Annotated in this window: 42 protein-coding genes and 2 pseudogenes (2 of these 44 running past the window's edge); 19 read left to right on the top strand and 25 right to left on the bottom strand. The window is 73.0% G+C overall.

Going from position 1 to position 57671, the window contains the following annotated elements; genetic code table 11:
* The 3 genes in view from IE106_RS08635 to IE106_RS08625 are tightly spaced (at most 12 nt apart) and all read left to right on the top strand, a layout consistent with a single transcriptional unit that may run on beyond the window.
* Positions 1–1130 carry the 3' end of an AAA family ATPase gene (locus IE106_RS08635; RefSeq protein WP_189531601.1) on the top strand. It extends 1834 nt beyond the left edge of the window, so 1130 of the gene's 2964 nt are visible here — the last part of the coding sequence; the start codon falls outside the window, past its left edge; the stop codon is at positions 1128–1130.
* Positions 1127–2287, top strand: coding sequence for a trypsin-like peptidase domain-containing protein (locus IE106_RS08630; protein WP_189531600.1), 1161 nt, complete (start codon positions 1127–1129; stop codon positions 2285–2287). Before IE106_RS08635 ends, IE106_RS08630 begins: the two co-directional genes overlap by 4 nt.
* Before the next feature lie 12 nt (positions 2288–2299).
* Positions 2300–3367, top strand: a complete 1068-nt coding sequence (locus tag IE106_RS08625; RefSeq protein ID WP_189531598.1) for a trypsin-like serine peptidase — start codon at positions 2300–2302, stop codon at positions 3365–3367.
* A 76-nt stretch (positions 3368–3443) separates the two neighbouring features.
* On the opposite strand, the gene IE106_RS08620 is transcribed toward IE106_RS08625, so the two are convergent.
* The 4 genes from IE106_RS08620 to IE106_RS08605 form a co-directional block, all read right to left on the bottom strand.
* On the bottom strand, positions 3444–4145 hold the full coding sequence (locus IE106_RS08620) for a hypothetical protein (protein WP_189531596.1): 702 nt from the start codon (positions 4143–4145) through the stop codon (positions 3444–3446).
* A complete protein-coding gene (locus tag IE106_RS08615) occupies positions 4142–6220 on the bottom strand; it encodes an RICIN domain-containing protein (RefSeq protein ID WP_229840190.1) in 2079 nt (692 codons plus the stop codon). The genes IE106_RS08620 and IE106_RS08615 overlap by 4 nt, the downstream gene beginning before the upstream one ends.
* Positions 6221–6532: 312 nt before the next feature.
* Positions 6533–7267, bottom strand: coding sequence for an amidohydrolase family protein (locus IE106_RS08610; protein ID WP_189531594.1), 735 nt, complete (start codon positions 7265–7267; stop codon positions 6533–6535).
* Positions 7267–8010, bottom strand: a complete 744-nt coding sequence (locus tag IE106_RS08605) for an amidohydrolase family protein (RefSeq protein ID WP_189531592.1) — start codon at positions 8008–8010, stop codon at positions 7267–7269. Before IE106_RS08605 ends, IE106_RS08610 begins: the two co-directional genes overlap by 1 nt.
* Before the next feature lie 215 nt (positions 8011–8225).
* Here IE106_RS08605 and IE106_RS08600 point away from each other — a divergent pair, with 215 nt between their 5' ends.
* Positions 8226–8900: a dienelactone hydrolase family protein gene (locus IE106_RS08600; RefSeq protein ID WP_373295930.1), complete on the top strand. Its 675-nt coding sequence runs from the start codon at positions 8226–8228 to the stop codon at positions 8898–8900.
* A 61-nt stretch (positions 8901–8961) separates the two neighbouring features.
* Positions 8962–9639, top strand: a complete 678-nt coding sequence (locus IE106_RS08595) for a phosphoribosyltransferase (RefSeq protein ID WP_189532220.1) — start codon at positions 8962–8964, stop codon at positions 9637–9639.
* Between the two features lie 70 nt (positions 9640–9709).
* Here IE106_RS08595 and IE106_RS08590 read toward each other — a convergent pair whose 3' ends face one another.
* Together IE106_RS08590 and IE106_RS08585 are read right to left on the bottom strand one after the other, a co-directional pair.
* A complete protein-coding gene (locus IE106_RS08590) occupies positions 9710–10654 on the bottom strand; it encodes a hypothetical protein (RefSeq protein WP_189531588.1) in 945 nt (314 codons plus the stop codon).
* A gap of 10 nt (positions 10655–10664) precedes the next feature.
* Positions 10665–11360 (bottom strand): 4'-phosphopantetheinyl transferase family protein, encoded by a 696-nt coding sequence (locus IE106_RS08585; protein WP_189531587.1) that lies wholly within the window; start codon positions 11358–11360, stop codon positions 10665–10667.
* A gap of 175 nt (positions 11361–11535) precedes the next feature.
* On the opposite strand from IE106_RS08585, the gene IE106_RS08580 reads away from it, so the two are divergent.
* Positions 11536–12669, top strand: coding sequence for a calcium-binding protein (locus IE106_RS08580; protein WP_189531586.1), 1134 nt, complete (start codon positions 11536–11538; stop codon positions 12667–12669).
* 353 nt (positions 12670–13022) lie between these two features.
* On the opposite strand, the gene IE106_RS08575 is transcribed toward IE106_RS08580, so the two are convergent.
* On the bottom strand, positions 13023–13211 hold the full coding sequence (locus tag IE106_RS08575; protein WP_189532281.1) for a hypothetical protein: 189 nt from the start codon (positions 13209–13211) through the stop codon (positions 13023–13025).
* A gap of 366 nt (positions 13212–13577) precedes the next feature.
* Between IE106_RS08575 and IE106_RS08570 the strand changes: the two genes are divergently transcribed.
* From IE106_RS08570 to IE106_RS08560, 3 genes are all read left to right on the top strand, one after another.
* Positions 13578–14537 (top strand): ROK family protein, encoded by a 960-nt coding sequence (locus IE106_RS08570; RefSeq protein WP_189531585.1) that lies wholly within the window; start codon positions 13578–13580, stop codon positions 14535–14537.
* A gap of 273 nt (positions 14538–14810) precedes the next feature.
* Positions 14811–16052: a mannose-6-phosphate isomerase, class I gene (gene manA / locus IE106_RS08565; protein ID WP_189531584.1), complete on the top strand. Its 1242-nt coding sequence runs from the start codon at positions 14811–14813 to the stop codon at positions 16050–16052.
* 378 nt (positions 16053–16430) lie between these two features.
* Positions 16431–18065: a cellulase family glycosylhydrolase gene (locus IE106_RS08560; RefSeq protein ID WP_189531583.1), complete on the top strand. Its 1635-nt coding sequence runs from the start codon at positions 16431–16433 to the stop codon at positions 18063–18065.
* 59 nt (positions 18066–18124) lie between these two features.
* Here the strand turns inward: IE106_RS08560 and IE106_RS08555 are convergent, their stop codons facing one another.
* The gene (locus tag IE106_RS08555; RefSeq protein ID WP_189531581.1) at positions 18125–19168 is read right to left on the bottom strand and encodes a LacI family DNA-binding transcriptional regulator; all 1044 of its coding nucleotides are present in this window, start codon (positions 19166–19168) and stop codon (positions 18125–18127) included.
* Positions 19165–21570 (bottom strand): glycoside hydrolase family 2 protein, encoded by a 2406-nt coding sequence (locus IE106_RS08550; RefSeq protein ID WP_189531579.1) that lies wholly within the window; start codon positions 21568–21570, stop codon positions 19165–19167. The genes IE106_RS08555 and IE106_RS08550 overlap by 4 nt, the downstream gene beginning before the upstream one ends.
* A gap of 273 nt (positions 21571–21843) precedes the next feature.
* On the opposite strand from IE106_RS08550, the gene IE106_RS08545 reads away from it, so the two are divergent.
* The 3 genes from IE106_RS08545 (at position 21844) to IE106_RS08535 (ending at position 25084) form a co-directional block, all read left to right on the top strand.
* A complete protein-coding gene (locus IE106_RS08545) occupies positions 21844–23163 on the top strand; it encodes an ABC transporter substrate-binding protein (protein ID WP_189531578.1) in 1320 nt (439 codons plus the stop codon).
* A 77-nt stretch (positions 23164–23240) separates the two neighbouring features.
* Positions 23241–24224 carry a carbohydrate ABC transporter permease gene (locus IE106_RS08540; RefSeq protein WP_189531576.1) on the top strand — a complete coding sequence of 328 codons (984 nt, stop codon included), beginning with the start codon at positions 23241–23243 and terminating at the stop codon, positions 24222–24224.
* Positions 24221–25084 (top strand): carbohydrate ABC transporter permease, encoded by an 864-nt coding sequence (locus IE106_RS08535; RefSeq protein WP_189531574.1) that lies wholly within the window; start codon positions 24221–24223, stop codon positions 25082–25084. Before IE106_RS08540 ends, IE106_RS08535 begins: the two co-directional genes overlap by 4 nt.
* Before the next feature lie 90 nt (positions 25085–25174).
* Here the strand turns inward: IE106_RS08535 and IE106_RS08530 are convergent.
* The 4 genes and pseudogenes from IE106_RS08530 to IE106_RS08515 form a co-directional block, all read right to left on the bottom strand.
* Positions 25175–25697: pseudogene (locus IE106_RS08530) on the bottom strand (GNAT family N-acetyltransferase).
* A 42-nt stretch (positions 25698–25739) separates the two neighbouring features.
* The gene (locus IE106_RS08525; RefSeq protein ID WP_189531572.1) at positions 25740–26228 is read right to left on the bottom strand and encodes a GNAT family N-acetyltransferase; all 489 of its coding nucleotides are present in this window, start codon (positions 26226–26228) and stop codon (positions 25740–25742) included.
* Positions 26229–26350: 122 nt separating this feature from the next.
* A complete protein-coding gene (locus tag IE106_RS08520; protein ID WP_189531570.1) occupies positions 26351–26536 on the bottom strand; it encodes a DUF397 domain-containing protein in 186 nt (61 codons plus the stop codon).
* Complete coding sequence (locus IE106_RS08515) at positions 26533–27054, bottom strand: DUF5753 domain-containing protein (protein WP_373295921.1); 522 nt, start codon at positions 27052–27054, stop codon at positions 26533–26535. The genes IE106_RS08520 and IE106_RS08515 overlap by 4 nt, the downstream gene beginning before the upstream one ends.
* Before the next feature lie 420 nt (positions 27055–27474).
* On the opposite strand from IE106_RS08515, the gene IE106_RS08510 reads away from it, so the two are divergent.
* On the top strand, positions 27475–28608 hold the full coding sequence (locus tag IE106_RS08510; protein WP_189531568.1) for a glycosyltransferase family 4 protein: 1134 nt from the start codon (positions 27475–27477) through the stop codon (positions 28606–28608).
* Positions 28609–28796: 188 nt separating this feature from the next.
* Here the strand turns inward: IE106_RS08510 and IE106_RS08505 are convergent, their stop codons facing one another.
* The 3 genes from IE106_RS08505 to IE106_RS08495 all read right to left on the bottom strand — a co-directional run bounded on the left by IE106_RS08505 (position 28797) and on the right by IE106_RS08495 (position 31312).
* On the bottom strand, positions 28797–29465 hold the full coding sequence (locus tag IE106_RS08505; RefSeq protein WP_189531566.1) for a LuxR C-terminal-related transcriptional regulator: 669 nt from the start codon (positions 29463–29465) through the stop codon (positions 28797–28799).
* A complete protein-coding gene (locus IE106_RS08500) occupies positions 29453–30730 on the bottom strand; it encodes a sensor histidine kinase (RefSeq protein WP_189531564.1) in 1278 nt (425 codons plus the stop codon). Before IE106_RS08500 ends, IE106_RS08505 begins: the two co-directional genes overlap by 13 nt.
* Before the next feature lie 138 nt (positions 30731–30868).
* On the bottom strand, positions 30869–31312 hold the full coding sequence (locus IE106_RS08495; protein WP_189531562.1) for a DUF3093 domain-containing protein: 444 nt from the start codon (positions 31310–31312) through the stop codon (positions 30869–30871).
* A gap of 367 nt (positions 31313–31679) precedes the next feature.
* Between IE106_RS08495 and IE106_RS08490 the strand changes: the two are divergent.
* Together IE106_RS08490 and IE106_RS30950 are read left to right on the top strand one after the other, a co-directional pair.
* A pseudogene (locus tag IE106_RS08490) lies at positions 31680–32690 on the top strand (glycosyl hydrolase); the annotation flags it as partial.
* Between the two features lie 12 nt (positions 32691–32702).
* Entirely contained in the window at positions 32703–33008 is a 306-nt protein-coding gene (locus IE106_RS30950; protein WP_373295929.1) for an RICIN domain-containing protein, read from the top strand.
* 207 nt (positions 33009–33215) lie between these two features.
* Here IE106_RS30950 and IE106_RS08485 read toward each other — a convergent pair whose 3' ends face one another.
* Positions 33216–35414, bottom strand: a complete 2199-nt coding sequence (locus IE106_RS08485) for a DEAD/DEAH box helicase (RefSeq protein WP_189531561.1) — start codon at positions 35412–35414, stop codon at positions 33216–33218.
* Positions 35414–36763: a BREX system ATP-binding protein BrxD gene (gene brxD / locus IE106_RS08480; protein ID WP_189531559.1), complete on the bottom strand. Its 1350-nt coding sequence runs from the start codon at positions 36761–36763 to the stop codon at positions 35414–35416. Before brxD ends, IE106_RS08485 begins: the two co-directional genes overlap by 1 nt.
* A gap of 906 nt (positions 36764–37669) precedes the next feature.
* On the opposite strand from brxD, the gene IE106_RS08475 reads away from it, so the two are divergent.
* The 3 genes from IE106_RS08475 to IE106_RS08465 all read left to right on the top strand — a co-directional run bounded on the left by IE106_RS08475 (position 37670) and on the right by IE106_RS08465 (position 40971).
* The gene (locus IE106_RS08475; RefSeq protein ID WP_189531556.1) at positions 37670–37885 is read left to right on the top strand and encodes a hypothetical protein; all 216 of its coding nucleotides are present in this window, start codon (positions 37670–37672) and stop codon (positions 37883–37885) included.
* 219 nt (positions 37886–38104) lie between these two features.
* Positions 38105–39922 (top strand): DUF262 domain-containing protein, encoded by a 1818-nt coding sequence (locus tag IE106_RS08470; RefSeq protein ID WP_189531554.1) that lies wholly within the window; start codon positions 38105–38107, stop codon positions 39920–39922.
* Entirely contained in the window at positions 39919–40971 is a 1053-nt protein-coding gene (locus IE106_RS08465) for a CBS domain-containing protein (protein WP_189531551.1), read from the top strand. The genes IE106_RS08470 and IE106_RS08465 overlap by 4 nt, the downstream gene beginning before the upstream one ends.
* 254 nt (positions 40972–41225) lie before the next feature.
* Here IE106_RS08465 and pglZ read toward each other — a convergent pair whose 3' ends face one another.
* The 5 genes from pglZ to IE106_RS08440 all read right to left on the bottom strand — a co-directional run bounded on the left by pglZ (position 41226) and on the right by IE106_RS08440 (position 51016).
* The gene (gene pglZ, locus IE106_RS08460; RefSeq protein ID WP_189531549.1) at positions 41226–44156 is read right to left on the bottom strand and encodes a BREX-2 system phosphatase PglZ; all 2931 of its coding nucleotides are present in this window, start codon (positions 44154–44156) and stop codon (positions 41226–41228) included.
* Entirely contained in the window at positions 44153–48049 is a 3897-nt protein-coding gene (gene pglY, locus IE106_RS08455; RefSeq protein WP_189531547.1) for a BREX-2 system ATPase PglY, read from the bottom strand. The genes pglZ and pglY overlap by 4 nt, the downstream gene beginning before the upstream one ends.
* A gap of 775 nt (positions 48050–48824) precedes the next feature.
* Positions 48825–49700 (bottom strand): hypothetical protein, encoded by an 876-nt coding sequence (locus IE106_RS08450; protein WP_189531545.1) that lies wholly within the window; start codon positions 49698–49700, stop codon positions 48825–48827.
* Positions 49701–49985: 285 nt separating this feature from the next.
* Positions 49986–50189: a DUF397 domain-containing protein gene (locus tag IE106_RS08445; RefSeq protein ID WP_189531542.1), complete on the bottom strand. Its 204-nt coding sequence runs from the start codon at positions 50187–50189 to the stop codon at positions 49986–49988.
* Positions 50186–51016 carry a helix-turn-helix domain-containing protein gene (locus IE106_RS08440; protein ID WP_189531540.1) on the bottom strand — a complete coding sequence of 277 codons (831 nt, stop codon included), beginning with the start codon at positions 51014–51016 and terminating at the stop codon, positions 50186–50188. The genes IE106_RS08445 and IE106_RS08440 overlap by 4 nt, the downstream gene beginning before the upstream one ends.
* A gap of 191 nt (positions 51017–51207) precedes the next feature.
* Between IE106_RS08440 and IE106_RS08435 the strand changes: the two genes are divergently transcribed.
* Entirely contained in the window at positions 51208–51768 is a 561-nt protein-coding gene (locus IE106_RS08435; RefSeq protein WP_189532216.1) for an ATP-binding protein, read from the top strand.
* Here the strand turns inward: IE106_RS08435 and pglX are convergent.
* Complete coding sequence (pglX, locus tag IE106_RS08430) at positions 51695–55315, bottom strand: BREX-2 system adenine-specific DNA-methyltransferase PglX (RefSeq protein WP_189531539.1); 3621 nt, start codon at positions 55313–55315, stop codon at positions 51695–51697. The genes IE106_RS08435 and pglX overlap by 74 nt on opposite strands.
* A protein-coding gene (gene pglW, locus IE106_RS08425) for a BREX system serine/threonine kinase PglW (protein ID WP_189531537.1) crosses the window boundary here: on the bottom strand, positions 55312–57671 show its 3' portion. 2329 nt of this gene lie beyond the right edge of the window; the window shows 2360 of its 4689 coding nt (coding positions 2330–4689); the start codon falls outside the window, past its right edge — the gene reads right to left on this strand; its stop codon occupies positions 55312–55314. The genes pglX and pglW overlap by 4 nt, the downstream gene beginning before the upstream one ends.

Below are 57671 nucleotides of genomic sequence, written 5' to 3'. Positions count from 1 at the left end.
TGGAGCGGCGGGCCGTGGCGTACTACGCGGCGCGGGAGGGCCTGGAGGCGCGCGCCGAGGAGATCTACCACCGGCTGCGGCTGGGCGAGGACCCGCGCACCGTGGAGGAGCGGTGGCTCCCCGGCGTGGAGCGGCTGCTGGAGGGGGCGCAGAACGAGATGAGCCCCCGGGCGGCGGCGCTGCTCGGCGCGCACCGGCGGCGCGGCGGGGCGTCGGACCTGGTGATGGCGGAGGCCGACCAGGAGGACTGGGAGCGGATCGCCGCCCGCGAGGTGGAGGACCTGCTGGCGCAGGGGTTCACCGAGGAGGCGCTGGCCCGGCTGGCCCAGCGGCGCCCGTGGACGCCGTGCAGCTCCCTGCACGTGCTGCTGGCGGAGGCCCTGGACCGGGCGGGGCGGCGGGCGCAGGCGCGGCGGGCGGTGTCCGACGCGATCGACACCGCGCGGGAGGCGGGCTGCGGGGAGCGGCAGCTGGAGCTGCTGCTGCTGTCGGCGCGGCTCGCGGAGGGGGACGGCGACACCGACAGCGCCGACCGGGACCTGCGGCTCGCGGAGGACGTGGCGATCTGCCTGGGCCAGCACCTGGAGGCGATGGGCACGCTGCTGGCCAGGACGCGGCTCGCGGCGGGCTCGGACGCGCCCGACCGGGACGCGGACACGCGGCTCGCGCGGCGGCTGCGGCAGGTCCCGGACGAGGTGCTGGCCGACCAGCCGTCGCTGGTGCGGGCCGCGGCGTCCCAGGTGTACACGCTGGACGCGCAGGCGCTGGACCACGCGCTGGAGCTGGTCGGGCTGCCGGAGGGCGACGAGGTGCTGGAGATCCTGGGCACGGGGCTGCGGCAGGCGGTGCGGGCCGACCCGCTGCTGCTGCGGCCGCTGATGGACATCCTGCGCTCGGCGGCCGGCGCGCGGGAGGCCCCCGCCCGGCAGGCCGGGCCGCCGGGCGCCGGGGCGCCGCCCGTGCCGTCGCCGCCGCCGTCGGACGTCACGGACATCCTGCGGCTCGTACGGGACCGGGGGACGCTCGACGAGCTGGCGCGGCGGCTGCTGGTGCTGCGTGACCGGAGCGGGCGGATCGCAGCGAGCGTGGCCGCCGCCCTGCGCGGTGGAGGAGGCGGTGGTCTGCCATGACCGGCGGGACGGGCGCGACGGGCTACCTGTCGCGGGAGGACATCCTCGCCGTGCGGGACGCGGCCCTCGACGCGGGCCTCACCGACCCGGCGATGCGGCCGCTGCTGTTCGACGGGGTCATGCCCCGGTACCGGGCGACGCTGCCGCTGCTGCCGGCGCCGGGCCTCCAGGTGCAGTCGGACCTGGTGGAGATGAACCGCGTCGAGCGGCTCGTCGACGGGTCGGTGCCGCTGGAGACGTGGCTGCGCAACGCGGTCGCGCAGACCACCGCGGCGGCGCCGGCGGCCGTGCTCCAGCGGGCCCTGGACGACGTGGCGCGGGACGCGAGCGGCGAGCCGGACGTGCTCGCGGACCGGCCGGTGCCGGAGCTCAAGGAGGAGATCGTCCACCGGGACGACACGGTGCCGTTCGGGTTCCTGCGCGGCGGCGACGCGGCGGGCGCGGCGGTCGCGCGGGTCAAGGTGCCGCCGTACGAGGGCGGGGAGCCGCTCCAGCCGAACGGCTTCCCGCACTCGGGCACCGCCTGGCTGGTCACCCCGGACCTGCTCGTCACCAACCACCACGTCGTCAACGCCCGTACCGCCTCGGGCGGCAGGCGCGCCCTGGCGGGCCCGGAGGACCTGCTGCTCCAGGCGCGCGGCGCGCGGGCCCGGTTCGACTACGAGAGCGACGACACCGAGACGGAGGAGGCCGCCGTCCGGGAACTGGCCGCCCACGACGCGGAGCTGGACTACGCGGTGCTGCGCCTGGCGGAGCCGTCCACGCGGCCGGTGCTGCGCCTGGCCGGGCGGACGCTGCGGGTCGCGGCGGGGGACGTGGTGGCCGTCAACATCATCCAGCACCCGGGCGGCGCCCCGAAGCGGGTCGCGCTCCGCAACAACCTGGTGTTCCGGGCGGACGACCGCGACCTGCACTACTTCACGGACACGCGCAGCGGCTCGTCGGGGTCGCCGGTCCTGACGGACGACTGGCGCGTGGTGGCGCTGCACCGGGGCACGCGGCGCGTCGAGGACGTGTCGTTCCAGGGCCGTGACACGGCGTTCGTGAACGTCGGTACGCAGTTCACCGCCGTCATGGCCCACCTCGCGGAGCACGCCCCGCGGGTCCACGCCGAGATCGAGGCGGCCCAGCGCGGTGCGGCCGGGGCGCCCGTCTGAGAGGAGGAGCACATGGCCAGCCGGAGCAGGTCGCCGGTCGCGGCCGGCCCTGAGGAGATCTTCACCGATCTGCGGGCCGTCGCCGACCGGGTACGGGAAGGGCTGACCCGGGAGGTCCCGGAGTCGGCGTACGAACCGCCCGCCGACCAGGCGCCGGGCGAGGAGATCGCCCGGTTCGCGGAGCGGGAGCGGGCCCGGGTGGTGGAGGCGGGGGCGCGCGGGCTGGAGAAGCTGGCGGCGGGCCGCGACGACGAGATCGGCGACGACGAGTCGTTCGGGATGGAGGCGATCGTCCTGCTGGAGGGGCGGCCCGCGATCCTCGTGCAGGACGCCGACTTCCCTCCGCAGGAGGGCGACTGGGCGGTGCTGAACGCCCAGCGGGCCGCGATCCGGCAGACCCTGGCCCGGGTGGGCCGGGTCGACGTGTCCGGGCACGTCAGCCTCGACTGGGTGGGCACGGCGTTCCTGGTCGGCGCGGACGTGGTGATGACGAACCGCCATGTCGCGCTGGAGTTCGCGCGGGACGGCGGCTCGGCGCGGTGGGCGTTCCAGCCGGGGCTCGGCGCGGCCCTGGACCTGACCCGCGAGTACGGCGCGCTGCCGGGCGCGGGCGGGTCGGCGTACGCGGTGACGGAGGTCATCGGCATCCACCGGGACGTCGACATGGCGCTGCTGCGGGTGGCCCCCGCGCCGGGCGGGCAGGCCCTGCCGACCCCGCTGGCCGTGGCGGCGGACGCCCCCGCCGACGTGCCGGGCCACCCGGTGTACGTGGTGGGGCACCCGGCGTGGGACGGGCGGCGCAACGAGCCCGAGGCGATGCGCCGGATCTTCATGGACATCTACAACGTGAAGCGGCTCCAGCCGGGTACGGCCAACCAGCTGCTGGCGGAGCGCAACGTGCTGACGCACGACTGCTCGACGCTGGGCGGCAACAGCGGCTCCCCCGTCCTGGACCTGGCCGACCACCGCGTCCTGGGCCTCCACTTCGGCGGGCGGTACGGCTTCGGCAACTACGCGGTGCCCCTGTGGTCGATGCTGGACGACCCGCTGGTGCGGAGCGCGGAGCTGAACTTCGTCTGAGGCGGGGCGGCGGGGGCGCGCCCCGGAGCGCGGGGCTCCGGGGCGCTGGTGGGGGGTGGGCGGTGACCCCCGGGGGTCACCGGGTGGGCGTACCGCCCGGTGCGGCCCCGGCCCGTCGCCGGACCAGGACGAACCTGGCCCCGCAGGCCGCGGCGACGGCGGCCGCGACGGCTGCCGCGAGGCCGGTGGCCGAGCCCCCGCCGGGGCCCGCCGTACCGGAGCCGGACGCCGTACCGGAGCCTGCCGCCGTACCGGAAGCGGGCGCGACAGCCGAGCCGGACGCCGTGCCGGGCGCCGTACCCGGGCCGGGGCGGGTGCCGGGGGCGGGGCCCGGCGCGGTGGCGGGGCCGGCGGACGGTCCCGGGGCCGAGGGCGGGCGGGACGCCGGGGTGCCGGGTGGGACCGTCACCCGCTCCCGCGCGCGGCCCAGGCCCGGGTGGCCCACCTCGACGGTGACCTCCCAGCGGCCCGGCGGCAGCGCCTCGGCCGTCGTGTAGCCGGTCGCCGTGCCCGCCGCGCGGACCAGCCGCCACGGGCCGAGGGCCGTCCGCCCGTCGGCGCTGACGGCGTTCACCGTCGCGGCGACCCGCTCGTCGACGGGGTCGCCGTCGCCCGCCCAGGTGACGGTCGCCGCGAGGTGCCCGAACGACTGGCCGGTGACGTCGACCTCCAGGCCGCCGCCGTGGGCGTGGGCGCCGCCCGGCGCGGCCAGCCACAGGGCGGGTCCGGCGAGGGCGGCCGCCGCGGCGGCGCGGAGGGATCGGACGGGGCGGGTCACGGCTTCTGCACCGTCCACACCTGCGCGGCGCCGCCCGCCGGGTGCTGCAGCTCGATCAGCCAGGAGCCGTAGTACGGGCGGTCGCTGACGCCCAGCACGTACCGGCTGTCGCCCGCGGTCACCGTCACACCGCCGCCGGCGGCGGGGGTGACCCGCCACCGCTGGTGCGCGGCGCCGCCGCACGGCTGCTGCGCCACCCACATGCCGGCCGACGGGGTGCCGCCGGGCTGGAGGCACTTGCCGGAGACGGCGGAGCGGATCCGGGTGTGGCCGCCGCCCGCGTCGTCGAAGTACCACTGCTGCTGGGCGTAGCCGTTGCGCTGCGAGCCGACGAGGACGGTGCCGTCGGCGGTGCGGCCGCCCCAGACCTCGGCGGCGTTGCCGGTGGCGCCGTTGGCGAGCACGTACCGGGTGCCGGGCGCCGGGGTCGTGGCGCCACCGCCGCCCGTCGTGCGGAACGAGGTGGCCCGGCCCGGCCGGCCGTCGCGGCCGGAGGCGTCGCGGACGGAGACGGCGACCGTGTGGGCGGTGCCGGGGGCCAGGTTGTGGAGGCGGGCGCTGGGCGCGTCGACCCAGCCGGCGGGACGGCCGTCGAGGTGGACCTGGTACCAGGCGGCACCGGGGACGGCGCGCCAACTGGCGACGGCGGAGTCCTGGGCGATCCGGCCGACGGTGACGTCGGGGCCGGCGGCGGGGCCGGTGCCGCCCGTGGGGGTGGGCGTCGGCGTGGGGGTGGGTCCGGGCCCGGGGCCGTTGCCCTTGTGACCCATGAGGAACTGGTTGTCGGCGACGTTCCAGTGCGTGGCGAGGTAGCTGCCGGGCCTGGGGCTGGTGTGGAAGTAGTCGTCGTGGTTGCAGTCGAGCCGGTTCTCGTACTCCCGGTCACCGCACACGGTGCGCATCTTCGGGTAGTACGGGCTGTCCGAGTAGCACATGACGTCCCACTCGTCGGTGCAGTGGGCGCCGCGGCTGGTGTTGGGGGCGCTGTTGTTCACCGCGCCGAGGTTGTGGCCCAGTTCGTGGGCGGCGGTGTGGCCGCCCCAGCAGCCGGAGTCGGTACGGCCGTAGGAGGGGCCGAAGTTGCTGAGGTTGTTCTGGCCGGGCCGCTCGTCGCCGGCGAAGGTGCCGATGCCGCAGTAGACCTGCGCGTCCGCGAAGATCATGTACTTGCGGTCACGGCGGTCGAGTCCCTTCGCGGCGAGCGCGCGGTTGGTGGCGCTGAACTCGGCCAGGGCGGAGGCCGGGACCTCGATGTTCAGCACGGTGGGCGTGCAGTCGGCGGCCGTCACGTAGCGGATGTGGCGGACGCCGCCGGTGTCCCTGGCGCTCTCGGAGTAGATGAGGTCGGCGTCGGCCGCCCACTTGCGGAAGGACGGCAGGTACTGGGCGTACCGGTCCTGGCCGGGGGCGTGGACGTACACGACCTGCACGCGGTTGCCGGTGGTGCCGTCGCCGTCGCACTGCACGGTCTGCCCGGCGGGGCCGTTCGCGGCCGTGCGGGTGGCGGCGGGCGCGGAGGCGGCGGGCGGCTCCGCGGCGGCCCGGCCGTCCTTCGCCGCGGCCGCGGCGTCGGGGGCGGGCGCGGAGGCGGGCGCCTGCGGGGGCCGGGTGCCGTCCGCGGCCCGGCCGGGCGCGGTGGCGGGGTCCTCGGCGGGGACGGCGGCCCTCACGGCCGGCGGGGTGTCCTTCTTGATGTCGACACCGGGCGGCGGGGCGTCGGGGCCGTGGGTGCAGTGGCCGCTCCTGGTGCGGAAGACGCCCTCGCAGGCGTCGTTCTCGGGGGCCGGCGCGAGTCCCTCGTAGACGAGGCCCTTGCCGGGGTCGCTGCGGGGAACCTCGGTGATCGGCTCCGTCTTCTCGTCACGGGCGGGCTCGGCCGCCGGTTCGGGCGCCGCGCTCGGCGACGCCGCTGCCGCCGCGGGCAGGGCGAGCGACCGCGGGCCGTTCCCACCCGCGGCGGGCCCCTCGGCCCCGTACACCCCCTGGTAGGCCACCGCTCCGACGGTCGCCATCACGGCGACGGCGGCGGCCGCGAGTATGCGGCGGCGTGGCTTCCGGTGGGGCGTCTTCTTCATTCTTCGACGTCCGGACACGTTCGTTGCACCTTTCCTTGGTCCTTGGTCAGAGGACGGTGCGCGGAAGCCTGCCAGAGGAGAATTCCGGCAAACGCGACCAGCGGAACGAGTCCGTTCCGTGACCGTGACGCCTTATTTGACGAACACTCAATTCGCTTTCAGGGAAAGGGAGTTACGCGCGTCGCACGGAAGTGGTCCAGTCCTTTTTAAGGATGTCGTCACCGAATCGAGATATCCGCTGCCGCTATTTGAAACCGTGTCAACGGAACGTGTCACTCCGTCGAAATGCCGTGACTACGGCGCGTGGAGAATTCAGACGCCCAGACCGAAGAGGCGGGCGGCGTTGCGCCACAGCACCCGCTCCAGTTCGTCCTCGGTGAAGTGCGCGTCGCGGATCACCCCGAGCGAGACGCACGGGTCGATGAGGGTGGCGTCCGTCCCGAACAGGAGGCGTTCGACGGGCACCCCGGCCTCGCGGGCGTACGCGATGCGGCCCGCGTCGGTGGCGGTACGGCAGTGCTCCAGGTACAGCCGGTCGCACGCGGCCGCGGCGTGCGCCGCCTCGCGCCAGGCGTCGCCGCCCGCGTGGCCCAGGATGACGCGCAGGCCGGGGCGGGCCTCGACGAGTTCCGGCAGGAGGGTGACCTCGGTGCCCCAGGTGTGCAGGAGGAGCGGTACGCCCGCCTCGGCGACCACGTCGAAGGCGGCGGCCATCTCGGGCGAGCCGGGCAGCCGGCCCGGGTAGGTGGTGTGGATCTTCGCGCCGACGAACCGCCCGGTGTCGAGGCAGCGCCGCAGGTCGGTGGCGCTCTCCTCGATGCGGTTCGGGTTGACGACGGCGTAGCCGAGCAGGCGGGGCCGGGTCGCCAGCGCCTTGTACAGGGCGGCGTTGCCCGCGACCGCGTCGTACACGACGGCCTCGGACGCGGAGACGAGCTGCAGGTCGATGCCGTACCGGTCCATCTGGCGGAGGTTGGCGTCGGCGTCGCCGGACGTCAGGTGGAACGGCCAGTGGCCCACGTGGGCGTGCACATCGATGATCGGCATCAGGCGAGCAGCTCCTCGACGTTCCTCGTGGCGATCGCGGCGCGGTCGTCGGCGGAGATGTCGGCGTACCGCAGCTTCAGCGTCTGGGGCGAGATGTCCATGAAGGGCGTGCGCGAGCCGAAGACGAGGTGGCGGGCGCCCACGGACCCGACGACCCGCTCGATGGAGTCGGGCCCGGAGAGCATCCGGGTGGTGGCCCGGAAGCCGGGCTCGTCGCGGGCGAGGAGGAGGAAGTCGGCGAGGACGTACGCGTGGAGGTCGAGGAACACGACGTCGGCGCCCCGGCCGGTGAGCGGCGGGCCGAAGCGGCGCGGGTCGCCGTCGTGGAGGAGGACCATGCCGCGTTCGACGGCCAGCCGGACGACCCTGCGGTAGCCGGGGAAGTCGGGTTCGGCGCCCTGGTCGACGGTGAACAGGCGCAGGAACCGGACGCCGGCGGCGGCGAGGTCGTCCAGGCGCGCCTCGGCGGTGAGGGCGTCGCGCACGTCGACGGTGCCGACGGGCCGGAGCTCGGGGCAGCCCGCGAGGTCGCGGAGCGTCTCGGCGTTGCCGCCCGCGTCGTCGAAGAGGGGACCGCGCGTGGAGAGCGCCAGCGCCCCGGCGACGGGCGAGCCGGCGAGCCGGGCCCGCACCTCGGCCAGGTCGGTGTCGCGGTGGTGCCGGGGCCAGGGGCCGTACAGCACGTCGACGTCCCAGCCGACGTACTCCTCCGCCGTGGGCCGCAGCCACGCGTACCCGCTCACACCGCCCCCTCCCGTCGACCACTTGTGACCAGGCCCGAAACTAGAACGCCGGACAGGCCCCGTCAATGAGGCGGGGCCCCGCCGGGCCGCCCCCGCGCGTGCCGTGCCCCGGCCGTCCCCCCGGGGCGGGCCCCCACGTTTGGCGCGGCGGGCGGGGAGCACTCGTCCCGCGACGGGGAGCACGCGTCCCGGCAGGGAGGAGGGAGGCCGTCGTGATCCTGGAGGAGGTCGTCCTGCCCGCGGCGGACGGTTCCGCGCTCCGCGGCGACCTGGCGCTGCCCACGTCGCTGCCGGTGATGGTGGTGTTCGCGCACGGCAGCGGGAGCTCCCGGCACAGCCCGCGCAACCGGGCCGTGGCCGGGGCGCTGCAGAAGGCGGGCATGGGCACGCTGCTGATGGACCTGCTCACGGAGCGGGAGGAGCGCCACGACCTGCTGACCGCCGAGTACCGGTTCGACGTCGACCTGCTGTCGTCGCGGGTCGTGGCCGCGGTCGACTGGCTCGCCGACGAGCCCGCGACGCGGTCGCTGGGAGTGGGACTGTTCGGGGCGAGCACCGGCGCGGCGGCGGCCCTGCGCGCGGCGGCGGAGCGTCCCGTGCGCGTGCGGTCCGTGGTGTCGCGCGGCGGGCGCCCGGACCTGGCCGGGGACGCGCTGGCGCGGGTGGCGGCGCCGGTCCTGCTGGTCGTCGGCGGGGAGGACCCGGAGGTACTGCGGCTGAACCGCGAGGCGGCCGAGCGGCTGAGGGTGCCGTACCGGGTGGAGGTCGTCCCCGGCGCCGGCCACCTCTTCGAGGAGCCGGGCGCGCTGGACCACGTGGTCCGCGTGGCGCGGGAGTGGTTCCGGCGGCCGGGCGACGACGCGTTCGACCCGTTCGGCGGGCAGCCGTGACCGGCCGGGGCCGCGGCCCCGGCCACCCGGGCGGCACCGTGGTGAGGAGGGCGTGATGGAGCTGCGGTTCGAGGACCGGCGGGACGCCGGGCGCCTGCTCGGCGAGCGGGTGCGGGCACGGGCGGCCGAGCGGGGGTGGCCCGACCCGGTCGTGCTGGCCCTGCCGCGGGGCGGTGTCCCGGTCGGGGCGGAGGTGGCGCGGGCGCTCGGCGCGCCGCTGGACGTGCTGGTCGTACGGAAGATCGGGCTGCCCGGGCAGCCGGAGGTCGGGATCGGGGCGATCGCCGGGGAGGCGCCGCCCCTCTTCGACGAGCGGGCCCTGGCGATGCTCGGCATCACCCCGGACGAGCTGGGTGCCGCCGTGGCGCGGGAACGCGCCGAACTGCACCGGCAGGAGGCCCTGTACCGGCGCGGCACCCCGGGACCGGACCTCCGGGAGCGGGCGGCCGTCCTGGTCGACGACGGCCTGGCGACGGGCGTCACGGCCCGCGCGGCGGTCCGGCTGCTGCGGGACGAGAAGCCCGAGCGGCTGGTACTGGCCGTCCCGGTGGGCGACCGCCGGGCCACGGCGGAGCTGCGGGCGGAGGTGGAGGACCTGGTCTGCCTCTCGGAGCCGGCGGACTTCCGCGCGGTGGGCCTCTGGTACGAGGACTTCGACCAGGTGTCGGACGACGAGGTGCTCCGGGCGCTGGCCGACCTGTCCGCCCCGGACCGCCTCCGCCCCGTCCGCCACCGCTGAACCCGGCCGACGGCGCCCGCTGGGCGCCCCCGTGGACGGCGTCCGGCGGCCGGCCCGGCCCAGGGGGGGATCACATCGGTGGGCCGTCGTCCGTGCCCCACTCCCCGCCGGTCGCCTCGCGGGCGACGCGGCGCCACTCGGCCGGCCCGCCGGGCAGCGGCCAGGCCCAGGTGGGCCGGGTCGCCGTGTGCAGTTCCCCGAGGTGGCGGGCCAGGGAGGCGCCCGCGGTCGCGGTGCCGTCGGGGACGGCGGCGCCGTGGCGGGCGCGGAGCCCGGCGAAGCGGGTCAGTTCGGCCTCGTAGCGCTCCACCGCCCGCTCCGTTCCGGCGGCCACCTCGTCGCCCGGCGCGGTGCGGTGCAGGTGCAGCAGAGGGGGCGCGGTCGACTCGGCGATCGCGGCGGCGAGCCGGGCGTGGCCGTCCAGGACCACGTGGCAGTCCAGGCCGCTGACCCACCACAGCAGGACGGGCGGGAGGGTGCCGTCGCGGGCCTGCTTGCGGTACGCCTTGACCCTTCCGTCGCCGTGGCCGGGCATCGGCCGCAGCGGGAGGATCTCCCACGCGTGGGAGTGGAGGAACCAGTCGACGTACCCGCCGGGATGCCCCTCGACGATCATCTCGCCCCAGTACTCGGTCAGCGGCCGGCTGCCGTGGTTCCCGTGCAGGAGCGGGCTCTCGGGCGACAGCAGCCACCGCCCGTCGTGCAACGGGCCCTCCGGCGTGCCGAGCAGGTGCTCCGCGAAGCGGTGCGCCCAGCGGTCCGGCCGCCCGGCCAGGTCCCGTCCGGCCACGGCCCGCGGCGGGGGGACGACGGAGCGGTAGGCGTCGGTGCGCCGGAACCCGACCCCGCCGAGGTCGTCGTCGACGGAGGCGAGGAGCACGGGACGGCCCCCCTGGGTGAGGAGGAGCCGCCGCCCGGCACTGAACAGGCACAACCCGGGCCGGCGGCGGGAGCGCACATCCAGGGACAGGCCCGTCCAGGTGCCGTCGTCCCGGACGAGGTCCGTGCGTCGCATGCCGGAAACCCTAGACGGGCCTCCCGGCCCCCGCCCCGGCGGGATCCGGGAGGCGGGCCCGGTCCGGCGGTACCGTCACGGCGGTGACCACGAGGGTCCCGTCGACGGCCCACCGCCCGGTGAACCCCTCCGCCGGCACCCGGGGGTCGTACTCCAGGAGCCGGGCGGCGAACGTCCCGTCGGTCGCGAAGGTCAGCTCGGCCCCCTCGTGGCCCAGCCAGCGGCGGGTCAGCGGGAACCACGCCTTGTACACCGACTCCTTCGCGCTGAACAGCAGCCGGTCCCAGTGGACTTCGGGCCGCGTCCGGGCCAGCTCCGCGAGGTGGGCCCGCTCGCCCTCCGACGCGACCAGGCGCAGGACGCCGTCCGGCAGCGGCAGGTGGTCCTCGGCGTCGATCCCGAGGGACCGCAGGTCGGTGTCGCGCGCCACGGCCGCCGCCCGGTAGCCCGCGCAGTGGGTCATGCTGCCGACGACCCGGTCCGGCCACACCGGCGCCCCGCGCTCGCCGCGCGGTATCGGGACGGGCCCGAAGCCCAGTCCGGCGAGGGCCCGCCGCGCGCACCACCGGGCCGTGGTGAACTCCCGGCGACGCTTGTCCACCGCCCGGCTCACCTCCTCGGCCTCGGCGCCGAGCAGCGGCAGGTCGGGCGGGTCGTGGAAGGCCTCGGCGACGGACACCGCGGACGGCAGCAGCAGGTCGATCACGGACGTTCGCCCCCCATGGCACAGCGATGACACCCCGGCGAGGACACCCTCCCACACCGGCGTGCGGTCAGATCATTATCTGAACGGATGAAAACGCCGGACGCCTGGCGGTGGTGTCCCCCGCTGCTGGAAGGGATCACGCGGCAGTGACCCCACCACCTCCAGGGAGCGAACCATGCTGTGCGCGCAGGGAAGAAGACCCGGCCGCCGGGGCGTCCTCGCCGTCTGCCTCCAGGTCGTCGCCGCGGCCGCCCTGATCGGTTCCGCCGCCCCCGGTGCCGGGGCGGCCGACGCGCGGACGTGCTTCGGCGCGGCCGCCACCCTCCCCGGCACCACGGGCACGCCCGGCGACGACGTGATCGTCGGTACGCCGGGCGCGGACGTGATCGACGGCGGCGGGGGCGACGACGTGGTCTGCGGTGGGGGCGGCCGTGACCGGATCACCGGCGGTACGGGCGACGACCGGCTGTTCGGGGACGACGGCGACGACCGGCTGTTCGGCGGCGCGGGCCACGACGTCCTGGTCGGCGACCACGGGGCGAGGACCGGCGACGCCACCGGTACGGCCGGCGCCGACCGGCTCGACGGCGGACCGGGCCTGGACACGATGGTGGGTGACGCCTTCGCCCTGCAGGGCACCGCCTCCGGCGCCGCCCCCGACGTGCTCTTCGGCGGACCGGACGACGACTCGCTGGTCGGCGACAGCCGCGGCGACCACGCCACCGGCGGCGCCGACGACGTGCTGGAGGGCGGGGAGGGCCATGACGGTCTCGTCGGGGACGCGTTCGGCGTGTACGAGGCGTCGGGGGCCGGCGACGACGTCCTGCGGGAGGGGCCGGGCGAGTTCGGCGACGCGACCGGGGACGGTGTCGCCCTGGTGGGCAGCGCCCGGGGCGCGGGCGGCGACGACTTCATCGACCTGGGCGAGGACGGCGGTTTCGGCGCGTGGGGTGACCACCAGGCGCCCACCGGGACGGCGGTCGGCTCCGGCGACGACCGCATCCTGGGCGGCTCGGCCGCCGAGTACGTCCTCGTCGGGGACAGCGCCGTCGGCGACCCCACCGGCGCGACGGGCGGGAAGGACCTGGTGCAGGGCCGCGGCGGTGACGACCGGTTGTTCGGCGACAACGTCGACGGCGCCACCGCCGCCTCGGCCCCCGTGGGCGGCGCGGCCGACCGCGTCGACGGCGGCGCGGGGGACGACCTGCTGCGCGGCGGCCCCGCCGACGACCGCCAGGACGGCGAGGCCGGCACGGACGACTGCGACGGCGAGGCCGGCGCCGACACCGAGATCGCCTGCGAGACCTGACGCGCCCCGCGCGCCCCGACGCGCCCCGGACGCGGCCGCGCCGGCGTCCCGCCCGGACGCTCGCCCGCCCGTCCGCCGGCCCGCACCCTGGCGCCGGCCCCGCACTGTGGTGATCGCCGACGGGGTCCGGCCGCCCGCGGCGACCACCACGGTGTGCCCGCGGTGATCGCCCCGGTGAGGCGCGGCCGTCCGCCCCCCCTTCTGCCCGAGTACGCGCTCCCGTCCCCCCGCCCCTCGGCGCAGCGGCCGGACAGGGGCACGGACCGGACAGGACAGGGCAGGGGCACGGGTGCACCGGTGGCCGTGGGCCGCTGCCCCCGGCCTTCGACCGGTGCGCCTACGCGGTCACGGCGCTAGCCGGCGTCCTTCTCCCGGGCCTCCGGCCCCGGCTCCGTCTCCCTCTCCTCGGCGGACCGCTCGCCCTCCGCCTGGGACGGGGTCGTCCGGGCCACGTCGGGGTGCTCGTCGACGTCCGGCTCCCGTTCGCCCTCCGCCTGGGACGGGGTGGGGTAGCCCCACGCGTCGCTCATGGGGTCGTTCATGTCACGCCTCCGGGATTCGCCTGTTCCGCCCACCCCGGCACGGGGGGGGCGCGGACACGGGTACCCGGACCGGCGGCTTCCCCACCCCTCGCTCCGGGGCGTCCCGCGCGGCGGTCGGCCACCGGCACCGGTGGGGCCGCCCCGGGGTACGCCGCCGCACGGATGGCGCCCTCCCCGTGGCGGCACGCTCCTCCGCCACTGAACCGATCAAGCCTCCTCTCCAAGCCCCTTCCCCCTCACCTGAGCAGGATTTACTAAACACGGGCTTAACTCCACGGCTCGGCTAGACAACGTTGTCACCTTCCGGGCACAGTGATCCCTCGCGGGTCGACCGGCCCGCGCTACCCGCGACGGAAGGCTGAGGCGATGGTGTACGGGGCTCTGGACATCGGCGGTACGAAGATCGCCGGGGCGCTCGTCGACCCGGAGGGCCGCCTCGTGGCCCGGGCTCAGCGGCCGACGCCCGCCCACGAGCCGGCCGAGGCGCTGATGGGGGCCGTCACCGCCGTCCTGGACGAGCTCTCCGCGCACCCGGCGTGGGCGTCCCTGGACCGCGTGGGCATCGCCTGCGCGGGCCCGGTCGACACGGCCGCCGGGACCGTCAGTCCGGTCAACATCGCCGGGTGGCGCGCGTTCCCCCTGGTCGAGCGGGTGCGGGCCCATCCGCGGATGCCCGCCGGCATACGGCCGGCGCTGGTCGGCGACGCGGTCGCCATGACCGCCGCCGAACACTGGCTGGGCGCCGCGCGGGGCGTGGACAACGCGCTGTGCATGGTGGTGTCCACGGGCGTCGGCGGCGGGCTCGTCCTCGGCGGGCGGCTGCACACCGGCCCCTCGGGCAACGCCGGTCACATCGGCCACATCTCCGTGGACCTCGACGGGGAGCCGTGCCCGTGCGGGGGGCGCGGGTGCGTGGAGGGCCTGGCGAGCGGTACGGCGATCGCCGCCCGCGCCCTGGCCGCCGGGTGGACGCCTCCCCCGGGCACCGCGGCGACCGCCGCCGCCGTCGCGGACGCCGCCCGCGCCGGCGACGCCACGGCCCGCGCCGCGTACGACCGGGCCGCGCAGGCCCTGGCCGCCGGGATCGCGGCGACCATCACCCTCGTCGAACTGGACGTGGTGGTCGTCGGCGGAGGCGTGGCCCAGGCCGGTGACACGCTGTTCGCCCCCCTGCGGCGGTGGCTGGGCGCGTACGCGGTGCTGGGCTTCGCGCGCGACGTGCCGGTCGTGCCCGCGGAGCTCGCCCTCGACGCGGGGCTCATCGGGGCGGCCGCCGCGGCGGCCCACGCCGGACCCCGGCCCGTGCCGCACGCACCGGCGAGCTGACCCCGCGCACGCCCCGCGTACGACCACCCGGCCCCGCGCACCACGCGTACGACGAGCCGACCCCCGCACGCCACACGCACGACAGGCCGCTCCCCTCCACCGGTCACGCACACGGCGAGTCGGCCTCCGCACCCCACGCGCGTGCCGGCGGGCCGACCCCTCCCCACACGACACCGCCCCCTCCGCATCCGAAGCCCCCGCCCGCCCCCGCTCCACCGCCCCGCCGCCCCGGGTGGCACGCCCCTCGGCCGGCCGGTCGAAAGGAATCCGCCCGTGGACCGTCTCGACAACACCATCCGCGCCTACGACTGGGGCTCCCCCACCGCGCTGCCCGAACTGATGGGGACCGTCCCCGACGGCACGCCCCGGGCGGAGCTGTGGATGGGCGCCCACCCCTCGGCCCCCTCCCTGGTGACGCGGGGAGGCCGCCCGGTGCCGCTCGACGAGGTCGTCGCCGCCGACCCCGGCGCCGAGTTGGGCGACGCGGTCGTGCGCCGGTTCGGGCCGCGGCTGCCGTTCCTGCTCAAACTGCTCGCGGCCGACTCGCCCCTGTCGCTCCAGGTGCACCCCGACACGGCGCGGGCCGCCGCCGGCCACGCGCGCGAGAACGCCGCCGGCGTGCCCCTGGACGCGCCGCACCGCACCTACCGGGACGCCCACCACAAGCCGGAGATGATCGTCGCGCTCGGCCCGTTCGAGGGCCTGTGCGGCTTCCGCCCGGCCCGCGAGTGCGCCGGACTCCTCGACTCCCTCGGCGTGGACGGCCTGGCCCCGTACGTGAGGGCCCTGCGTTCCGGGCCCGAGGAGGAGGCGCTGCGGGAGGTGTTCTCCGCGTTCCTCACCTCCCCCGACCCGGCCCTGCTCGCCGAGGTCGGCAGCGCGCTGGGGCGGGCGGCGCGGGCGGGCGGACCGTGGTGGCGGGAGTGCGCGGCGTACGAGGACGTGGCCCGCGTCCACCCCGGCGACCCGGGGCTGCTCGCGGCCCTGATGGTGCGGTGGGTCCGACTCGCCCCCGGGGAGGCGCTGTTCCTCGGGGCGGGCGTCCCGCACGCGTACCTGCGGGGGCTCGGCGTGGAGGTCATGGCCGGCTCGGACAACGTGCTGCGCTGCGGGCTGACGGCCAAGCACGTGGACGTGGACGAGCTGCTGCGCGTGGTGCGCTTCGCCGCCGGCCCGGCCGGCGTCGTGCGTCCGGTGGTCCTCGACGACGGGGAGGAGGTCTACCCGGCGCCGGTCGACGACTTCCGGCTGTCCCGGCTCCGGCCGGGCGCGGCCCGCGCCGCGTACCACCTCGACGGGGCCGGTCCGCAGATCCTCGTGTGCACCCACGGCCGGGTCCGGCTGGCCGGCCGGAAGGACGAACTGGTCCTCGGGCCGGGCGCCTCGGCCTACGTCCCGGCCGGCGAGGAGGTCGCGGTCACGGGAAGCGGAACGGTGTTCCGGGCCACCGCCGCGGTGGGACGAAGCGCTCCGACCGGACGTCCGCAGCCCCTGCGCCAGATGAACGACAACTAAACTTAACCGGTTTCGCCCCAACGGTTGTCTGGGTCGTGCTCTCGCCCTAGCCTCTTTTCCAGTCGCCGGACGGACCGTGAACCGCCGCCGTACGCACGCCTTTTACCGGGAGCGCGTACGGCATTCCCCTCCGGCGCCCGCTCTTCCCCCGCCCGGTCCCGGAGCCGCGATCACGGACCGGTCGGCGGGAACACGTCCCGGCACCCCGACGCGCCCTTTCCGTGCATACGCGTCGGCCACCGGTGGGCCCCGCGCCCCGAACACTTCGCGGGGAACGACCGGAACGGCCGGGAGCACAGCCCGCAAGGAAACCGCCGGCCGTACGCCGGGGGACGCGCGCGTCCCCCGGTGTGCGCGCGACCACGTTGGGAGCAGGAAATGAGAAGGAGACTGGCCACCGCGGCGGGAGCGCTGCTGGCCGTGGCGGCCTCGGTGCTCACCGCCCCGTCGGCCGCCCGGGCGGCCGACGCCGGGACCGCGGCCGCGACGGGGTTCCAGGTCAGGGACGGCCGGCTGCTGGACGCGAACGGCGGCGACTTCGTCATGCGCGGCGTGAACCACGCCCACGCCTGGTACGCGTCCACGACCCCGAAGGCGCTGAAGGACGTCAAGGCGCTCGGCGCCAACACGGTCCGCGTGGTGCTCGCCACCGGCGACCGCTGGACGAGGAACGACACCGCCGACGTGGCGGCCGTCGTCGACCGGTGCAGGCAGAACCGGCTCGTGTGCGTCCTGGAGGCGCACGACACGACCGGGTACGGCGAGCAGGCCGGCGCCGTGACGCTGGACCGCGCCGTGGACTACTGGATCGGCGTGCAGAGCGCCCTCAAGGGCCAGGAGAAGTACGTCGTCCTCAACATCGGGAACGAACCGCACGGCAATTCCGGATACACGGCGTGGACCTCGGACACGTCCGCCGCGATCAGCCGGCTCCGCACCGCCGGGTTCACCCACACCCTGATGGTGGACGCCCCGAACTGGGGCCAGGACTGGTCCTTCACCATGCGGGACAACGCGCAGCGGGTGTTCTCCGCCGACCCGGCCCGGAACACGGTGTTCTCCATCCACATGTACGGCGTGTTCGACACGGCGGCCGAGGTGCGCGACTACCTGAACCGGTTTGTCTCCGCCCGTCTCCCCCTCGTCGTCGGCGAGTTCGGGCACGACCACTCCGACGGGAACCCCGACGAGGACGCGATCATGGCCGCGGCCGAGGAGCTCGGCCTGGGCTACCTGGGCTGGTCGTGGAGCGGCAACGGCGGCGGCGTCGAGTACCTCGACATGGCCGTCGGCTTCGACCCCTCCCGGCTCTCCCCGTGGGGCGAGCGGATCTTCCACGGCCCGAACGGCATCAAGGCGACCTCCCGCGAGGCGAGCGTCTACTCCGGCGGCGGTGGCGACACCACGGCCCCCACCGCGCCGGGCACCCCGACCGCCTCGGACGTCCGCTCCGGCAGCGTGACGCTCGGCTGGGCGGCCTCCACCGACGACACGGCGGTCACCGCGTACGACGTGGTGCGCCTCGACGGCACGGCCGAGACCCGCGTCGCGACGTCCACCGCGAACAGCGCGACCGTCACCGGCCTGACGCCGTCCACCGCGTACTCCTTCGCCGTCTACGCCCGCGACGCCGCCGGCAACCGCTCCGCGCGCTCCGCCCCGCTCGCCGTCACCACCGCGCCCGGGCAGGCCGCGGGCGCCTGCGCGGTCACGTACCGCGTGAACGAGTGGAGCGGCGGCTTCAACGCCGACGTCACCGTCCGCAACACCGGTACGGCGGCGGTGAGGGGCTGGCAGCTGGACTTCGCCTTCCCCGGCGACCAGACGGTGCGCTCCTCCTGGAACGCCAAGGTCGTCCAGCAGGGCACCCGGGTGCGGGCCACGCCCGAGCCGTGGACGGACACCATCCCGGCGGGCGGCAGCGTGAGCTTCGGCATCAGCGCCTCGTTCACCGGTGTGAACGGCGCGCCCACCGCCTTCACCCTCGACGGCGCCCCCTGCGCCGGGGGGTGACCCCGGCCGGGTACGACGGAGGGCCGCGCCCCGGCCGGGGCGCGGCCCTCCCGCGTGCGTCAGGCGGGCCGGCCGGGCGCGGGCGCCGGGGCGGTGGACCCGCGCGGGGTCAGCGTCGGCGTCGGCACCTGGTGCGGGCCGGTGTGGGTGCCGTCGACGACGTCGAACAGGATGCGCGCCACCTCCGCGCCGAAGTGGTGCACGTCGTGGCTCATCGCGGACAGCGTGGGGTGGGTGATCCGGCACAGCTGCGAGTCGTCCCACGCCAGCAGCGACAGGTCGTCCGGTACGACGAGGCCCATCTCCGCGGCGACGCCCGCGCCCGCGACGGCCATGATGTCGTTGTCGTACACGATCGCCGTGGGCCGGTCGGCGGCGAGCAGCAGGGACCGGGTGGCCCGGGCGCCCTCCTTCTCGTCGAAGCCCGTCGCGATCTGCCGGCCCTCCTCCAGCCCCAGCCCGCGCACCGTCGACCGGAACGCCTCCGCGCGGATCGCGCTGTGGCCGAGCTCCGCCGGGCCGCCGACGCGGGCGATGCGGCGGTGCCCGAGGGCCGCCAGGTAGCGGACGGCCTCGCCGACCGCCGTGGCGTCGTCCGTCCACACGGCGGGGAAGGCCCCCGTCAGGGACGGGTGGCCGACGGCGACGGCGGGCAGCCCGAGGGCCTGGAGGGACGGGACGCGGGGGTCGTCCTGCCGGAAGTCGACGAGGATGCCCCCGGCGATCATGCGGCCGCGCCACCAGTGCCGGTAGAGCGCGATCTCCTCGTCGACGTCGCGGACCAGCCGCAGCAGCAGGGAGCAGGAGCGGTCCGCGAGGACGCTCTCGATGCCGGAGATGAAGTCCATGTAGAACGGCTCTATGCCCAGCAGCCGGGCCGGCCTGCACAGCGCCAGGCCGACGGTGTCGACCCGCTGGTTGGAGAGGCTGCGCGCGGTCGCGCTCGGCGCCCAGCCCAGCTCGCGGGCGGCGGTGAAGATCCGCTCGCGGGTGGCGTCGGACACGCCCGGCTTGTGGTTGAAGGCGAGCGACACGGCGCCCTTGGACACCCCGGCCCTGGCGGCGACGTCCTTGATGGTGACGCGCTCCGGCGGGCCGCTCACGCCGTGTCCACGCAGAACAGGGCGGAGCGGACGTCCGAGGCGTCCCGGGCGCCGCAGCCGGAGACCCGGATGCGGGTCCGCTCGCCGGGCAGCAGGGTCTGCGGGCCGCGGTCGGCGGTCGCCTCCGGGCCGAGCCGGTCGGCCTGGAGCAGGAGGTCTCGGACGAGAGTGTGCGCGCTCACCACGACGTCGACTCTATCCTCCCGGCCCGGCACCGGCTCCACCGTGACGTCGTACCGGGGGCGGGGGTAGGCGAAGTCCTTGTCGGGCACCGGGAAGTGCAGGGCGCGCAGCCCGTCGGCGTCGGCGACCAGGAACTCCTTCGCGGAACCCGCGGCGGGCGCCGCGCCGTCGGGCACGGGGAGGCGGACGACGGAGCGCGGTTCCACGGCGACGTCGAGCACGGCGCGGTGCAGGGGGGTGCCGTCCGCCGCCTGGCGGCGCAGCGTCACCGAGGCGTGCCAGGGCTCGGCGGACTGGTTGACCACGGCGAGGACGGGGCCGTCGGCGCCGGGCAGCAGGGTGAGCAGCCGGTCGGCGTAGACGCGGCGCAGTTCGTGGTAGAGCGGTTTCGGCCGGCCGTCGCCGTCGATGGCGGCCCAGGAGCTGACGGGCCAGCAGTCGTTGAGCTGCCAGACGACGGTGCCGGCGCAGACGGGCCAGTGGGCCCGCCAGTGCTCGATGCCGGCGGCGACGGCGCGGGCCTGGACGATCTGGGTGAGGTAGTGCCAGCGGTCGAAGTCGTCCTCGGGGAGCGGGAAGTGGCGCTCGACGCCCCGGTTCAGCTTGCCGTTGCCGTCCTCGGCCTTCTGGTGGTGGAGCATGCCGGGCGAGTCGGGCGCGAGCCGTTCGCCGGGCAGGGCGCGCCGGAGGGTGGCCAGCGCGGGCGGCGCCTGCCAGCCGAACTCGGCGACGAAGCGCGGCACGCTCGCCCGGTACTCGGCGTAGTCCTGGCGGTTCCACACCTCCCACGAGTGGTGGGTGCCGTGCGCCGGGTCGTTGGGGTGGTGGTCCCAGGAGCCGGACCAGGGGCTGCCGGCGGTGTACGGGCGGGTGGGGTCCAGTTCGGCGACGATCCGGGGCAGCAGGCCCAGGTAGTAGCCCTCGCCCCAGGAGTCGCCGGCGAGGGCGGGCTCCCATCCCCAGTCACGGAAGCCCCACAGGTTCTCGTTGTTGCCGTTCCACAGGACCAGGCTGGGGTGCGGCATGAGCCGGACGACGTTGTCCCGGGCCTCGGCCTCGACCTCGCCGCGCAGCGGCTGCTCCTCGGGGTAGGCGGAGCAGGCGAAGAGGAAGTCCTGCCAGACCATGAGGCCCAGTTCGTCGCAGGTGTCGTAGAAGGCGTCGTCCTCGTAGATGCCGCCGCCCCACACCCGTACGAGGTCGACGTTGGCCTCGGCGGCCTGGGTGAGGCGGGTGCGGTACCGCTCGGGGGTGACGCGGGAGGGCAGGACGTCGTCGGGGATCCAGTTGACGCCGCGGGCGAAGAGGCGGACGCCGTTGACGACGAGGGTGAAGCCGGTGCCGTGCTCGTCGGCGGAGCGGTCCAGTACGACGGTGCGGAAGCCGATGCGGCGCCGCCAGGTGTCGAGCGGGCCGTCGTCGCCGGTGAGGACGACCTCCAGGTCGTACAGGGGCTGGTCGCCGTGGCCGCGGGGCCACCACAGGCGCGCGTCGGGCACCTCCAGCCGCAGGACGGCGCCGTCGCCGGTCACGGTCGTCTCGGCCCGCGCGGTGGTGCCGGCGACGCGGGCGGAGGCGGTCAGCGGCCGCCCCTCGCCCCGCGCGGTGCGTTCCAGGTCGAGCCGGACCTCGACGCGTCCGGTGCCGTCCGCCACGGTGACGAGGGGGCGGACGCGGGCGATGCGGGCGGTCGACCAGTGCTCCAGCCGGACGGGGCGCCAGATGCCGGCGGTCACCAGGGTCGGCCCCCAGTCCCAGCCGAAGCCGCACGCCATCTTGCGGATGTACTGCGAGGGCTCCGGGTAGACGTTGGGGCGCTCCCCCGTCACGGCGCGCACGGCGGCCGCCTCGTCGTAGGCGGAGGCGAAGCGGACCTCCAGTTCGCCGGTGCGTCCGGTGACGTCGAAGCGGTGGCCGCGGTGCATGTTGCGGGTGGTGCCGACCGGTTCGCCGCCGAGGGTGATGTGCGCGGCGGTGTCGAGGCCGTCGAAGACGAGGTCGGTGCGCTCGTGGGCGCTGTCGTGGGCGAGGCGCGCGGTGTAGGTCCACTCCTGCCGGCCGACCCAGGCGACCTCCGTCTCGTTGAGGCCGACGAACGGGTCGGGGATGACCCCGGCGGCCAGCAGGTCGGTGTGGACGCAGCCGGGGACGCGGGCGTCGAGCAGCGCGTCGCCGTGGCGCAGGCTCCAGCCCTCGGTGAGCTGCGTGGTGTCCTTCATGGGTGCGGCTCCTTATCGCCTGGCACAGGCCGGGTCGGATGTACGACGGCGCACAACCTAACCCGCCGATCACCCTCTGTCCATAAACCGGTATAGCTTCTCTCGTCGACGAGAAAAGCCGTCAAGTACCTGCGCACGCCCGCCGATCAGCGCAGTGACGGTAACGATTGGGCATCACGCTGGAAACCGGAGCTTTACCGGTTCACATCCGGCTGACATAGTGCCGACATCCCACCGGCAGAGCTGAGCCGCAATCCTGAAGGAGCTGGGCACATGGGGAAGAAGAAGGCGCTCACGGGGGCGCTCCTCGCCACCGCGATGCTGACGGCCGCGGGGTGCGGGGGCGGGGGCGCCCCCTCCGGGGAGACGGCGGCCGCGCCGTCCTCCCCCGGCGACGTCTCCGGCGAGATCAAGGTCCTCACGCACCGCACCGACCTCGTCCAGGACGGGACGATGGACCGGTACGCCGCCGAGTTCAACAAGACCCACCCCAAGGTGAAGGTGACCTTCGAGGCGCTCACCGACTACGAGGGCGAGGTCAGGATCCGGATGAACACCGAGGACTACGGCGACGTCCTCATGATCCCGGGCGCCGTCGCCAAGAACGACTACCCGAAGTTCTTCGCCCCGCTGGGCACCAGCGAGGAGCTGGGCGCGAAGTACCGCTTCAGCGACAAGACCGACGTGGGCGGCAAGGTCTACGGCATCGCCCAGTTCGGCACCGCCAACGGCTTCCTCTACAACAAGGCCGTCTGGCGGAAGGCGGGCGTCACCGACTGGCCGACCACCCCGCAGGAGTTCCTCGCCGACCTCCGGGCGATCGAGGCGAAGACGGACGCCGTCCCGTACTACACGAACTTCAAGGACGGCTGGCCGCTGACGGCCTGGAGCAACAGCATCGGCTCGGTCACCTGCGACGCGAAGGCCAACGACAGGCTGGCCGGCCCGGTCTCCCCCTGGAAGGAGGGGAGCGAGCTGCACGTCATCGACTCGCTGCTGCACGACGTCGTGAAGGGCGGCCTGTCCGAGAAGGACCCCGGCACGACCAACTGGGAGGCCTCCAAGGGCATGATCGCCAAGGGGCAGGTCGCCACCATGCACCTCGGGTCCTGGGCGATCACGCAGATGCGGGACGCGGCGAGGAAGGCGGGCACGGACCCCGCCGAGATCGGCTTCATGCCGTTCCCCGTCCAGAAGGACGGGAAGTTCTGCGCGACGGCCGTCTCGGACTACCAGCAGGCGGTCAACGCCCACTCCGCGCACAAGTCCGCCGCCCGCGCCTGGATCGACTGGTTCACCGAGAAGTCGGGCTACTCCGCGAAGGAGGGCGCCATCTCCGCGGTGAAGGCAGCCGCCATGCCGGACACGCTCGAGGACTTCGGTGACAACGATGTCAAGTTGGTGGAGCGGTCGGAGGCGGAGACCGGGAAGGTCAACGCGATCGACAACGCCGCCGAGATCGGCCTGGCCAAGCCGGACTACCGCCGCCAGCTCGTCGACATCGCCCGCGGCGCGCAGAAGGGCGACCTGCGGGGCTTCTTCGCCGACCTCGACAAGAGGTGGGACGAGGCCGCGAAGACCGCCGGTTCCTGACCCCGACGCGACGGGCCCCGGCCGCACGGCACCGGCCGGGGCCCCTCCGCCCGCAGACGCGGACACGAAAGGCCGACATGACCGAGACAACCGACACCGCCCCCGGGCGGGCCGCCGGGGGGAAGACGCGAGCGACGGGCCGCCCCGCCCGTCCCGGCCGCACGCCCACGGGCCCCCGGCGGCGCTCCTGGCGCGACGCCCCGCTGCGGCGGGCCACCCCGTGGCTGTTCCTGGCGCTGCCGCTCGCCCTGCTGATCACGTTCACCTACGTCCCCGTGGCGAACATGGTCTTCTACGGCTTCACCGACTGGGACGGGATCAGTCCGGACCGGAACTTCACGGGCCTCGACAACTACGTGCAGATCTTCACCCGCCCCGAGCTGTTCCGCGTCTTCCTCGTCAGCGGCTACTACCTCGCGGCGTCCTTCCTCCAGATCGCCGTCGCGCTCTACTTCGCCACCGTCCTCAGCTTCGACCTGCGGTTCCGCAACCTCTTCAAGGGGATCCTCTTCTTCCCCTACCTGATCAACGGCGTCGCGATCGGCTTCGTCTTCCTCTACTTCTTCCAGGACGGCGGCACGCTCGACTCCGTCCTGGCGTGGCTGGGCGTGACCACCGACCATCCGTGGCTCGGCGATCCCGCCTCCGCCAACACCTCCCTCGCGGGGGTGTCGGTGTGGCGCTACACGGGACTGAACTTCGTCCTGTTCCTCGGCGCGATCCAGTCCGTCCCCGGGGAGCTCTACGAGGCCGCCCAGCTGGACGGGGCGAGCAGGTGGCAGCAGTTCCGCCACATCATCGCCCCCGGCATCAAGCCCGTCCTCAGCCTCAGCGTCATCCTGGCGATCTCGGGCTCCCTGTCCGTCTTCGAGATCCCGTACATCATGACCGGCGGCGCGACCGGCACCTCGACCTTCGTCATCCAGACGGTCAAGCTCGCCTTCCAGTTCAACAAGACCGGCCTGGCCTCCGCCGCCGCCGTGGTGCTGCTCGCGGTCATCCTGCTGATCACGTGGATCCAGCGCCGGCTCGTGCCCGACGACAAGGTGGACCTCACATGACCTCCGACCCCGCCGCCGCACCCCCCGCCCGGCGCCGCCGCCCTCCCGTCGGGACCGCGTTGACCTACCTGTCGCTGGTCGCCGCCTCGGTGGTGGTGCTGCTGCCGCTGGCCGTGGTGTTCCTGACGTCCCTGAAGACGTCGGAGGAGGTCGCGGACGGCGGCGCGCTCTCCCTGCCGGGGAACTGGCTCAACTTCGAGAACTACGCCACGGCCTTCACCGACGGCGGCATGCCGGCCGCCTTCGGCAACACGGCGTTCATCCTGTTCTTCTCCATCGGCGGGACCGTCCTCATCGGCTCGATGACCGCCTACGCGATCGACCGCTTCGACTTCCGGGCGAAACGGCCGGTCATGGCGCTGTTCCTGGTGGCCACCCTGGTGCCCGGCGTCACCACGCAGGTCGCGACCTTCCAGGTGGTCAACAGTTTCGGCCTGGTGGACACGCGCTGGGCGCCGATCCTGCTCTACATGGGCACGGACATCGTGTCGGTGTACGTCTTCCTGCAGTTCATCCGCTCCATCCCGACCTCGCTGGACGAGGCGGCCCGGCTGGACGGCGCGAACGCCTTCACCATCTACCGGAAGATCATCTTCCCGCTGCTGAAGCCGGCGATCGCCACCGTCGTGATCATCAAGGGGATCACCACCTACAACGACTTCTACATCCCCTTCCTCTACCTGCACTCCGAGGACCTCGGCACCGTCTCCACCGCCCTGTTCCGCTTCAAGGGCCCCTTCGGCGCGCACTGGGAGGCCATCTCGGCGGGAGCGATCCTCGTCATCGTGCCGACGCTCGTCGTCTTCCTGCTGCTCCAGCGCTGGATCTACAACGGGTTCGCGCAGGGCGCCACGAAGTAGCGCCAGCCCCGTCACCCGTCCCCGCCGCACGGCCGGGAGCAGGCGCGGGGGGCGGGCGGCGGGGGCGGGGCGGCGGGCCGGGGTTTCGGGTCAGGGACAGGGCCTGGCCATGTACAGGGCCCGCTCGCCCCGGGACGGCGTCCCGTCGTACAGGGCGGCGTCGAGGCCGCAGAGGGAGAAGCCCATGCGACGGTAGGCGTGGACGGCGGGGGCGTTGACGCTGCTGACCTCCAGCCACAGGTGGACGGCGCCGCACTCCCGGGCGAACTCCGCCGCGCACTCCATCAGTCCGCGCCCCAGCCCGCGTCCCCGGTGCGCGGGGGCGACCTCGATGTCCTCGACGACGAGCCGCCGGTTCCACGCGGAGTGGGAGACGGCCGCGAACCCGGCGACCGTCCCGTCCCCGGCGACGGCGACGAACACCCGCCGCCCGGCACCCCCGCCGTCGTCCTCGCCGTCCTCGTCCCCGTCCCCGTCCCCGTCCCGAGAACCCGTCCTCGCGCACGGCGACCTCGAACACGGTGTCGGTGGTGAAGGACCCGTCGATCGCCTCGACGGCGGCGCCGTCCTCGGGCCGGGCGGGACGGAAGACGTAGGCGTGCTCGGAGTTCATGCCACCGACGCTACGACGCCCCCGCCCCCCGACCGCCTGCTTTCAGCCGACGCGGCCGGCGGTCCAGTGGTACGTCACGTCCGGTTCGTTCTCCTCGTTGCGGCTGCCGTCGTCGAACACGCCGGCGGTGAAGCCGTGGCGCTCGTAGAACGCGCGGGCTTCCGCGTTGCGCTGGAAGACGTGGAGGGACAACTGCTCGGGGGAGGCTTCCCGTACGGCCTCCAGGAGGGCCGACCCGATGCCCCGGCGCCGTACGTCGGGCCGCAGGTACAGGTGGTCGAGGACGGTGCCGTCGAGGGCGGCGAACCCCACGACCCGGGCCGGATCGCCCAGTTCGGCCACCCAGACGGAACTGCCCGGCAGGACCACGCCGTCGATCCAGGCGCGGGTCTCCTCCGCGCTGTGGAGCCTCGGCAGGTACGGCAGGGCGGCGGCCCGGGAGGCGAGGAAGACGGCGGTGACCGCCTCGCCGTCGGCGGGGGTGGCCACGCGGACGCGTACGGTCTGCGCGCTGCTCGGGTGGGACGGCATGGGGTCGCTCTTCTCTGTCAGGGCCGCTGTGTGGGGGCGGCTGCGGTCCGGCCACTGGGCCGGGGCCCGCCGAAGGCGGCCCCGCACAGGTCCGGGCGGGCGGCGGGCCGGTACGACGCGTCTCAGCGGTCCGCGGCGTACCGTACGAACCGGCCCCAGCCTTCGCGCCCGACCGCGAGGGCGGCACGGCCCGCGTCCTTGGAGTCGCGGACGTGGACCGCCTGTTCGGTGACGGCGACCTCCACGCAGTCGTCGCCCGCCGAGCCGCTGTGACTGGACTGGAACCAGGCGAGTTCCGTCGTGCTCACAGCGCTCCTCGCAGTCGCTCCGACAGGTCCCGCGAGTCCTTGGGGGTGAGGGCCTGCGAGCGCAGTGTGTCACAGCGCTGGTGGAGGAGGCTCACCTGTTTCGGGCCAGTGATGAGCCGCCCGTTCTCCTGGCCCTCGGAATAGGCCACGCGCCGCCCTTCCGGTGTCCCCAGCAGCCGCACCGGACCATCCGTGCAGGCGTGCAAGTCCGCCCCCAACGGCAGGACTTGCAGCGTCACGTTGCGCCGCGCGCCCTGCGCCAACACGTGGTCGAGCATCCCGCGCCTCGTCTCCGCGTCACCGAAGCAGCGCCGGAACACCGGCTCCTCCACGATGAAACCGAACGGGACGTGGATCCGTTCGCGCAACATCTCCTGACGTTCCAGCCGGGCGGCCACCTGGGCCTCCAGCTGTTCATCGGACAACGGTGGAATCCGGTACCGGAACACCGCCCGCACGTACGCCCCCGACTGCAACAGCCCCGGTACCAACCTGCACTCGTACGTGCACAGGCTCACCACCGTCCTCTCCAGCCGGGCCCACGGGTCCGGCCGGGCACGCGCCCGGCTCCCCGGACCGGTCGGGGGGACGGGTGCGGCGGACCGGGCGGTCCGGCGTGGTCGGGTAAACCCGACCCCCAGGTCTCGACCTGGCCGTCATGACCGGACGGCAGGGGGCCGGTGGGATGGAGGGGTGCTTACTCCGCCGACGCGAACCCCCGTGGAAGCACCGGCCGTCGTGGTGCCGTACGGACCTCACGACCCGCCCGGTCCCGGTTCCCCGGGGTGCCGGGCGCGCACCCGCCGCACCGCCCGAACCGTGGATGCGCCCGTCCGCGCCCTCGACCGGCCGACGCTGCCGCCGGTGAAGCGCCCCCCTCGCCACCGACGACTGCCGCAACCACCTGTCCGCCCCTCCCACGAAGGCAACCACCACCCATGAGCACCACCCTGATCGTCACCAACGACTTCCCGCCCCGTCAGGGCGGCATCGAGACGTTCGTCCACGCCATGGCGACGCGCGTCCCCGGCGACGACGTGGTCGTCTACACGTCGAGCGAGCCGGGCGCCGCCGCGTACGACGCCACCCTGCCCTTCCCGGTGGTCAGGGACCCCGGCCGGATGCTGCTGCCCACCCCCCGCGCGTCCCGCCGCGCCCTGGAGATCGCCCGGCACCACGGCTGCGACCGGGTCTGGTTCGGGGCCGCCGCGCCGCTGGCCGCGATGGCGCCGGTGCTGCGGCGCGGCGGCGTACGGCGCACGGTCGCCACCACGCACGGCCACGAGATCTGGTGGGCCCGCACCCCGGGCGCCCGGCGGGTGATGCGGCGCATCGGCGACCACGTCGACGTCGTCACGTACCTGGGCGAGTACACCCGGCGCCGCATCGCGCCCGCCCTGGGGCCGCGGGCCGAACTGGTGCGGCTGGTGCCGGGCGTGGACGCGGCGGCGTTCCGGCCCGCGCCCGACCGGGCGCGGCAGGTCCGCGAGCGGCACGGCATCGCGGACCGGAAGGTCGTCCTGTGCGTCTCGCGGCTGGTGGCGCGCAAGGGCCAGGACACGCTGATACGGGCGCTCCCGTACATCCGGCGGACCGTGCCGGACGCGGTGCTGGTGATCGTGGGCGGCGGTCCGGACGAGGCACGGCTGCGTACGCTCGCACGCCGGCACGCCGACGGGCACGTCGTGTTCACCGGGGGCCTGGACCACGCCTCGACCGCCCCGTACTACGCGGCGGCCGACGTGTTCGCGATGCCGTGCCGGACGCGGAAGGCGGGGCTGGAGGCGGAGGGGCTGGGCATCGTGTTCCTGGAGGCGGCCGTCGGCGGCCTGCCCGTGGTCGTCGGCGACTCGGGGGGTGCGCCGGACACGGTCGTCGACGGGGTGACGGGCACGGTGGTCGACGGCAGGGACGTGCGGGACGTGGCCCGCGCCGTGTCGGCGATCCTGCGGGACCCTGAGCGGGCCGCGGCGATGGGCGCGGCCGGCCGGGCGCGGGTGGCGGAGCAGTGGTCCTGGGACGCCTCGGCGAAGCGGCTGGCACGGCTGCTCACCCCGGAGCAAGATCACTGACGAAACGTCACACGCCCAAGCTCACTTGGAGGTTGGCGCACGACAGCGGCTGACACTTTTTCAGAACCCGGTGGGCGAACGGCGTACGCGTCCGGACGGCGTCCGCCCGCCACCGGTGTCAGACCACCACGGCCAGGTCGCCGGTGTCAGACCACCGCTGTCAGACCACCGCTGTCAGAGCGCCGGTGTCAGATCGGTGAGGTCTCGCGGCGGAGGTGGGCGAGGACCGCCAGCACCCGGCGGTTGCCCTCGGCGGGGTCCAGCTCCAGCTTCATGAAGATGTTGCCGGCGTGCTTGACCACCGACGCCTCCGTGATGGTGAGCCGCTGTGCGACGGCCTGGTTGTTGAGCCCCTCCGCCATCAGGGCGAGCACCTCCCGCTCCCGGGGGGTGAGGCGCCGCAGCGGCTCGTCCGCCGTCCGTTGCCGCAGCAGCACCCGGATCACCTCCGGGTCGATCACGGTCTGCCCGGCGGCGACCCGTTCCAGCGCGTCGAGGAAGTCCGTGACCTCCCCGACCCGGTCCTTCAGCAGGTACCCCAGGCCCCCGTCGGTCGGCGGACCGCCGCTGAACAGCTGGGTCGCGTACGCCGTGGCGACGTACTGCGACAGCACCAGCACCGGGAGGCCCGGGTGCCGGCCCCGCAGGTCCAGCGCCGCCTTCAACCCCTCGTCGCGGAAGCCGGGCGGCATCCGCACGTCGGTGATGACCACGTCCGGCCGGTCGGCGTCCACCGCGTGCGCCAGTTCCTCGGCGTCGCCGACGGCGGCGGTCACCTCGTGCCCGACGCGGGACAGCAACTCCACCAGACCGGCCCGCAGCAGGACGGCGTCCTCGGCGAGCACTACGCGGAGCACGGCACCTCCACCCGCAGCTGCGTGGGCCCGCCGGCGGGACTGGTCACGATGAGCCTCCCCCTCAGAATGGCCACCCGGTCCGCCAATCCTTGCAGACCGGCGCCGGCGGCCGGATCGGCGCCGCCGTGCCCGTCGTCGGTGACGAGGAGAACCAGCTTGCCGTCCCTGAGGCGGCCGACGACGGTCACCTCGTCGGCGCCGCTGTGCTTGGAGGCGTTCGTCAGCGCCTCGGTGACGGTGAAGTACGCCGTCGTCTCGACCGCCGGCGGCAGCCGGTGCGGCAGGTCCATGTCGACGGTCACCGGGATCGGGTTGCGCAGGGCGAGTTCGGCGACCGCCGCGGGCAGGCCGTGGTCGGTGAGGACCTGGGGGTGGATGCCGCGCACCAGGGAGCGCAGCTGGTCCAGGGCCTGGCGGGCCTCACCCCGGGCCCGGCTGACGAGCGGGGCGGCGGGTGAGTCCTGGCCGCGCAGCTCCAGCTCGGCCAGGCCCAGCGTCATGGTGAGGGCCACCAGCTGCTGCTGGGCGCCGTCGTGCAGGTCGCGTTCGATGCGGCGCCGCTCGGCCTCGAAGGCGTCGACCAACCGTGCGCGGGAGCGGGTCAGTTCGATGACCCGGCTGCTCAGGTCCTCCTCCCGGGCCGACAGCAGCGACCGCGCGACCCACACGTGCGTGCCCGCCAGCAGCCCGCCCGCGTAGGCCGAGACCAGCAGCCCGAGCAGGCCCGCGGCGCTGCCCGCCAGTGCCTCCAGGGGGCCGGAGACCGCCCGGCCGGGCACCAGCATCACCGTGTCGGGGGCGAGGGCCCACACGATGACGGGCGTCGCGGTCAGGATCGCCGACAGGCCCAGCAGGGCGGTGAACCCGATCCCCGTGGTGGTGAAGACGACCCCCAGGGCCAGTGTGTACGCGAGTTCCCGCCAGGTGGCCCGCTCCCGCAGCCGGGTGCGCAGCCACGGCAGGGCGCCCGCGCCGGGCAGGGGGGCGTGCGGGTCGGGGAGGGGTTCCGGTTCGACCAGCCGTAGGCGGCGCCGTTCCAGGGCGGCGACCGGGATGCCGAGGACGGCGGCCGCCGTCAGGACGACCAGGCCGACGCCCACCACGGACAGGGCCAGGCCGGCGAAGACCAGGACGGCGAAGAGGACCAGGACCGCGTACCCCACGACGGTGCCGCTGAGCAGGAACGCCCAGCAGCGCAACGGCCAGGCGGAGAGCACGAAACGCCCCGGGCGCCGCCGCACGGCGTCCCAGACGGCGACGGTCATGGTGCGGATCCCTCCGAAGTCCGTGGGGCGTGCGGGTGCACCGCACTCTAACGGCCGGGCCGCCCCCGGCCGCCGGTGCCGACGGCCGGGGGCGGCCCGGAGTGGTCCGGGACCGCTCGGCGTCCGATCGACGACCGGTCAGCGGCGGGCGAAGGCCAGCACCGCCAGCAGGGTGGTCGGCCGGCGGGTGGAGAGGAGGAGGTAGGGCGCGGGGTGGTCCGGATCGTCGATCTCGATGCGCAGGGCCGTCGGCACGTAGCTGCGCAGCAGCATCACCGCGCGTACGTCGGCCCGCCGGGTGCGCCAGAGGAACGCCTCCTCGGCGTCCAGGATCTCCGCCAGGCCGAGGGAGGCGAGGGGGAACCGCATCGAACCCGCCGTGAGGTGACTACCCGTCACCTGGATGCCGGCGGCGCCGTAGGCGTACAGCCCGAGGACCGCGAGGGCCACCACCGCCGTGAACCCCGCGGCGGCGACCGCGGGTCCCAGGGGCAGCAGGGCGACGGCGGTCATCACGCCCGGCAGGACGGCGAGCCAGCGCCACGTTCGCGGCACGCCGAGACGTTCTTCGTACAGACGCATGCGTCCACGATGTCAGCCCCGTCCGGCGGCCCGCACACCGGCTTCCGGGCGGGACCCACCGGACGCGTCCGGTGTGACGGGCGCCGCCCGCGGAGCCGTCCCCGGGGGCATCCGGCGGGGCGCGCGCACCCCGGGTCGGCCCGTGCGTCCGCCGGGCCCGGCGCCCACCGTAGACGTCGAATTCCCCCGTCGTCCGTAGACCGGTACAGCTCTCCTACCAGCATCTCCACTAAACCAACAGTCGAAATTACTAAAACCTCACTCAACCGACGGAACGTCTGGACAACGATGTCCTCAGCCTGCAGAGTGTGCGGCCATCGCACGTCGTTCCACCCCCACCGCCCCCTCTCTCGGTCACGGAGGCCCCATGTCCACCCCCCGACGACGTCACCGAACCTCCCCGTCGGCCGTACCCCCCGCGGCGCTCGGCGCCCGTCTCCTCGCCTTCGCCGTGGTCGCGCTCCTCGTGTGGGGCACCACGCCGAACGCCCACGCCTTCCCCGGCGGTTCCCGGCAGCAGGTGCTCGACTACCTGCGCGCCCTGACGGGTTCGGGCATCGTGTCCGGCCAGCACAACAAGGAACCCGCCGCCGGCCCCGGCCAGTACACCCAGCAGGTCAAGGACGTCACCGGGCAGTACCCGGGCCTGTGGGGCGGCGACCTGATGTTCCGGGCCGAGGACGTCGCCAACCGGCAGCGGGTGGTCGACCAGGCGAAGACGGAGTGGGCCAACGGCTCGCTGGTGACGCTGACCTGGCACGTCTGCCCGCCGACGACGGGCAGCTCCTGCGAGTTCGACGGCGGCGTCAAGTCCCGCATCACCGACGCGCAGTTCGCCCAGGTCGTCACCGCCGGCACGGCGCTGAACACCGCGTGGAAGCGCCGCCTCGACGAGGCCGTCCCCTACCTGCAGCAGCTGAAGGCGGCGGGCGTGCCCGTCCTGTTCCGCCCGCTGCACGAGATGAACGAGACGTGGAACTGGTGGGGGCACCGCCCGGGCCCCGACGGCGGCGCGCGGCTCTACCGGATCACCCGCGACCACCTCGCGGCCAAGGGCCTGGACAACCTCGTCTGGGTGTGGAACGTGCAGGACAACCCCGAGGGCCGCTGGGCGGACTACTACCCGGGGGACGCCTACGTCGACGTCGTGTCGCTCGACGTCTGGTACAAGAACCACCCCAGCGCGTCCGACTACCGGCAGATGCAGGACATCGCCCGCGGCAAGCCGATCGCCCTGGCCGAGATGGGCAAGGTCCCCGACTCCGCGCTGCTCGGCAGCCAGACCCGCTGGGCGTACTTCATGATCTGGTCGGAGCAGCTGCGGGGGAACAACACCAACGCCGAGATCCAGGCCGCCTACTTCCACCCGCGCGTCCTCAACCAGGGCGAGGTGAGGCTCCCCGCCGCGGGCGGCACCTCCCCGGCCCCCCGCACCGGACCGATCACCGGCCCGGCCGGCAAGTGCGCGGACGTCGCCGGCTGCGGCACGGCCGACGGCGCACCCGTCCGGCCGTGGAGCTGCAACGGCGGCGGCGCGCAGCAGTGGCGGTACGACACCTCGACCAGGTCGCTGCGCGACCCGCAGTCCGGCAGGTGCCCCGACGTGACGGGCCACGACCCGGCGGACCGCACCCGGTCGCAGGTCTGGAACCGCACCGGCAACGCCAACCAGCGGTGGACACCGCCGACGACCTGACCCCCCGACGCGACCACCACCCACCCGCGGGGCCGGCGCCGGGACCACACCCCGGCACCGGCCCGGCGCCACGGTTCCACCGCTTTCGCGCATGTCGCCGGAGCAGGCGGGCGCGGGGACGTTTCACGGGCAGGGGCGGGTGACCGAAGTGCCGCGGGCCGGAAGTCGCCTTCAGTACCTGCTTCGCGCCTTCGCAGGACACACGCCTCACACGGAACCGCTCGCGTCGACGAGGCGTACGGGTTCCGACAGCACGGATCGGGCCCCGGGGAAGTCGGCCAGTCGTGCCGCGACGGTGGCGACGGCGAGGCGTTCGGGGAGTGCGGCGGAGAACTTCAGTCCGCGTACGGCTCGGCGGTCCACGTCGGGCAGGACGAGGCTTTCGCCGACACCCTCCCGGGCCGCGCGCCAGTCGGCCGGGGTGAGGTCCTCGCGCAGGCGCAGCCAGCAGTCGGTGGGGCGTTGCAAGGGGTCGGCGGCCGACGGGAGGGTGGCCGCGAGGGTGGCGTTGGCTCGGTAGCCGGCCCAGGTCCACCAGCGCACGTCACTGCCGACGCGTGTGATCAGCGTGCCGCCCGGGTGCACGGTGTCGGGTGCGTCGGTCTCACGCTGTTCCGTCAGACACGCCTCGGCACGCCGGGTGAGGGCGACGGGCGGGTCCGTGCCCAGCAGCACCTCGCGCATCGCGCGGGTGAGGGAGTACGAGAGGCCCGCGACACCGCCGTTCATCCACTTGGCGATGCCGCCACCGTCCACGGGCTCGACGAAGACGCGCTTGCGCGTCCAGTCGATGTAGGTGACCTGCCAGCTGCGCCCGCCGAGCAGCAGCCGCCGAGGGCCGGGGCGTTCCTCGGTGAGGACCGTCGGATCGGTGCGGCCGATCTCGGTGCGCCCGGACAGGACGGTGAACTGTGGTGGCGCGGTGAAGGACGCGGTGAGTTCGATGAAGTGCCGCCTGCCGAAGCGGCGTTCCGCCTCGGGACCGACGAACAGCAGGCCGCCGTCGCTGTCGAGGAAGCCCTCCTCGGTGAGGTGGCGCAGGATGGGGGCGGCGGACCGGTCGAAGGGGGCGAGGCCGTTCCACTGCCGGTCCCACATCCGGTCGCCGAGCTTGTGCTGCTGCAGGGTGACGGCGAGGAGCTGCTGGGCCACCAGGTGGCGCGGCTCGGGCGGGGGGAGGACCGGTTCGACCCAGCCGCGCGACCACAGGAGCAGCAGGCCCGCCGCCTGCAGCAGCGTGCCCTTGCGGGTGGTGAGGAACAGGCAGTTGCGTACGGTGCCGGGTCGTCGACCGGTGCGGCCGATGCGCTGCAGGAAGGAGGCGACGGAGGCCGGTGAGTCGATCTGGATGACACGGTCCAGGTCGCCGACGTCGATGCCGAGTTCGAGGGTGGAGGTGGAGACGATGACACAGTCGCGCGCTTCGGCGAAGGCCTGCTCGGATCGGGTGCGCTCGTCGACGGAGAGGGAGGCGTGGGACAGGAAGACGGTCACCTCGCGGGCGCGGAGCGCGGCGCCCAGTTGCTCGACCTGGGCCCGCGAGTCGCAGAAGACGAGCCGCTTCTCCCCTCGGTGGAGGGCGGCGATGAGTTTCGCGGCGTTGTCCAGGGAGCCGACGTAGTCGAGTTCCACCTCACCGGCGGGCCTGCGGGAGGAGTCGGTGGCGGTCTTGCCGGCGTCCCCGGACGCGGGCAGGTGCACCCCTGGGGCGATGACGCGCCCTGGACGGCTCCCGGCGCCGGCTCCTTGCAGCCACCGCAGCAGTTGCTCGGGGTTGCCGACGGTCGCCGAGAGCCCGATGCGCTGGATGGACCGCCCGGTGATCCGTTCCAGCCGTTCGAGTACGGCGAGCAGGTGCCAGCCCCGGTCGTCGCCCGCGAAGGCGTGCACCTCGTCGACGACGACGGCACGTACGGTGCCCAGCAACCGGGCGTGGTCGGTCTTGACACCGATCAGCATCGCCTCGAGTGATTCGGGCGTGGTCAACAGGACGTCGGGGGCCTCGGTACGGACGCGCTGCCGCTGCGACTCCTTGGTGTCGCCGTGCCAGAGCACGGCGCGCCGCCCCAGCCACTGGGCGTAGGCGTCGACGCGGCCGACGAGGTTGTTGAGGAGTGCCTTGAGCGGACACAGGTACAGCACCGAGGTACCGGTCCACTTCTGTTCCGCCATCGCCGAGAGCAGCGGGAAGCAGGCCGCCTCGGTCTTGCCACCCGCCGTCGGGGCCAGCAGCACGGCGTCCTGGCCGTCCATGAGCGGTGCGATCGCCTCCCGCTGGAGGGGGCGCAGGTCGGGCCAGCCGAGGGTGTTGACGATGTGGTGCAGGACGACGGGGTCGAGCCGGTCGAGGACGTCGGCCCCTCCCTTGGCAGGCCCCGCCCCGGCCGGGTCGTCGGCGTCCGCCATCACAGCTCCAGGTCGATGTCGTCGGCGGACGCGGAACCGCCGGCGACCGTGGCGGCCAGGTTCCGCTCCACATCGGTGAGTTCGCTGCTCGCCACCGTCAGCTTGTAATGCTGCCGGGGGTCGAAGTCGTCGAACTGGTCCACCCGGTCCAGGACGTCCCCGACGAGCTTCTTCAGGAACAGCCGGGGGGCCACCCCGACCTTCCCGCCCAGCGCCCCGCCGACGGCCCGCGCGAGGTCCGCGACATAGGCGTCGTCGACGACCGTCCGTACGCGCTCGGGCGACACGGCGGCGTCCGCGTACAGGTCCCGGATGGTGCCACCGAGGCCGATCAGGGACTCCTGGGTGAAACCGGGCAGCCGAATCTGCACCGCGCGGGGGTTGTCGAAGCGCGGGTCGGTGGTGAAGTCGGTGGCGAGCCGCTGGGCGAGCGGGGCGAGCCGCTGCACGCCCTGCTGGCCTTCGTAGAAGGCGGGGGTGCCGGTGACGACGAGGTACAGGCCGGGAAAACGGCCGGAGTGAACCTCGTCGATGAGCTGCCGCAGCGCGTTGAGCGCCTTGTCACGGGCGTCGGACCGGACCCGTTGCAGTGTCTCGACCTCGTCGAGGACCACGAAGAGCCCGGTGTGCCCGGAGTCGCGGAGCACGGTCAGCAGGCCCTGCAGGAAGCCGAGGGCGCCGAAGTGGTCGAGGTCGCCGCGCACCCCGGCGGACCGGCGGGCGGAGGCGGCGACGTGCGGCTGGCCACCGAGCCACGCCAGCACGGCTGCGGCGGTCGCCTCGTCGCCGTCGGCGAGGGCCGCGCGGTAGCCACGCAGGGCGGTGGCGAAGGACGGGGCGTGCCGGGACACCTCGGCGAGGCGCGCGACGAGTAGCTTCTCCACCTCGCCGGGCAGCTCGTCCTCGGTCGCGCCGGCTGCGAGGGCGTCTTCCTCCAAGGCGTAGAACCAGGCGTCCACCACCGGGCGCAGGGCGCTGGGTGGGAAGCTGGAGGTGCTGAGGCGCTCGGTGAGCCGCCGGTAGACGGTCTCCAGCTTGTGCAGCGGGGTCTCGTTCTCCGAGACCTGGATCTCGGCCACGGCGAAGTTGCGGCGCTTGGCCCGCTCCCCCAGCCAGCGGGTGAAGAACGTCTTGCCGGACCCGTACTCACCGCGCACGGCCTTGAACACGGAGCCGCCGGACGCCACCGCGTCCAGTTCCGCGTCGAGGGCCGCCTCGAACCGGTCGAGCCCGGTGGCCAGCAGGTCGAGCCCGCTCTCGGGTACGGCCCCGCGGCGCAGGGCGTCGATGACGGTGCGGCGGCGTGCGGCGCTCACCTGGGCGGGGCGCTTGGATCCGGTGGTGCTCACGTCTACCAGTGTTCCATCTCGGGGAGCGCTGCCGAGCGGGATCGGGGGCGATGCCGGTGAGCACTCCGCAGCCGGCGGGGCTCAAGGGCCATACCTTGCGATGGGCCCTCCGGTCCGGGGGTGCAACGGAGAGACCTGGCCCACCTTCAGCACCTTCCGACCAGGTTCCAGCTGCACCCGGCGGCGACTGCCTACCGCCGTGGCCGCTCGGTCGTCGGCTCCGCCGCCGTCCGACTGCGAGCCCACCCCGTGATCCGTCTGGACACCGCGACTTTTTCGGGAGCATCCGGGAACGGCATGTCCACGCCGCTCTGAAGGACGCCTGGGTTCGCCCGACGGATCGCGAGTACCGGACCAATCTTCGTGGAGGACGAGGCCGCCGGCAGATCGGCCTGCACCGTACCGGCCGCACCCTGCGCGCATACACCACGGTCCGACTGGTCGCCGCGCCACCGCCCGGACCACACCAGACCTGGACGAAGCATGGCACCAGGCGCCGCAGCATGCACCTGGAGGCCACCGGGCAGGGCTCCTCCGCTCGTCGGCCCGTCCTGGTCCACCAGCCACTCGAAGAGTTCACCCGGGACGCAGTCGGGTGTGAACCCTGAAACAGAGACCGACCGGGTCACCACCCGATCGAAGGTCGCTGTCGGGACAACGTACCAGCGGCATTCGGCCATCCCTCTCAACCAGCATGCTCGTCAAGGAAGTTGAGGGCAAGATAGGGCTCACAGGCCGACACCTGCGTTCCCGGAGGACTCTTTGACTCACTCGTTACGCGCACTCCGATCAGCCACCGGCTGGTTACGGGCTTCGTAGAGCTCGTCTGCGCGTCGCGGGGAGGGGCTCTCACCTCGGTGACCCATGCCCTTTTCCACAAACGAGCAACAAGTCAATGGAGGAACGGTGTCGGCCAACTCGACCCCTCAGACGTGCCACCACCCGGCGCGTGACATCACCATCGTCGCCCTCGTGTCCGGTGTGGTCTCTCTCGGCACCGCCGTCACGACGATGGCGTTCGGCGTCAGCCCGCTGGCGACCCTCACGAGCAGCGGTGGTGCGTTCATCGCCGTCCTCAGTGCGGGGATGAACGTGCTCCACCACGTGAAGCGCGACGCGTAGCGCCTTCAGGGGCGGCCTGCTGGAAGTGGGCCGCCCCTGTCTGCCATGTTCGGCACAGGCCGCGGCGAGTCGCCGTCGTCCCCTTCGCGTCCGTGGTCCCGAAGCCCGGCCGATCGGTGTTCGCGCTGGTCTCGTTCTTCGGCGAACCGGTTGACGGTCACCGGAAGACGCTGCTGGAATCACTCTCCGTACAGGCAACAAGGCGGGAAGTGGAGTCACATGGCGGCGCTCGACAACGTGAAGCTGAAGGACGTCCTGGCGGATGTCGCCTCGGGTTCCTTGCAGTTGCCCGATTTCCAGCGGAACTGGAAGTGGGACGACGACCGCATCCGGGCGATCATCGCGACGGTCACGCTGGACTACCCGCTCGGCGTCGTGATGACGTTGCAGACCGGCGGCGCCACCCGGTTCCGTTCCCGGACCCTCACCGGCGCCCGGCCGGACGGTGACCCGGCGGCCGACCTCCTGCTGTTGGACGGGCAGCAGCGCCTCACCTCCCTCTTCCAGGCCCTGTGGCTGGACGCCCCGGTGGAGACGGCGGACGCTCGGGGCAAGCCCATCCAGCGGTGGTACTACGTCGACATCGCGAAGGCCGTCGGGCCGTCCGCGGACCGCGACGAGGCCATCGTGTCCGTGCCGGCCGACAAGGTGCTCCGGACGGACTTCAACCGCACCGTGGTGCTGGACCTGAGCACCACCGAGGCCGAGTGCGCGGCCGGTCTCTTCCCCCTCCACTTCGTCTTCGACGCCCAGCGCGTGAACGAGTGGAAGAAGGCGTACATCAAGGCGGACGAGGATCGGAACTGGGACCTGTGGGGCCAGTTCGACGAGGCGGTCCTCCAGCAGGTCCGCGCCTTCCAGGTCCCGATGATCCGGCTGGCCGCCTCCACCTCCATGGACGCCGTCTGCGCGGTGTTCGAGCGGGTCAACACGGGCGGCGTGCCCCTGAACGTCTTCGAACTGCTCACCGCGACCTACGCCGGGGACCGCGACTACGTGGAGCGGACCGGGGACTACTACCAGCTTCCCGAGGTGTGGCGGGAGATCAAGGAAGGGCTGGCGAGCAAGTACCCGGTCTTCGGCCGCCTGGACAGCGGCCTGGAGAACGGGCTGAGCAGCATCGACTTCCTGCAGGCCATCGCCCTGGTGCGCACCTGGGAGCGCAAGCAGGAGGGCCTCGGGGCCACGGTGTCCTGCAAGCGCCGCGACCTGCTGGACCTCCCCCTGGCCGACTTCGTCCGCCTGGCGCCCAAGCTCGCCGACGCCTTCGCGTGGGTGGGCGACTTCCTGGAGCGGCAGTGCATCGTCCGCCCGGCCGACCTGCCGTACAAGACCCAGCTCGTCCCGCTCGCGGCCGTCCGCGCGATCCTCGACACGGGGATGGACGGCCTGGGGGCGGAGGAGAAGATCGAGCAGTGGTACTGGTGCGGGGTTCTCGGTGAGATGTACGGCGGCTCCACGGAGACGCGCTTCACCAAGGACGTCGAACAGCTCGTCCCCTGGATCGGGCAGGACGAGAGGGCACCCGAGACGGTCACGGAGGCGTTCTTCTTCACTGACCGCCTCGACACCCTCACCACTCGCAACAGCGCCGCCTACAAGGGGATCTACGCCCTGCTGATCAAGCAGGGCGCGGTGGACTGGCACTACACGGACGCCCCGCTCAGTCCCGGCAGGCTGGACGAGTACGGCGTGGACGTCCGGCAGATCTTCCCCAAGACGTGGTTCCGGCGGGGCAACAGCGCTGGTCTGCCCACGAGTTCGATCGTGAACAAGACTCCCTTGTCCTACCGTGCCGCGATGGACATGGCGGGGGCGCCGTCGTCGTACCTGTCCACGATGATCGCCGCGTCCGACATGCGCCCCGAGTGGTTCGACGACGTCCTGAACACCCACCTGATCGATCCGGACGCGCTGCGCGAGAACGACTACGAGCGCTTCTACCGCGACCGCTCCAAGCAGTTGCAGGACCTCGTGCACTCCGCCATGGGCAAGAGGACGATGCTCCGCGACCTGCCGGAGGGTGACGTCCGATGACGACCAGGCCGCACGAGCGGGACGCCTCCTCGCTCAAGGGCAGGACCGTGTCCGTGCAGGAGATCCTCGACCTGTTCCAGGTCAGGGTCCGCGACCACCGCTCGGTGCACCGCATCTCGCAGGCGCTGACGGACGCCGGGCTGACCACGCTGCCGGACTTCGCGGTCTGCGGCCTGCGCAGCACCGTCGACGTGGTGCCCCTGGCCTCCGTCCCCCCGCAGCGCGCGGCCGCCGACGCGGACGAGGAGGCCGACGCGACGGACGAGGCCCTGCCCTCGAACGCCCTGCCGCAGCGGCTGCTGCTCGGTGACATCCCGTCGGCGCGGCGCGGCCTGGTGTCCGTGGGTCCCGGCACGCCCCTGTCCCAGACGACCTTCCTGATGCGCACGAAGGGGCTCTCCCAGGTGCCGGTGACCACCGGCATGGCGCAGGTCCACGGGGTCGTCACCTGGGGATCCGTGGCCAAGATGTACGAGGCGGGTAAGCCGGCCACACTGGACAACGCCATGGAGAAGGACTCCCTGCCCGTCGCCGACACCCGCCAGGAGTTCTTCACCGCCCTCCCGGTCATCCGCGAGCACGGTTACCTGCTCGTCCGCGGCGACGACGGCTGCCTGTCGGGCATCGTCACCGCCGCGGACGTCACGGAGCGCTTCGAGGGCGCTGCGCGGCCCTTCTTCATCGTGGGCGAGATCGAGTCGCTGCTGCGCCGCTGCCTGGGCGCGGCGCTGGACGCGGAGGCCATCAAGGCGGTCCAGACGAACAGGAAAGCGGAGCAGCGCAGCGGCCAGGTGTCGGACCTGATGTTCGGCGACTACCTGAAACTCCTGGACGGCGACCAGACGAAGCAGTCCCTCGCCGAGCGGGCCGACCGCAACTGGGAGGCCCTGAAGTGGCCCAACATGCCCCGGGAGCAGTTCATCGGCCTGCTGAAGCGGGTGAAGGACATCCGCAACCGGATCGCCCACTTCGACGAGAAGCCGCTTCCGCAGGAGATGCTCGACGAGCTGACGACCTTCGCGAAGGTGCTGCGGGCGTTCGCTCCGTGAGGTGACGTGGGGCGAGGCGGTGGGGCCGGGCTCATGGGTGTGGGCACGCGATCTCGGCCCACACCGTCTTCGTGTGGGTCTCCCGCGCCTCACAGGCCCCGTGCTCGGCGTACGCCGACGCCAGGAAGCGGCGTCGACCCTCCCTTGGCAGCGGTGGGCCGCGTTCACCTCCTGCGGGGGAGACCGCCGCCCGGCGACGGACCGCACCCCGGGCGCCTCCAGGACAGGGTCCGGAGGCGCCCCGGGCCGTCTCGTCAGCCCGCTCCGAGGTCGAACTGCTCACACAGCAGCGGCTCGTGGAGCCGTAGGGTGCGACCGTCCGGCAGGGTCTCCAGGACCTGCACGCCGTCGTAGTTGAGGAGCTGCCGCAGGACGGCGGCGAAGCCGTCGCTTCGGCCGGTGGGCATGCCCGCGCGCTGGGCGAGCGCGGTGACCGGCAGGGTGCCGCCCGCGTCGAGCAGGGCGGCGAGTGCCTTGTGGACCTGCTCCTGCTGCGGCTTGCGGGCCAGTCCGCCGAGCTGCCCCTGGTACGTCTCCGAGTCGAGCAGCGCCTTCACGAGCGCCTCGGTCCGCGAGACGATCGTCGGCGTGAGCAGGGCGTCCTCTCCCCCGGCGGTCAGCTCCACGTCGAACAGCGCCTCGTGCGTCCGCGCGAGTTCCGCCTGCTTCTTCTGCACCTTCCCGCTCGGCTTCTTCGGAGCAGCAGCTGCCGCGTCGACGGCCGGTTGAGCGGTGTACCCGCCAGGCAGTGGCGTTCTCCCCGTCCCTTCCGGAGCCCACCAGGTCGGCCGCTGGTCCTCCAGCTCCCGCCATCCCTTCGGAGGTTGCGCACCGAAGCGCAGGAAGGCGAGCACCGGGATGGTGAACTCGGCGAGTGAGGCCCCGCCGTGGTAGCCGGCCTTGAGGGCGGTGTAGCGGGAGTCGGCGTCCCACAGGGCGACGATCGACGCGCCGGGCTCGGGCCACACCACGCGCGGACCGGTCAGCGCGATCTCCCGTTCGGCAAGCGGGCCGTCACCGGGCGGTCGGTGGCGGGCGGAGGCGGGGTCGGCGGCGGTGGCGACCCTGGCGCCGTGCCGGTCGACGACGTGACCGTGGTCGCTGGTGATGAGGACGGCCATGCCCTGAGCGGCCGCGACCTGCAGCAGGTCGCGCAGGCCGGGGACGTCGTCCACCCGCCAGGCGCCGTCGCCGAGCTTCTGCTCCTTGGCGAGCCGGTCGTCGATGGCGTTGAGGACGACGGCGACGTGCGTCCTGCCGTCGGTGAGTGCCTCCGTGAGCGCCGGGCCGAAGGTCTCGCCCGCGGTCTCGGTGCGCAGATCGTCCTTGTGGAACACGGCGGCCGGTGCCCCACCCCACAGCTTCAGCGTGGGGAAGAGCCGCTTCTCGTCGGCCTGGGTGCCCTTCATCAGGGTGCCCGCGAAGAGCGAGGTGCGGGACACCGCCGTCACGGTGGGCAGAGCCGCGGCCATCGCCCGCCGGTGCGGGGCGCCGCCTTCGGGCAGCGGGTCGAACTCCGCCCAGGAGCGGCGCAGTTCCTCGCCGAGTTCGTTCGCGATGGCGGCGCTCATGCCGTCGAGTACGAGCAGCAGTATCCGCCGTTCCTCGCCGTGCCGGACGACCGGTCCGACCACGCGGTCGAGGAAGGTCTCGACGGTGAGCATGCTGCCGGGCTGGGTGCCGGCCTGTGTCCAGGAGGCCAGGGACCGGGCGAAGGACGCGTCGATCTGCCGGCGCCGGTCCCTGACGCGGGCGCCGAGGGTGTCGTAGGCGGTCTTGAGCGCGGGGTCCGGGTCGCCGCCGGCCTCGATGTGCTCCAGGGCGAGGTCGACCCAGCCGGTCTCGGTGACGTGCCGCTGCAGGGCGTCGGCGATGGTGGGCGCGCCGGTGGGCGGGTCGGTGGCCAGCCAGCGGGCGAGGCGCTGTCCCATGCGGGCGCGTTCGATGCGGGCGGCCTCCTCCGGCTCGGTGGCGAGCCGGTGCTCCTCCACCTTCCGTACGGCGTCCGCCACCGCGGCCGGGTCACCGGCGGTGAGGGCGTGACCGACGGCGGTGAACCGGGCGTCGAGCCCGCCGCGCAGGACGGGGCTCGCCTCCGCGGCCTGCTCCGCGCCGAACTGGCGGGCCAGTACGGACGCCCGGTCGAGCACGATGCCGGTGGTGCGGCGCGCCTCGCGTTCCTGGTCGGTGTCGGTGCCACTGGCGCGGTGTCCGACCGCGAGCAGCGTGGTGACGTACTCCTCGGCGGCCCGGCCGAAGACGGTCACCAGGGCGTCGAGCTGTTCACCGGCCGCCGGGGGCTGGTCGCCGAAGTAGCGTTCGGCGCGGCCCCGGGCCCGGTACGTCTCGGGGGCGGGCTCGGCGTGCTGCCACAGGGCCGCGCACACGAGGCCGAAAGCGGTGGCGTCCGCGCCGCGCTCGGCGTCGACGAGGGCGAGCAGGGCGCGTCCGGCGAGTCCCGCCTGGTCCTCCTCGCCGAGGAAGGCGGTCAGACCGGCGCGCTCGGGGCCGCGCAGGGCCAGGAGCCGTTCGGGGGCGCCGGGCCGGGTCGACCAGTGCAGCAGGGCCTGCGCGTCGAGCCGGTCGTCACCGGGGCGGCGCGTGCCTCCCTCGGTGTCGTAGCGGCCGAGGCGCAGGCGGCGCTGGGCGAGCGCGGTGAGGGCGTACTGGCGGGACAGCCAGCCGCCGGGTACGGGTGGCCAGCCGCCGGTGGTCGGCGGGGTGGCGTCGAGCAGGGCCTCGGCGGCCCAGTTGACGTCCTTGAGACGCGGGTCTATCTGCCGGGCGCCGAACGCCTCACGGACGACGTCCCAGCTGTCGACCGCGTCGATGCGCAGTTTGTGGACGCGGGCGAGGATCGCCGGGTCGAGTTCGTGCTGCTCCCGGTCGGTGAGGACGACCAGGACGGCGGGGCCGGGGCGGCGCCCCGCCAGGTGGTCGAGGACGAGTTCGTGCACGGCGAGCGGGGACGGGGCCACCACGACGCCGGCCGTGCGGCCCTCGCCCCAGACGGGTTCGGCGGGACCGTCCCACTGGGGTGCGGACCGCAGCAGCACGACCCGGCGCCTGCTCCCGTCGTCCCCCGTCAGGGAGGCAGCGAGGGAGGACTGCGAGGACAGGTACTGGGTGACGGTCGCGGTGTTCAGCCGGACCGCACCCGGGACGGCGGCGACGGTGTCCGTCATTCGACGACCTTCCAGCTGATCTCGATGGTCGCGTCGGGATGGCGGGCGGCCAGTTCGGACAGCTCCGCCTGGAGGTCGGCGACGGCCCGGCGCACGGTCGTGCTGCGACGCCCCGACTTCCGCGCAGTGCCGCCGCTCGCCGGGGAGGGCGGGGGCGTCTCCTGCGGCTGGGTGTACGGGATCCGCGGGTCGCTGGTCGGCGTGTCCAGGGACAGGTCGCCGGCCGAGGAGGGCTGGGGCACGACGGGGGCGGGCGGCGGGGTGGCGGCCGCCTGGCTGTGCTTGATCAGCGCGACGACCTCGCGCTGGGTACGGACCAGGGCGTCGCGCAGGTCGGCGGTGCGCTGGTCGTCGCGGGCGACGTTGCGCAGCGAGTCGAGCAGCGCCTCACCCTCGGGGCCGAGCCCGGCGGCGAGCTCCAGGGTGCCCCAGGGCGCGGAGGCGACGGCCTCCGCGACGGCACGGGCCTTCTTGACGGAGGTGCCGTACCGGTCGGCGCTGGTCTCGCCCAGGTCGAAGGAGGCGAGGGCCTCCACGGTCTTCTTCGCCCCGGCCGCGCCCTTCCCGGCCTCCGCCGTGAGCGCGTCCAGCAGTTCCAGGGAGCGGCGGGCGAGGGCCAGCCGCCCGGTGTCGGCGGTCTGGTCGAGGCCGAGGAAGGAGGCGTGCGCCTCCAGCTGGTGCACCAGGTCGGCGGCGTGGTCCCGGTGGTCGCGGGCGGCCTCGATGATCTGGCGGGCGAACTGGTTGACCATGCGGCCGCGCCGCAGCGCGGGCGGCTTCGCCCCGAAGATCGTCTCGAAGCGCTGACGTGCCGTGTCCCAGGCGGACTCGGCGGGCAGCGGCTGGCTGCGCAGCGCGTCGTGGTCCTTGATCGCGGACAGTTCGGGCGCGGGGTCGAGGACGCTGCCGCCGCGCACCCAGACCCGGTCGTCCATCTCGGCGAAGGAGGCGACGACGAGCCGGGCGAGGAAGTCGGGCAGGCCGCGCGGGTCCGGCTTGTCGGTCCAGTCGGTGAGCGTGATCAGGGACAGGTCCCCGGTGACGCCCTGGGAGCTGGCCTGCTGGCGGAAGTGGTCGGCCCAGTAGCGGGACAGCTCGAAGTACGCCTCCTTCTGCTGCCCCAGGCGCAGGGGTCCGGCGATGCGCTGCATCAGCTTGCGGTCGGCGGCCGGGACCTCGATCCGGCCGTCGCGGGCCTCGGCGGCGGCCCGGACGTGGGTGAACACCTTCCTGGTGTCGGTGGGCTTGACGGCCGTACCGGTGGCGTCGGGGTCGAGGTCGGGGTGGGCCGGGTACTGGTGGGCGAGCAGCTTGCCCGCGACGTGCCGGATGCCGTCGTGCAGGCTCTGTCCGAAAGCCAGGGTGAGACCGTCGACGTCGGGCAGCGCGACTAGGTGGTCGTCGAAGTCGGGCACGACGTCGGCGGCCTGCTTCTGGGCGAGGCCGTACGCCTGCTTGAAAGCGCCCTTGACCTGCTTGAGCAGCGCCTCGCGCTGGGTCTCCAGGAGGCCCTTGGCGCGGCTGCGGTTGTCGGCGTTGAGGTGGCCGGCGTACTGGGTGTCGAAGCGGTGCTCGTCGGCGAGGGCCTTGTCGATGACGACGAGGCGCCGGAAGTCGGCGAAGCGCTGCGCGGACAGGTGCGCGGGCAGCCAGGCGACGGTGCGGGACCGCTCGCCCTGCTGGCGCTCGCGCAGCCGCCGGATGCGGTTGACGTCCTCGACCGGGCCCCACTCGCCCTCGTCGAAGGGGAGGTCGATGGCGATGCGCCAGCGGCCCTCCTCCTGGGGCATCAGGTCGTGGTCGGGCAGCTCGTCCTCGTCGGCGACGTTACCGAAGACGATCTCGGCGGTGCGGGCGGTGCCGCGCCAGGTGAAGCCGAGCTGGTCGCTCAACTGGCCGTGCTCGACCCCCAACTCCTCGGAGAGCAGGCGGCGGGCGAGCGCGACGCGGTTGCCGGGGTTGTCGTTGACCTGGGCGTTGGCGATGACGGAGTCCACGTCGACGCCGGAGAGCTCCAGCCGTACGCCGGGGTTGGCGTCGGTGCCGGTCTCCTTGATCTCCGGGAACCGGGCGGCCCACTCGGCGACCTTGTTCTTGATGATGCCGACCTCGGCGCCCGGGATGGGCGCGAGGACCGAGCCGTGGTTGAGCGCGCCGAGCCGCCGGATGGTCAGCTCGGACAGCGCGGGCACGCTGGGGGCGAGCGCGGACAGCAGCAGGGTGCACACGAGCCGGTTGTCGCCGGTGAACATGCGGCAGCCGCTGAGCTTCTTCGGGTCGGTGAGGGACTCGGGCCGGTTGCGGTACTGCTCGACGTCGTCCTCGGTGATGTCGTACGAGCTGAGCAGGTACGGCCGGAGCTTGGTCTTGTACAGCTTGTCGGCGGCCTCGAAGACGACCTTCAGGCTGTCGGTGAACGGCTTGTCGCCGCCCTGCGCGATCACCGGGTAGAGGTCGCCGACGGGGACGAGCTGTCCGAGGCGGATCTCGTCGCGGTGGTCGGCGAGGAGCTGGCCCATCAGCTTCAGACCGGTACGGGAGCGCTGCAGCGCGGACGAGATGTGGACGAGGGTGTCCATGAACGCCGGTGAGAACGGGTACGTCAGCCGGAACGACTCGGCGTCCGCGCCGGTGGTGCCCTTCTCCGAGCCGAGCAGGGTGTCCCAGACCTGCGGGCCGACCCGCTTGGTCTGCTCGAAGGCCGCGCTGATGAGCCGGTCCGCCTCGGCGTCCTTCGGCTTGAGGAGGCGTGCGTGGGCGATCTGCGGGAGGTTGCGGTCCTCCAGGGTGATCTTGTCGAACCGGCCGGAGGCCAGGTTCAGGGTGTCCTGGATGGACGACTCGGCCGCGCCGGACACCTCCTCGCCGACCAGCTCGCGCAGGTCGCGCTGGCGGGCGATGAACGACACGACCGGGATGGCCCGGCGGGCGTCGCCGCCCTCCACGAAGTTCGTGATCTTGCTGGCCTCCCGCGCCACGAACTTCTGGTCGTGGATGAGGGTGGCCAGCCACAGGATCAGCTCGTCCATGAACAGGATCAGGCCGTCGTAGCCGAGCGACTTGGCGTGCTCGGCGATGACGGACAGACCGGCGTCCAGGGAGACGAAGCCGTGCTCGTCCTCGGCGGCGTTCTTGGCGAAACCGGGCAGGAGGTTGGTGCCGGCGTCGTTGACCAGCTTGGCGCGCAGTTCGACCGGGGTGGAGGGGTTGGTGAGGTTGAGCGGGACGCCTGCCTCGTGGTTCTCCTCGGCGGCGAGCGCGGTGTCGAGGAGCTGCGGGGTCCAGGCGAAGCCCTCGCCCCACTCGTCCTCCTCGCCGTCGGCGGCGTCGCCACCGCCGCCCAGGCCCCGGATGACGGCCTCGTCGCCGTAGGTGGCACGTTGAGCGCGGATGTTGTCGAAGAGGGAGTCGGTCCGGTACACCTGCGGGGTCGGGGCCTCCGGGTGCAGCTTCTTGACGTGGCGCACGTACCCGCCGAGCACCCGCTGCTCCAGGGCCTTCGCACCGAGCATGTGGTACGGCACCAGCAGGAACTTCTTGCCGTCCGTGCTCAGCCAGTCGTGCCTGGTCAGCACCGGGTCGAACTCGGTACGGGCGCGGGCCGCCGGGTTGCCGCTGAGCAGCGCGTACAGCACTGCCATGAAGTGCGACTTACCGGAACCGAACGAGCCGTGGAGGTACGCCGCCTTGGACCGGTGCCCGTCCAGTGCGGACTTGATGAGGGCCAGCGCCTCGTCGAAGTTCTCCAGCAGCCGCTCGGTGACCACGTAGTCCTTGAGCGCGTGCTGTGCGCCCTCGGGCGTCGTCGCCTCGGCGAGGGACAGCACGAAGTCCGAGGTGGAGATGGACTCCTTGATGTCGATGACATCGCGGAGGAGGGGCGACTGGGCCATTGCGGGTCTCGCTCTCCCTGACGGTGGTCGGTGCTGCTGCTCGTACACGGTGTCGTGCGGGGTTCGCCGCCGAGGCCCGGGGCCGGTCCGAGAAGTGGGGCTCAGAGGTGCGGGTGGCCGGTGCGGCGGGCCGGCCGTCCCGGCCGGTGGCGGGGACGGATCCGGCTGTGCGGTGACCGGGCGGGGGCGGCGCTCACGGCGTCGGCCGGCTCAGGTCGAGCGGGTTCGCGGCGTCTGCACTCTTCGTCCCCCTCGTACTGAACGTCACCCGTACGGCCTGCGCACAGCACCCTACATCGGCAGTCCCGTCGACTCCGTGCCGTACGCCCTCACGCACGGTCCGTGCGGGCCGCCCCGGTCCCGCCGGGCACTGCGGCCACCGTTCTCCCCGGCCGGTGGGCGTCCGGCAGGCGCCGGCTCGCGACCCTGCAGGGGGGCTCGGGGCCCAGGCCGCGTTCCTCCGCTCGACCGCGTCGGGCATCAACGCGGTCCTCTCCTCCACGCCTCCGAGCGCGGCACGGGTCTCGGAGAGGAGCCGCCGGGCGGCGAGCACGACCGGGTACTCGACCCGAAAGCCACGACGTCTCCGACCGGGGGATCGTCCCCCCTGGCCCCGCCGCGGGGGCCCGGTGCTCCGACGGGTCCGCGCGAGTGGCGGTGATCAGGAAGACAGGGGAGGGGCCGGCCCTCATGCCGACGGACCACCGCCCCTGCGGCGACGAGAACGCCCGCCGCATCGGCCGCCCCGCCCGATACCAGGAGGTGGCTCGCGGCGTCAGGGCCTGGGGCCCTCCAGCTCGGGGGCGGTGGTGTCGGCGCCGTGCTGTTCGGCGTGTGCCGGGGCGAAAGTCTCGTACTCTTCCACGACTTCGCCGTCCACGACGTCCCCGTCCGCCGCTCGGTGCGACGGGTCCGCCAGGGGCAGGCCGGCGAGGTGCTTCTTGAGCCTCTTGGCCATCGGAAGGTAGGTCGCGAAGGTGAGTCCGCCGGAGACGGCGGCCCCGATGAGGGGGATGGCCTTCGAGACGGTCGTCGCGAAGGACTGCGTCGTCATCTTGATGCCGAGGTGGCTCGCGACCTTCTTCACCAGGGGGTAGACGACCCCATGGGTGAGTGCCTTCCTGGGCAGCTTCTTGGCGACCTCCTTCGCCATCATCCCCGCGACCTTGCCCACGGCGGTGTTCGCCGACTTGGTGCCGACCATCACGCCGAAGAACAGCGTGAGCACCGCCTTGGTCGCATCGTCGACGTCCTCGCCCTCGCCGGAGAACAGATCGGGCCAGCTGTAGAGGTAGGCGAGCTTCTGCGCGATGCGCAGCATGTGGCCGACGTACTGTGCCGTGTCGGCGGGCACGGTGGCGGGGAGGGCGAGGATGCCGGGTATCCCGGCGGCGGCGGACAGGGCGCTGACCTTCGCCGTCTCGTAGCGGATGGAGTCGTTGGCCGCCTTCTCCAGCACGTCGACGGTGATGCCCGCCGCCGCGGGGGTCTCCTCGATCGCCCTGCGGATCTCGTCCTCGGTGCAGTGGCGCGCCAGCGCCGACCGGAGGTACGCCTCCCGGTCGATGCGCACACCGGGGAACTTGGCCGCCGCCAACAGCACCGCGAAGAAGCGCGACTCGGGGTTCTCGACCTCTTTGCCCTGTGTCATGGCAGGAACCTACAGCAGCTCAGGCGTTCCCCGGGCCGGACTGCGGCAGCTCCGCTGCGACCTCGTCATGGGCGTGACGGAGGGGGCGTCAGCCGGATCCACCATGGTGCCGGCGCCGCCTGGGAAGGCACCTGCAGGCGGACGTCGACTGCCGCGCCAGCCCATGTCGGCGCGGGCACCCGGAGAGCACGGCGCCAAGGCGGCAGAAGGCGTTGCGGGGCGGACATGCGCGGACCCCCGGCGAGCGTGTGCCCGCCGGGGGCCCTGCGATCGGCGCCGCCTCTGTCAGCGTGCCGCGAACTCCACGAAGGCGGTCCACGCCGTGGGCTCTACGGCCAGTGCGGCGCGGGTGGTGTCCTTCGAGTCGCGGACGTGGACCGTGGCGGGGCGGACGGCAACCTCGACGCACTCGCCGCCTTCCTCGCTGCTGTAGCTGCTTTTGCGCCATACCAACTGGTCTATGTGCGGCTGATGTACGTGCGCATTCATGGCTCTCCCAGCAACTTCTCTACGTATGCCAATGATTCACGAGAAGTCAGGGCCTGCGCCCGGATGATTCCGTACTTGACTTCCAGCGCACGGACGCGGTCCCGCTCCGTCTGCAGACGGCTGACGTTCTGCACCTCGGCGTACGCGATCCTCCGCCCTTCCTTCGTCTCGATCAAGGTGAAGGGACCAGCCATACCCGCGTTCTCCTCACGGTCGAGCGGCATCACCTGGATCTCGACGTTCCGTCGCTGCCCCATCAGGAGGATGTGCTCGAGTTGGCCACGCAGGATGTCCCGGCCTCCGATAGGACGCCTCAACACTGCCTCATCTATAACAAAGCTGATGAGTGGCGCATCACGGCTAGACAGGATCTCCTGCCGAACCAAGCGGGCACCCACCCTCTGTTCAATCAGTTCATCGTGCATGGGCGGCCGCATCATCATGAAGATGGCCCGCGCGTACTCTTCGGTCTGCAAGAGGCCGGGCACCGCCTGGTTCGCGTACACATGCAGTTCGACGGCCTCCGCCTCCAACTTGGCCGCGTCCCGGAAGAACGCCGGATACTGAGCTCGAGCCACCTCCTCCTTGCTCACGCTCAACACCCCGCCCGCTTGCAACACTTCATCCACCCGGTCGATGAACTTCGGCGGCGGAATACGTCGTGCCTGCTCGAACGACGCGATCGTCGAGGCGGAGTACCCAGTGAGCGACCCAAGCTTCGCGCGGTCCAGGCCCACCCGTTCCCGGAAGAGCTTCAACTGCCGCCCGAACACGCACAGCATGCCCGTCCCGACCTCGTACTCCGGCTGCTGAACCTCGTCGTCCACGCCACAGCTCCTCTCGCACAACCGCCCGATCGGCCAACTCGAAGCCCTGGAACCGGTCACGCCCCACACCGCGTACAAGCGCACCGACCGCGTGTACAGCCCCTGTCCGTCAGCCCATCACTTCTGGTCAACGCTACGCAGAGTCCGACACCGTTGGCCGTATGAAGTCAGCGTCTCCCCCGAACGGGCACATGCCGCAGCACCCCGTACCCGAACGCGAGTTCACCATGCGGTTCACCTCGACGCCGCGCGGTGCCCGCCTCGCCCGTCGGCTCGTCTCGCACCGCCTGGACGACTGGGGGCACCCCTATACAAGCCCGATCAACGAGGCGCTCACCCTCATCACGGCAGAACTGACCGCCAACGCCGTACGCCACGGCCACGTCCCTGGCCGGGACTTCCACGTCCAACTCACCCTGGTTGAGGACACCTTCCGTATCGAGGTGACCGACACCCGCACCGAGAAACAGCCCCCGATCACTCCCCCGGCGCCCGACTCGCTGTCCGAGTCCGGCCGGGGTCTGCTCCTTGTCGCCGCCCTCGCGGACGACTGGGGCGTCAGCCCTCGCCGGACCGCCCCGGGCAAGACCGTGTGGGCGGAGCTGCCCGTACGGCCGAAGGGCCACCCGCTCACGCACCGGGTGGCCCCTGAACCGACAGAGCTCGATCTACTCCTGGCTACTGCTTCGCCGCTGGGCGACGACCTCGGGTCGCGGCCGGAGGACGCCACGCACGAAGGTCGTCGTCCGTGAGACCGTGCTCGCCCTGCTTCTGCTGGCGATAACCGGCGAAGAATTCCGCCGGGGAGCCGCTGTAGAGCACGTCGAACTCGTTGTGCCACTGGGACAGCCATGGCTGGAGCTCCAGCAGGCCAGCGAGGAACGGCGTGATCTCCTCGGTGGACAGCGCGGTGTTGGTGAAGTACGTCGCCAGCGCCTGCGCCTGCTCCCGGTGGTCCCAGCCGGCCCACCCGTACAGCTCGGGGGTGGCGGCGTTGGTCTGCCCGTAGGAGATGAACCGTTCCTTGGGCACATCCAACTTGCCGCGCGCCTTCCAGTAGGAGGGGCGCAGGAAGTCGGCCGAGGTGTACTTCGGCGGCACGGGGATGGAGTCCCGGATCTTCCGCTTGACCTGCTCGTCGGGCGCGGCGTCCTCCTGGCGCTGGAGGTCCCACACCTCTTCCCAGTCCGCCCGCTTCTTCAGCCCGGACGGCTTGTAGCGCAGGGCGGAGAGGAACGGCACGTGCTCGTCGGTGATCAGTTCGGCGACGACCTTCGCCAGGTCCTTGCGGGGCGCGTAGAGCTTGGCGACGGAGACGAAGTCCTCGTCGCGGGAGAGTGCGTCGGTGAGACGGGCCAGGGTGAGGATGGCGGGCTGACCGTTCTCGTCGAACCAGAGGTCGCGGTTCTCCATCCGGTCGAGCAGCCAGGAGCGCAGGGCCTTCTCCTGCAGCGCGTCCCAGCCCTCGGTGGCCCAGCGCCGCTTGTACTCGGGCCGCTCGACCATGCCGATGGCCCGGTTCGACTCGATGGTGTCGATCCGCTTCTGGACGATCTCCCGGTAGGGCGCGGGCCAGTGCGCAGGGATCTCCGTGATGGGAGTGGAGCCATGCCGCTTGAACCACTCGTCGCTGGCCTCACCTGCGGCCACGCGGCGGGCGAGGACAATTTCGAAGGCCCGCTCGCCGAGGGCAAGTTCGGGAATGTTGAGGTCGTCGGGGTCCTCGGAGACGCGGAGGTCTTTGGAGTGGAGGTTGTAGAGGGAGTAGACCTGCCAATCCAGTTCCTCCTGGAGGGCGATCATGCGGGCGCGGGTGGACTTCCAGCGGGACGCGGCGTCCCGGAGAGTCGCGACAGTCGGAGTGGCCTCGACGGCCACGGCCGCAGGGCTAGCAGCGGTGAGTCGCTGAGCCAGAGCATCAAGCGCGACGCCGAGTGCAGTGGGGTACACGGCAGGGAGGGGGAACTCCTCCAGCCTCGTACCGGTGAATTCGAACCGGTGCTCCCAAAATTCGTCCGAGATGCCACCGCCAATACCGCCATTTCCCTTTGACTGACTCACCTGCTTCAGCCAGAACCCAGCGGTGGAGCTATTGAGCAGTCCGAGCAATCGCAGGTACTCCTCCTCACTCGCACCCTCCCGCAGTTTGATCACCGGAGTTGTCCTAGTGAACGCACGTCCACTGCGGTCAAGAACCACATGGTTATGAGTCGCAACGAAGGCGAAATTCAACGACCACGGGTGCGCAGCCGAATCCTTGGGAAGTTGATGCCACTCCCACCACGGACGACCTTCAGTGAAGTAGGTACGTCCAGAGAATGTTGAGCGATTGCCGAGTTCTGTCCGATTAGGCCACAAGATACGTTCGATATTAGGCATCACCGCGAGAGGTGCAACCGATCGTGAGGCATCGTACGGATGAATCACAGAGTTACCATCTGCGATGACGAAGTCGCGGACCTCGTCTCCGACGCCGATCGGTTTGACAAAGGCGCTCTCAGCATTGCGCGCCTTCAAAGCCCGCTCCGGCAATGTAAGCGCGTCGTCCGCGTGAGTGTCACCATAGAATCCGATTCGGGCGATTTGCGATTTTAGTGGTGCTACAGCAGCCGCCGACAGCGATTCGACCAGTTCAAGGCCACCATCAGTCAAGATCCACGGTTTCTTGGCGAAGTAACGCGCCCGATCCAAGTCATCAACGGAAACCCACGCGCTCAGAGAGCCAGGTTTCTCCATTTGATCAACGATGGCACGCCATACGACACCATCTTCACCATTCTCAGGCGCCGATGGCTCACCTTGAACACTTCGCACCGTACGAATGGTTGACGATCGCCTGCTGCCCCCACGTCGCTTACCTATAAGGATAACAGTAGGCGTTCCATGGCCAGGAATATAGGCGCCCGAGGTGTCAATAACCTCCGTCAACTCAACTTGATCACGGAAGTAACTCTCAATCAGCTTAGTACCGAATTCACGCTTCATGAAAGAATTGGCGGTGATCTGTCCAACTATGCCGTACCCGTGACCTTCGACACTGCCTCGCTTGGCCAGCTCGAAGAAACGCTGAGCAAACGGCACCGAGAGCGCATATGTACCACCGCAAGCGTGGTACAACTCCCGATACAGTACATTCAGCTTCTTATCCTTCACCGTGATGTATGGGGGATTCCCCACCACCACGTGATAGCGCCCCTGCTGGAGAATGCCTGGGTGTTCATGCACGTCCTCCGTGGCGTACGCGAATGAGGCCAGCGGGTCGTCCATGCCATCCTCTTCCCCACCCAGTGTCAGCTCCAATTGTCGAGCCTTGATGAGCGAGTCCCCCACCGCCAGATGGATCGGCCATTCATGCTTAGCCGCCCCTGCCAGTGTCCGCACCCCACCGGCCGCCATCGCCGCAACCAGCAACCGGAACCGCGCAATAGCCACCGCGAACGGGTTGATGTCCACCCCATGCACCGAGTCCAGCGCAGCCCGCACCCGCTCATGCACGTCCCGCCCCGGCTGCCCTTCCCCCCACAACCGCACCAACCGCCGAAACGCCCCCAGCACAAAGTGCCCCGACCCGCACGTGGGGTCGATCATCTTCAGTTCCTCGTACCCGAACTCCCGCACCGCCGGGTTCATCGTCCGGTCGAGGATGAACTCCTCCACGAACTCCGGCGTCTGGAGAAGCGCGTACGTCTTCCGCGCGGCCTCGCTCAGGTCCTGGTACAGGTCGCCCAGGAACCGCGTGTCCCAGCCCTCCGTGCCGTCCTCGTTCAGCGGGTCGGTGAAGTCGTGGACGAGGACGCCCGCCTCATCCCGCTGCCGCCAGAACTCGACCAGCTCGCGCGCACCGTCGTGCGACAGCGGAACCTGATACAGCGGGTTGTGTCGCTTGTCGAAGAGGAGGCGGCCGGCCTGGCCCCGGCCCAGCTCGTCGAACGCCTTCTCCAGCCAGCCGCGGTAGGTCGGGTCGCCGTCCGACTCCACGTACGCGTCGTACCGGGCCTCCGCCAGCTCCCGCCGGTCGCCGTCCGGCCCAGTCAGGTACGGCTCGGGGATCAGCCGGTTGTCCTCGCAGAACCGCACGAAGACCGTGCCCAGCACCCACGCCACCGCGACCTGCGTGACCCGCTCGTCCAGCCACGAGGTCCACGTCGCCGCCGTACGCCCCAGCTTGCGGGCCCGGTCGTACTCAGTCCTTAATCGGACCTCGACCTCGGACAACGCTTTCACCTGCTTGCCCAGGTCGGCCTCGACCGCCTTGACCTGTCGCTTCAGGTCGTCTAACAGAGCCTTGCGGTCGATCACTTCGCGTCTCCCTGGACACCACTCGTCACGTTCTCGCCGGACCCGCGGTGGCGGTTGCCCGCCCACGTGTCCGGAAGCTGGATCCACTCCCCCAGGCCGGCCTGGTACGGCACGGCCACCTGACCGAGCCGGGGCTCGCGCGAGGGGTCGCTCTGCGGGACCAGGAGCCACAGCCCCCGCCCGCCCCGCCGGGCCGCCGACGCCAGCCGGTCCAGGACGCCCATCGCGTCGTACCGGGCGAACACCCCGGCCTCCGTCAGCAGGACGGGACCGCGGCCACCGTTGCCCAGCAGCTCCACGATCCGGGGCTCGACCGAGCCCCACGCCGTCCGCGCGTACTCCGCGAACCGCACCGCGCCCTTCGAGCCCGGCTCGGCGGCGTCCGCCTTGAGCAGGGTCTCCCAGGTGGGCTTGGTGCCCGGCGTGACCTGCGCGCGCAGGGCCTGCAGGAACAGTTCGGTCACCGAGACCGCCTCCGCTCCCAAACGCTCGCTCGCCAGCCCGTTCACCGCCTCCCGTACCGACCGCTGCCCCACCGTCAGCACCCGGAACCCGTCCCGGCGGGCCGAGGCGAGGAGCCGTTCCTCCGCGCGCACCGCGCCCGCGAGCTGCGGGTCGTCGGCGTACCGCGTCACCGCACCCGTACGGGTCGAGTGCCGCCAGGCGCCCGTCGTGAGGTAGCTGGAGGCGTCGTCCACCCGTGTCGGCAGGTAGCGCAGGGTGCCCGTGTCCTCGCGCATGCCGAGCGACAGCTCGAAGCCCGCGTCGCGCAGCGCCTTGGTGAGGGGGCCGCCGGTCGGCAGTTCGTGCGTCGTGCCGCCGCGCCCGTCCGGGACGACGAGTTCGGGGAAGCGGGCGCGGACCCGCTCGTGCACGTCCTCGCCGGTCAGGCCGGGCTGCCGGCCCTCCGGGACACCCGGGATCCAGCGGACGAGACCGGCCTGGGTCAGGCGCAGGGCCCGGACGAGGGACAGGTCGCGCGGGTAGATCTCCAGGCGCGGGGTGGCGGCGGCGTTGGCGGACGCGGCGGCGGCCAGTTCGACCATGCGCCGCTCGTCCCAGTCGATCGTGCCGGGCGGCACGGTCAGCGCGCCCAGCTCGGCCAGCACGGTGGCCGCCGTCGGCAGGGTGTCCAGCCTGGCGAGGCGGTCCGCCGTGCGTCCCAGCTTCGTCGCGTACTCCAGCAGGCCGGGCGCGGTCGGGGTGTCCGGGCCGTCACCGTCCCGCACGTCGAGGGTGAGCAGGCCGGCGCCCAGCGACTCGTCGGTCGCCTTGCGGTTCGCCTGGTGCTGGAACTCGGCTTCCTGCGGCACCAGTTGCTCGACCTCGACGACGGCCCGTACCGCCGCCAGGGCCATCGCGCGCCGCTGCTCGCGTCCGGCGAGGTGGGTGCCGCGCCGGACGGCGAGGGCGTCCGCGATCTCCACGGCGGAGGCGACGCGCCCCATGCCCGCCAGCAGGTCGATGATCTCCTCGCGCAGCGCCCGGACGGCGGGCTCGGCCTTCCAGCGCTTGCGTTCCTCCTTGAGCATCTGCGGGATGCGGCCGTGGCTGAGGCCGAGCGCGTCGGCGACGTCCTTCTGCTTCGGCCAGACGCCGATGCCCGGCAGGACGCCGTGCTCGTCGGGCAGGCGCAGCAGCAGCCGCACCATCTCCGCCTTGTTGCGGTTGGAGCCGTTGTTGTTGACGGCCGGCACGAAGACGGTGGCGAGGGTGTCGAGGCTGACCGAGCGCAGGGTGCGGGCGGGCAGCGCACCCGCCGACTCTCCCGTCGCGAGCCGGCCGACGAGGGCCGACTCGGCGGCGGTGAGCTGCTCCAGCTCCTCCTTCGCCTCCGCCCTCCCCTGCGGGGTGAGCGGCGAGACGGGGGCCTCGCGCAGCCGCTCGCCCCACTCGCGCTGCCGCCGCTGGACCTCGTTGCGGGTCTTGGCGCCGAGGCCGGGGGCGTTGACGAGTTTGCGGCGGCTGTAGTCGAGGAGTTCGCCGACCGTCGTGATGCCCAGGCCGTAGAGGAAGGACTGGGCGGCGGGGGTGAGGCCGGAGACGGTCAGCGGGGTGTCGAGGGCGGCCTCGGCTGCGAGGCGGTCGCGCTGCTGCTCGGCGGTCTCCGGCTCGGCGTCCGCGATTCCCCCGGCGGCACCTGCGGTCTGCGTCCCGTCGGCGGCCGATGTGACGGCGGGGGTGGCGGGGTGGCGGGAGCGGTGGCTGGAGGGGACGGTCTGCGAGGCGTCGAGGAAGACCTTGCGCCAGGCGTCCCGCATCGGCTTCAGTTCGGGGTACCGCTTGCCCGCGTCGCGGTGCAGGGCCTTCTGGAAGAAGGCGACGAGCCCGTCCCGTACGGCCGGGTCGAACGCCT

Origin of the sequence: Streptomyces roseolilacinus (assembly GCF_014649335.1) — a bacterium.
Taxonomy (GTDB): domain Bacteria; phylum Actinomycetota; class Actinomycetes; order Streptomycetales; family Streptomycetaceae; genus Streptomyces; species Streptomyces roseolilacinus.
Note: the sequence above shows the minus strand (reverse complement) of the source record. Positions and strands in the feature narration are given on the sequence as shown.

Excerpts from the sequence above, each read along its gene's own strand:
- IE106_RS08630 (WP_189531600.1), top strand. The coding sequence starts at position 1,127 with ATGACCGGCGGGACGGGCGCGACGGGCTACCTGTCGCGGGAGGACATC.
- IE106_RS08625 (WP_189531598.1), top strand. The coding sequence starts at position 2,300 with ATGGCCAGCCGGAGCAGGTCGCCGGTCGCGGCCGGCCCTGAGGAGATC.
- IE106_RS08615 (WP_229840190.1), bottom strand. The coding sequence starts at position 6,220 with ATGAAGAAGACGCCCCACCGGAAGCCACGCCGCCGCATACTCGCGGCC.
- IE106_RS08610 (WP_189531594.1), bottom strand. The coding sequence starts at position 7,267 with ATGCCGATCATCGATGTGCACGCCCACGTGGGCCACTGGCCGTTCCAC.
- IE106_RS08590 (WP_189531588.1), bottom strand. The coding sequence starts at position 10,654 with ATGCGACGCACGGACCTCGTCCGGGACGACGGCACCTGGACGGGCCTG.
- IE106_RS08580 (WP_189531586.1), top strand. The coding sequence starts at position 11,536 with ATGCTGTGCGCGCAGGGAAGAAGACCCGGCCGCCGGGGCGTCCTCGCC.
- IE106_RS08575 (WP_189532281.1), bottom strand. The coding sequence starts at position 13,211 with ATGAACGACCCCATGAGCGACGCGTGGGGCTACCCCACCCCGTCCCAG.
- IE106_RS08570 (WP_189531585.1), top strand. The coding sequence starts at position 13,578 with ATGGTGTACGGGGCTCTGGACATCGGCGGTACGAAGATCGCCGGGGCG.
- IE106_RS08560 (WP_189531583.1), top strand. The coding sequence starts at position 16,431 with ATGAGAAGGAGACTGGCCACCGCGGCGGGAGCGCTGCTGGCCGTGGCG.
- IE106_RS08550 (WP_189531579.1), bottom strand. The coding sequence starts at position 21,570 with ATGAAGGACACCACGCAGCTCACCGAGGGCTGGAGCCTGCGCCACGGC.
- IE106_RS08545 (WP_189531578.1), top strand. The coding sequence starts at position 21,844 with ATGGGGAAGAAGAAGGCGCTCACGGGGGCGCTCCTCGCCACCGCGATG.
- IE106_RS08540 (WP_189531576.1), top strand. The coding sequence starts at position 23,241 with ATGACCGAGACAACCGACACCGCCCCCGGGCGGGCCGCCGGGGGGAAG.
- IE106_RS08535 (WP_189531574.1), top strand. The coding sequence starts at position 24,221 with ATGACCTCCGACCCCGCCGCCGCACCCCCCGCCCGGCGCCGCCGCCCT.
- IE106_RS08525 (WP_189531572.1), bottom strand. The coding sequence starts at position 26,228 with ATGCCGTCCCACCCGAGCAGCGCGCAGACCGTACGCGTCCGCGTGGCC.
- IE106_RS08510 (WP_189531568.1), top strand. The coding sequence starts at position 27,475 with ATGAGCACCACCCTGATCGTCACCAACGACTTCCCGCCCCGTCAGGGC.
- IE106_RS08500 (WP_189531564.1), bottom strand. The coding sequence starts at position 30,730 with ATGACCGTCGCCGTCTGGGACGCCGTGCGGCGGCGCCCGGGGCGTTTC.
- IE106_RS08495 (WP_189531562.1), bottom strand. The coding sequence starts at position 31,312 with ATGCGTCTGTACGAAGAACGTCTCGGCGTGCCGCGAACGTGGCGCTGG.
- IE106_RS08485 (WP_189531561.1), bottom strand. The coding sequence starts at position 35,414 with ATGGCGGACGCCGACGACCCGGCCGGGGCGGGGCCTGCCAAGGGAGGG.
- IE106_RS08470 (WP_189531554.1), top strand. The coding sequence starts at position 38,105 with ATGGCGGCGCTCGACAACGTGAAGCTGAAGGACGTCCTGGCGGATGTC.
- IE106_RS08465 (WP_189531551.1), top strand. The coding sequence starts at position 39,919 with ATGACGACCAGGCCGCACGAGCGGGACGCCTCCTCGCTCAAGGGCAGG.
- pglZ (WP_189531549.1), bottom strand. The coding sequence starts at position 44,156 with ATGACGGACACCGTCGCCGCCGTCCCGGGTGCGGTCCGGCTGAACACC.
- pglY (WP_189531547.1), bottom strand. The coding sequence starts at position 48,049 with ATGGCCCAGTCGCCCCTCCTCCGCGATGTCATCGACATCAAGGAGTCC.
- IE106_RS08450 (WP_189531545.1), bottom strand. The coding sequence starts at position 49,700 with ATGACACAGGGCAAAGAGGTCGAGAACCCCGAGTCGCGCTTCTTCGCG.
- IE106_RS08445 (WP_189531542.1), bottom strand. The coding sequence starts at position 50,189 with ATGAATGCGCACGTACATCAGCCGCACATAGACCAGTTGGTATGGCGC.
- IE106_RS08435 (WP_189532216.1), top strand. The coding sequence starts at position 51,208 with ATGCCGCAGCACCCCGTACCCGAACGCGAGTTCACCATGCGGTTCACC.